51 protein-coding genes are annotated in these 52,431 nt (G+C 71.4%); 21 read left to right on the top strand and 30 right to left on the bottom strand.

The genetic code is table 11. The features are described 5' to 3' along the window. The 5 genes from bcsA to NJ376_RS21250 form a co-directional block, all read right to left on the bottom strand. Nucleotides 1–2,133 (bottom strand): UDP-forming cellulose synthase catalytic subunit (gene bcsA / locus NJ376_RS21230; RefSeq protein ID WP_252955284.1); only part of this gene is annotated, 2,133 nt, incomplete at its 3' end. Next, entirely contained in the window at nucleotides 2,130–2,933 is an 804-nt protein-coding gene (gene bcsQ, locus NJ376_RS21235; RefSeq protein WP_252955285.1) for a cellulose biosynthesis protein BcsQ, read from the bottom strand. The genes bcsQ and bcsA, both read right to left, overlap by 4 nt. Next, on the bottom strand, nucleotides 2,924–3,499 hold the full coding sequence (locus tag NJ376_RS21240) for a hypothetical protein (RefSeq protein WP_252955334.1): 576 nt from the start codon (nucleotides 3,497–3,499) through the stop codon (nucleotides 2,924–2,926). Before NJ376_RS21240 ends, bcsQ begins: the two co-directional genes overlap by 10 nt. 106 nt (nucleotides 3,500–3,605) lie before the next feature. Then, nucleotides 3,606–4,706 (bottom strand): glycosyl hydrolase family 8, encoded by a 1,101-nt coding sequence (locus NJ376_RS21245; protein WP_252955286.1) that lies wholly within the window; start codon nucleotides 4,704–4,706, stop codon nucleotides 3,606–3,608. A 165-nt stretch (nucleotides 4,707–4,871) separates the two neighbouring features. Continuing rightward, nucleotides 4,872–5,471, bottom strand: coding sequence for a TetR/AcrR family transcriptional regulator (locus NJ376_RS21250; protein ID WP_252955287.1), 600 nt, complete (start codon nucleotides 5,469–5,471; stop codon nucleotides 4,872–4,874). A 210-nt stretch (nucleotides 5,472–5,681) separates the two neighbouring features. Between NJ376_RS21250 and NJ376_RS21255 the strand changes: the two genes are divergently transcribed. Genes NJ376_RS21255 through NJ376_RS21265 form a run of 3 tightly spaced genes read left to right on the top strand, consistent with a single transcriptional unit; the run spans nucleotide 5,682 to nucleotide 9,485 of the window. Beyond that, nucleotides 5,682–6,179, top strand: coding sequence for a (2Fe-2S)-binding protein (locus NJ376_RS21255; protein ID WP_252955288.1), 498 nt, complete (start codon nucleotides 5,682–5,684; stop codon nucleotides 6,177–6,179). Beyond that, nucleotides 6,176–7,234 carry an FAD binding domain-containing protein gene (locus NJ376_RS21260; protein WP_252955289.1) on the top strand — a complete coding sequence of 353 codons (1,059 nt, stop codon included), beginning with the start codon at nucleotides 6,176–6,178 and terminating at the stop codon, nucleotides 7,232–7,234. The genes NJ376_RS21255 and NJ376_RS21260 overlap by 4 nt, the downstream gene beginning before the upstream one ends. Continuing rightward, entirely contained in the window at nucleotides 7,227–9,485 is a 2,259-nt protein-coding gene (locus NJ376_RS21265) for a xanthine dehydrogenase family protein molybdopterin-binding subunit (protein WP_252955290.1), read from the top strand. The genes NJ376_RS21260 and NJ376_RS21265 overlap by 8 nt, the downstream gene beginning before the upstream one ends. A gap of 599 nt (nucleotides 9,486–10,084) precedes the next feature. On the opposite strand, the gene NJ376_RS21270 is transcribed toward NJ376_RS21265, so the two are convergent. From NJ376_RS21270 to NJ376_RS21295, 6 genes are read right to left on the bottom strand one after another with little or no spacing between them, the layout of a single operon-like run. Next, nucleotides 10,085–10,987, bottom strand: coding sequence for a tripartite tricarboxylate transporter substrate-binding protein (locus NJ376_RS21270; protein ID WP_252955291.1), 903 nt, complete (start codon nucleotides 10,985–10,987; stop codon nucleotides 10,085–10,087). A 54-nt stretch (nucleotides 10,988–11,041) separates the two neighbouring features. After that, nucleotides 11,042–12,094, bottom strand: coding sequence for a CaiB/BaiF CoA transferase family protein (locus tag NJ376_RS21275; RefSeq protein WP_252955292.1), 1,053 nt, complete (start codon nucleotides 12,092–12,094; stop codon nucleotides 11,042–11,044). After that, entirely contained in the window at nucleotides 12,081–13,073 is a 993-nt protein-coding gene (locus tag NJ376_RS21280; protein ID WP_252955293.1) for a CoA transferase, read from the bottom strand. The genes NJ376_RS21275 and NJ376_RS21280 overlap by 14 nt, the downstream gene beginning before the upstream one ends. A 14-nt stretch (nucleotides 13,074–13,087) precedes the next feature. Then, nucleotides 13,088–13,867 (bottom strand): enoyl-CoA hydratase/isomerase family protein, encoded by a 780-nt coding sequence (locus tag NJ376_RS21285; RefSeq protein WP_252955294.1) that lies wholly within the window; start codon nucleotides 13,865–13,867, stop codon nucleotides 13,088–13,090. A gap of 4 nt (nucleotides 13,868–13,871) precedes the next feature. Continuing rightward, nucleotides 13,872–14,282 carry a Zn-ribbon domain-containing OB-fold protein gene (locus tag NJ376_RS21290; RefSeq protein WP_252955295.1) on the bottom strand — a complete coding sequence of 137 codons (411 nt, stop codon included), beginning with the start codon at nucleotides 14,280–14,282 and terminating at the stop codon, nucleotides 13,872–13,874. Next, complete coding sequence (locus tag NJ376_RS21295) at nucleotides 14,279–15,439, bottom strand: thiolase C-terminal domain-containing protein (RefSeq protein ID WP_252955296.1); 1,161 nt, start codon at nucleotides 15,437–15,439, stop codon at nucleotides 14,279–14,281. Before NJ376_RS21295 ends, NJ376_RS21290 begins: the two co-directional genes overlap by 4 nt. 107 nt (nucleotides 15,440–15,546) lie before the next feature. On the opposite strand from NJ376_RS21295, the gene NJ376_RS21300 reads away from it, so the two are divergent. Further along, nucleotides 15,547–16,458: a LysR substrate-binding domain-containing protein gene (locus NJ376_RS21300; protein WP_252955297.1), complete on the top strand. Its 912-nt coding sequence runs from the start codon at nucleotides 15,547–15,549 to the stop codon at nucleotides 16,456–16,458. Here the strand turns inward: NJ376_RS21300 and NJ376_RS21305 are convergent. After that, entirely contained in the window at nucleotides 16,442–17,410 is a 969-nt protein-coding gene (locus NJ376_RS21305) for a Bug family tripartite tricarboxylate transporter substrate binding protein (RefSeq protein WP_252955298.1), read from the bottom strand. The genes NJ376_RS21300 and NJ376_RS21305 overlap by 17 nt on opposite strands. Before the next feature lie 139 nt (nucleotides 17,411–17,549). Between NJ376_RS21305 and NJ376_RS21310 the strand changes: the two genes are divergently transcribed. Then, nucleotides 17,550–18,611, top strand: a complete 1,062-nt coding sequence (locus tag NJ376_RS21310; RefSeq protein WP_252955299.1) for a TIGR03617 family F420-dependent LLM class oxidoreductase — start codon at nucleotides 17,550–17,552, stop codon at nucleotides 18,609–18,611. 573 nt (nucleotides 18,612–19,184) lie between these two features. Here the strand turns inward: NJ376_RS21310 and NJ376_RS21315 are convergent. Next, nucleotides 19,185–20,549, bottom strand: coding sequence for an NAD(P)/FAD-dependent oxidoreductase (locus NJ376_RS21315; RefSeq protein ID WP_252955300.1), 1,365 nt, complete (start codon nucleotides 20,547–20,549; stop codon nucleotides 19,185–19,187). A 142-nt stretch (nucleotides 20,550–20,691) separates the two neighbouring features. On the opposite strand from NJ376_RS21315, the gene hflX reads away from it, so the two are divergent. Beyond that, nucleotides 20,692–21,996, top strand: coding sequence for a GTPase HflX (gene hflX, locus NJ376_RS21320; protein ID WP_252955301.1), 1,305 nt, complete (start codon nucleotides 20,692–20,694; stop codon nucleotides 21,994–21,996). Between the two features lie 202 nt (nucleotides 21,997–22,198). Here the strand turns inward: hflX and NJ376_RS21325 are convergent, their stop codons facing one another. From NJ376_RS21325 to NJ376_RS21350, 6 genes are all read right to left on the bottom strand, one after another. Further along, complete coding sequence (locus tag NJ376_RS21325) at nucleotides 22,199–23,326, bottom strand: glycosyltransferase family 4 protein (protein WP_252955302.1); 1,128 nt, start codon at nucleotides 23,324–23,326, stop codon at nucleotides 22,199–22,201. Between the two features lie 467 nt (nucleotides 23,327–23,793). Next, a complete protein-coding gene (locus tag NJ376_RS21330; protein ID WP_252955303.1) occupies nucleotides 23,794–25,167 on the bottom strand; it encodes an MmgE/PrpD family protein in 1,374 nt (457 codons plus the stop codon). A gap of 9 nt (nucleotides 25,168–25,176) precedes the next feature. Next, nucleotides 25,177–26,148: a hydroxyacid dehydrogenase gene (locus NJ376_RS21335; RefSeq protein ID WP_252955304.1), complete on the bottom strand. Its 972-nt coding sequence runs from the start codon at nucleotides 26,146–26,148 to the stop codon at nucleotides 25,177–25,179. Between the two features lie 29 nt (nucleotides 26,149–26,177). Further along, nucleotides 26,178–27,152 carry a tripartite tricarboxylate transporter substrate binding protein gene (locus tag NJ376_RS21340; RefSeq protein ID WP_252955305.1) on the bottom strand — a complete coding sequence of 325 codons (975 nt, stop codon included), beginning with the start codon at nucleotides 27,150–27,152 and terminating at the stop codon, nucleotides 26,178–26,180. A gap of 154 nt (nucleotides 27,153–27,306) precedes the next feature. After that, nucleotides 27,307–27,918, bottom strand: a complete 612-nt coding sequence (locus NJ376_RS21345; RefSeq protein ID WP_252955306.1) for a thiamine pyrophosphate-dependent enzyme — start codon at nucleotides 27,916–27,918, stop codon at nucleotides 27,307–27,309. 4 nt (nucleotides 27,919–27,922) lie between these two features. Next, complete coding sequence (locus tag NJ376_RS21350) at nucleotides 27,923–28,447, bottom strand: phosphonopyruvate decarboxylase (protein WP_252955307.1); 525 nt, start codon at nucleotides 28,445–28,447, stop codon at nucleotides 27,923–27,925. Nucleotides 28,448–28,649: 202 nt separating this feature from the next. Here NJ376_RS21350 and NJ376_RS21355 point away from each other — a divergent pair, with 202 nt between their 5' ends. The 4 genes from NJ376_RS21355 to NJ376_RS21370 all read left to right on the top strand — a co-directional run bounded on the left by NJ376_RS21355 (nucleotide 28,650) and on the right by NJ376_RS21370 (nucleotide 31,868). Beyond that, nucleotides 28,650–30,023, top strand: coding sequence for an ethanolamine ammonia-lyase subunit EutB (locus tag NJ376_RS21355; RefSeq protein WP_252955308.1), 1,374 nt, complete (start codon nucleotides 28,650–28,652; stop codon nucleotides 30,021–30,023). Beyond that, nucleotides 30,020–30,796: an ethanolamine ammonia-lyase subunit EutC gene (eutC, locus tag NJ376_RS21360; protein WP_252955309.1), complete on the top strand. Its 777-nt coding sequence runs from the start codon at nucleotides 30,020–30,022 to the stop codon at nucleotides 30,794–30,796. The genes NJ376_RS21355 and eutC overlap by 4 nt, the downstream gene beginning before the upstream one ends. Beyond that, nucleotides 30,793–31,215 (top strand): alternative ribosome rescue aminoacyl-tRNA hydrolase ArfB, encoded by a 423-nt coding sequence (arfB, locus tag NJ376_RS21365; protein WP_252955310.1) that lies wholly within the window; start codon nucleotides 30,793–30,795, stop codon nucleotides 31,213–31,215. The genes eutC and arfB overlap by 4 nt, the downstream gene beginning before the upstream one ends. A 251-nt stretch (nucleotides 31,216–31,466) precedes the next feature. Next, nucleotides 31,467–31,868, top strand: coding sequence for a 2'-5' RNA ligase family protein (locus NJ376_RS21370; RefSeq protein ID WP_252955311.1), 402 nt, complete (start codon nucleotides 31,467–31,469; stop codon nucleotides 31,866–31,868). Between the two features lie 226 nt (nucleotides 31,869–32,094). Here NJ376_RS21370 and yghU read toward each other — a convergent pair whose 3' ends face one another. Then, nucleotides 32,095–32,967 (bottom strand): glutathione-dependent disulfide-bond oxidoreductase, encoded by an 873-nt coding sequence (yghU, locus tag NJ376_RS21375; RefSeq protein WP_252955312.1) that lies wholly within the window; start codon nucleotides 32,965–32,967, stop codon nucleotides 32,095–32,097. A 304-nt stretch (nucleotides 32,968–33,271) separates the two neighbouring features. Further along, nucleotides 33,272–34,015, bottom strand: a complete 744-nt coding sequence (locus NJ376_RS21380) for an SDR family NAD(P)-dependent oxidoreductase (protein ID WP_252955313.1) — start codon at nucleotides 34,013–34,015, stop codon at nucleotides 33,272–33,274. A 109-nt stretch (nucleotides 34,016–34,124) separates the two neighbouring features. Here NJ376_RS21380 and NJ376_RS21385 point away from each other — a divergent pair, with 109 nt between their 5' ends. Then, nucleotides 34,125–34,931, top strand: coding sequence for a S49 family peptidase (locus tag NJ376_RS21385; RefSeq protein ID WP_252955314.1), 807 nt, complete (start codon nucleotides 34,125–34,127; stop codon nucleotides 34,929–34,931). Between the two features lie 80 nt (nucleotides 34,932–35,011). On the opposite strand, the gene NJ376_RS21390 is transcribed toward NJ376_RS21385, so the two are convergent. Then, nucleotides 35,012–35,416: a ketosteroid isomerase-related protein gene (locus tag NJ376_RS21390; protein WP_252955315.1), complete on the bottom strand. Its 405-nt coding sequence runs from the start codon at nucleotides 35,414–35,416 to the stop codon at nucleotides 35,012–35,014. A gap of 65 nt (nucleotides 35,417–35,481) precedes the next feature. Here NJ376_RS21390 and NJ376_RS21395 point away from each other — a divergent pair, with 65 nt between their 5' ends. The 5 genes from NJ376_RS21395 (at nucleotide 35,482) to ppdK (ending at nucleotide 41,922) form a co-directional block, all read left to right on the top strand. Next, a complete protein-coding gene (locus NJ376_RS21395; protein ID WP_252955316.1) occupies nucleotides 35,482–36,363 on the top strand; it encodes a glycine--tRNA ligase subunit alpha in 882 nt (293 codons plus the stop codon). 38 nt (nucleotides 36,364–36,401) lie between these two features. Continuing rightward, on the top strand, nucleotides 36,402–36,662 hold the full coding sequence (locus NJ376_RS21400) for a type II toxin-antitoxin system VapB family antitoxin (protein WP_252955317.1): 261 nt from the start codon (nucleotides 36,402–36,404) through the stop codon (nucleotides 36,660–36,662). Beyond that, the gene (locus NJ376_RS21405; protein ID WP_252955318.1) at nucleotides 36,659–37,060 is read left to right on the top strand and encodes a type II toxin-antitoxin system VapC family toxin; all 402 of its coding nucleotides are present in this window, start codon (nucleotides 36,659–36,661) and stop codon (nucleotides 37,058–37,060) included. The genes NJ376_RS21400 and NJ376_RS21405 overlap by 4 nt, the downstream gene beginning before the upstream one ends. After that, nucleotides 37,053–39,185: a glycine--tRNA ligase subunit beta gene (gene glyS, locus NJ376_RS21410; RefSeq protein ID WP_252955319.1), complete on the top strand. Its 2,133-nt coding sequence runs from the start codon at nucleotides 37,053–37,055 to the stop codon at nucleotides 39,183–39,185. Before NJ376_RS21405 ends, glyS begins: the two co-directional genes overlap by 8 nt. A 67-nt stretch (nucleotides 39,186–39,252) precedes the next feature. Further along, a complete protein-coding gene (gene ppdK / locus NJ376_RS21415; RefSeq protein WP_252955320.1) occupies nucleotides 39,253–41,922 on the top strand; it encodes a pyruvate, phosphate dikinase in 2,670 nt (889 codons plus the stop codon). A 211-nt stretch (nucleotides 41,923–42,133) separates the two neighbouring features. Here ppdK and NJ376_RS21420 read toward each other — a convergent pair whose 3' ends face one another. Continuing rightward, a complete protein-coding gene (locus NJ376_RS21420; RefSeq protein ID WP_252955321.1) occupies nucleotides 42,134–42,997 on the bottom strand; it encodes an alpha/beta fold hydrolase in 864 nt (287 codons plus the stop codon). A gap of 175 nt (nucleotides 42,998–43,172) precedes the next feature. On the opposite strand from NJ376_RS21420, the gene NJ376_RS21425 reads away from it, so the two are divergent. Continuing rightward, on the top strand, nucleotides 43,173–43,625 hold the full coding sequence (locus NJ376_RS21425; protein ID WP_252955322.1) for a MarR family winged helix-turn-helix transcriptional regulator: 453 nt from the start codon (nucleotides 43,173–43,175) through the stop codon (nucleotides 43,623–43,625). 462 nt (nucleotides 43,626–44,087) lie between these two features. On the opposite strand, the gene NJ376_RS21430 is transcribed toward NJ376_RS21425, so the two are convergent. The 3 genes from NJ376_RS21430 to NJ376_RS21440 all read right to left on the bottom strand — a co-directional run bounded on the left by NJ376_RS21430 (nucleotide 44,088) and on the right by NJ376_RS21440 (nucleotide 47,654). Continuing rightward, nucleotides 44,088–44,645, bottom strand: a complete 558-nt coding sequence (locus NJ376_RS21430) for a phosphonate degradation HD-domain oxygenase (RefSeq protein WP_252955323.1) — start codon at nucleotides 44,643–44,645, stop codon at nucleotides 44,088–44,090. A gap of 189 nt (nucleotides 44,646–44,834) precedes the next feature. Then, nucleotides 44,835–46,421: an ABC transporter substrate-binding protein gene (locus NJ376_RS21435; RefSeq protein ID WP_370288515.1), complete on the bottom strand. Its 1,587-nt coding sequence runs from the start codon at nucleotides 46,419–46,421 to the stop codon at nucleotides 44,835–44,837. Nucleotides 46,422–46,688: 267 nt separating this feature from the next. Continuing rightward, entirely contained in the window at nucleotides 46,689–47,654 is a 966-nt protein-coding gene (locus NJ376_RS21440; protein ID WP_252955325.1) for a Bug family tripartite tricarboxylate transporter substrate binding protein, read from the bottom strand. A 148-nt stretch (nucleotides 47,655–47,802) separates the two neighbouring features. Between NJ376_RS21440 and NJ376_RS21445 the strand changes: the two genes are divergently transcribed. The 4 genes from NJ376_RS21445 (at nucleotide 47,803) to NJ376_RS21460 (ending at nucleotide 49,885) form a co-directional block, all read left to right on the top strand. Further along, nucleotides 47,803–48,735, top strand: a complete 933-nt coding sequence (locus tag NJ376_RS21445; protein ID WP_252955326.1) for an SPFH domain-containing protein — start codon at nucleotides 47,803–47,805, stop codon at nucleotides 48,733–48,735. Then, a complete protein-coding gene (locus NJ376_RS21450) occupies nucleotides 48,720–49,148 on the top strand; it encodes an NfeD family protein (protein WP_252955327.1) in 429 nt (142 codons plus the stop codon). The genes NJ376_RS21445 and NJ376_RS21450 overlap by 16 nt, the downstream gene beginning before the upstream one ends. A gap of 69 nt (nucleotides 49,149–49,217) precedes the next feature. Continuing rightward, nucleotides 49,218–49,544, top strand: a complete 327-nt coding sequence (locus tag NJ376_RS21455) for a hypothetical protein (protein ID WP_252955328.1) — start codon at nucleotides 49,218–49,220, stop codon at nucleotides 49,542–49,544. Between the two features lie 59 nt (nucleotides 49,545–49,603). Next, the gene (locus NJ376_RS21460) at nucleotides 49,604–49,885 is read left to right on the top strand and encodes a hypothetical protein (RefSeq protein WP_252955329.1); all 282 of its coding nucleotides are present in this window, start codon (nucleotides 49,604–49,606) and stop codon (nucleotides 49,883–49,885) included. Nucleotides 49,886–49,889: 4 nt separating this feature from the next. Here NJ376_RS21460 and NJ376_RS21465 read toward each other — a convergent pair whose 3' ends face one another. The 4 genes from NJ376_RS21465 to NJ376_RS21480 all read right to left on the bottom strand — a co-directional run. Then, a complete protein-coding gene (locus NJ376_RS21465; protein ID WP_252955330.1) occupies nucleotides 49,890–50,912 on the bottom strand; it encodes an LLM class flavin-dependent oxidoreductase in 1,023 nt (340 codons plus the stop codon). A 27-nt stretch (nucleotides 50,913–50,939) separates the two neighbouring features. Further along, a complete protein-coding gene (gene vapC, locus NJ376_RS21470; protein ID WP_256476511.1) occupies nucleotides 50,940–51,338 on the bottom strand; it encodes a type II toxin-antitoxin system VapC family toxin in 399 nt (132 codons plus the stop codon). Then, nucleotides 51,335–51,556 carry a type II toxin-antitoxin system VapB family antitoxin gene (locus NJ376_RS21475; protein ID WP_252955332.1) on the bottom strand — a complete coding sequence of 74 codons (222 nt, stop codon included), beginning with the start codon at nucleotides 51,554–51,556 and terminating at the stop codon, nucleotides 51,335–51,337. Before NJ376_RS21475 ends, vapC begins: the two co-directional genes overlap by 4 nt. A 70-nt stretch (nucleotides 51,557–51,626) precedes the next feature. Beyond that, the coding region (locus NJ376_RS21480; RefSeq protein ID WP_252955333.1) for a DUF445 domain-containing protein at nucleotides 51,627–52,431 on the bottom strand (805 nt) is incomplete at its 5' end.

Below are 52,431 nucleotides of genomic sequence, written 5' to 3' on the forward strand. Positions count from 1 at the left end.
CGCGGCCGCGGCGGGGCGCCGGGGAGGGCGGAACAGCCCGGTCTTGCCGACGAAGGCCGCGCCGGCGGCGCGCACCACATTCACCAGCGAGCGCAGGGGCCGGTCCTGCTCATGGTCCATGGCCCCGACCCAGGCATCGGCGCGGCTGAAGACCAGCCGCACGATGGCGCCGTGCTCCTCGAGCGTGGCCGGGGAGAAGCTGAGCGAGACGTCGTGCTCGACGGCGCGCAGCACCGTCGCCGGCACCTCCACCTTGCCATCGCCCAGCACGAACTGCGCGCGCACCTCGCCGAGCGGCGGGACAGCGTCATCCTCCAGCACGAGGGCGGCGCCGCCGAGGGAGAGGTTGCGGGTCATCCCCCCCACCACCGTGCCGTCAGCGGTGACAAGCTCGACAGGGACCTCGGCCTGCGAGCGCGCGCTGGCGCGGATCTGCCGCCGTTCCCGCCCCACCGCCACGCCGGCGATGACCGGCACCAGGCACATGGCGGCCCACAGGCCGTTCAGCAGATAGGCCTGGAATTCCAGGCTGTCCGAGGGATGGAGGAAGAGGCCGCGGATGCCGAACCCGACGCCGGTCAGCAGCAGCACGGTGAGGACCATGTTCGGCCAGACGGCGCGCAGATCGTAATAGCCTTCCGGCAGCAGGCCGCCCTTGTCTGTCACGTTGAACTTGCCCTTGGCCGGGTTGAGCAGCGTCACGAAGGTGAGGGGCAGCAGGTAGAAGACCATCACCGTCTCGTAGATCTCGCTCCAGAAGGAATGGCGGACGCGGCCGGAGAGGCGGCTGCCGGTGCCGACGGCATGGACCACGTGCGAGCCGGCATAGGCCGCGATGGCCAGCGGCGAGGCGGCGATAACGTTCTGCCCGAGCAGCAGGAAGGCCAGCGGCGAGGTGAGGAAGACCAGCCGTGGAATGGCGAAGAGGTAGTAGAAGGTGGCGCTGAAGTAGCAGAGCCGCTGGCCGAGCCGGAGGCCCGAGGCGAAGAGCGGGTTCTCCACCCGGAAGATCTGGATCATCCCGCGCGCCCAGCGCATGCGCTGGCCGATATGGATCAGCAGGCGTTCGGTGGCGAGGCCGGAGGCCAGCGGCACCCGCAGATAGGCGGTGCGCCAGCCGCGCCGCTGCATCTTCAGCGAGCAGTGGCAATCCTCCGTCACCGTCTGGTGCGGCACGCCGCCGACCTCCTCCAGCGCTTCCCGCCGGATGACGGCGCAGGAGCCGCAGAAGAAGGCGGCGTCCCACAGGTCGTTCCCCGGCTGCACCATGCCGTAGAACATCTGCCCCTCGTTGGGCACGTCGCGGCCGGCGGTCAGGTTCCGCTCGAAGGGGTCGGGCGAATAGAAATGATGCGGCGTCTGCACCATGGCGAGCCGGCTGTCGCGGATCAGCCAGCCGAGGGTGAGCTGCAGGAAGGCCCGCGTCGCGACGTGGTCGCAATCGAAGATCGCGATGAAGGGCGCCTTGGTGTGCTTCAGCGCGTGGTTGATGTTGCCCGCCTTGGCGCCCTTGTTGTCGCCGCGGATGATGTAGCCGCAGCCGGATTCCTCGGCGAAGCGGCGGAATTCCGGCCGCCTGCCGTCATCCAGGATCCAGACCTTCAGCTTCTCGGCCGGCCAGTCCATCGCCAGCGCCGCCAGCACGGTGGGGCGCACCACGTCCAGGCTTTCATTATAGGAGGGGATGTAAACATCCACCTCCGGCCAGCTCTCCACGTCGCGCGGCATCGGCACCGGCTTGCGGTTCAGCGGCCAGAGCGTCTGGAAATAGCCGAGGAACATGGCGATACCGGCATAGATCTCGGCCAGCACCAGCCCGTACATGAAGAAGGCCTGCCAGGGCGTGTCGGGCGTGATCGTCTCGGTCAGCCGCCAGTGCAGGTAGCGCGCGGTGACGCAGAGCGACAGCACGGCGAGGAAGGCGGAGGCCGCGCGCCCCTCGAACCGGTTAGCGACGAGAAACAGCAGGAAGCAGCCCAGCGCGAAGACGAGCTGGTCCTCCGCAGCGAGCGGGACGAAGAGGATGGCGGGCAGCAGAGCCAGCCCCAGCAGCGCCGCCCCGACGGTGACCGGCAGCGAGATCAGCCAGGGCAGGCGGCGGGTCGCGCGGCGCGCCAGAAGACGCAGGCTCAACGGCCGACCCCGGCCAGCATGCCCTGCGCGCCGTTGGCGGCGGGAAGGGCGGCGTCCAGCGCCGCGACGATCTCGGCAAGGTCGCAGGCGGCCCGGGACCGTGGCGCGTGGTCGGCCAGCAGGGCTTCGCAAGCCAGCGCCTCCGCCACCGCCTCGTCATGCGCGACGAGGCCGAGCAGGCGGGGGCCGAGATGCCGCATCAGCGCCGCCGTCACCGAGGCGGAGAGGCGCCGGCCCTGATCCACCTGGTTCAGCACGAAGCGCATCTTCGAGGCGAAGATGGTGCCCATGGTGCCGCGGCCGAAGAAGCGGCCGGATTCGATCTCCGGCAGCGTGGCCACGCTGCCGCCATCGGCCAGCAGCGGCACCAGGATGATGTCGGCCAGCGGCAGCACCGCGAACAACGCACGGGAGACGCCGGGGGCGGTGTCCACCACGACCGTCAGCCCCGGGTCCGCGGCCGCCTCGCGCAGCGGCGCGGCCAGCCTTTCAGGATCCGCCTCGATGGCCCGCGTCAGGGAGAGGCGCGCCGTCGCGTCCAGCGCGCCGTAGGGCAGCAGGCTCACGCCGCAGGCGGTGCGGCGCAGCTCCGCGCGCCAATCGACCTGCCGCTCCATCCCGGCCGCGAAGCCGGCCTCCTCGGCCAGGGGCAGGCCGAAATGCAGGCGCAGCGCATTCTGCGGGTCGAGGTCCACCGCCAGCACCCGGCGCCCGGCCCGCTGCAGGCCGTGGGCGATGTTGGCCGCCAGCATCGTCTTGCCGACGCCGCCTTTCGGCGAGCACACGCAGATCAGCGCCATGACGGAGCTCCGCCGTTGGACAGGGCCGCATCGAGCAGCGGAAAGCGCGTCCGCGCCGCGGCCGGGGCACCGGGGGTGGCGGCGGGCGCGGCGGGGGGCGGCGGCGGTGCCTCGCCGAGGGCATGGGCCAGCAGGCTGAAGCCGGCAGGCTGCGCGGCGGCGGGAGGCGCGGGAGGTGCCGGAGGCCAGGGCGAGGTGGGGGGTGAGGGAGAGGCGGGAGGCAAAAGGCTAGTGGGCGGCGAGACGGCCGGGGAGGGCGAGGCAAACACGGGCGGCGGCTGCGGCGCGGCGTCCGGCAGCGACTCGGCCACCGGATGTGCGGCCGGCGTGGGTCGCGCCGGCGCCGTCGGGCCGCCGAGGCCGGCGATGACGCGCAGCACGGGCGCGCTGTCTCCCTGGGCGGGCGAAAGGGTCAGGACGGTCGCACCGGCCGGCGGGGCGTCTTCGGTTGGCGAGGAGCCGGGGGGCGCACGCCGCACCGGCGGGTTGTGGAAGCTGCGATAGGGCAGGCGCCCAAGCCCCGCGAGCTGCGCCAGGCGGCCGATATCCGGGTCGCTTGCAGTCACCACCAACTCCGTCCTGCCCTGCACCCGAGGTGAAGATCACCAATCGGCCTCTCCGATTGCTAGAAAATCCTGCGACTTCTCACCACCAAAAAATAGTTCACGTCGCTCAGGCCGCTACCGACACGAGCATTTTCAGTGCCGCAGAGTAGTAATCATCGGCGGTTTCGATCCGGACTTGCGCCGGCCTCTGCCGGCCAGCCGCCGCATCCGCCACGAAGGCCGCAATGGCGCGCACCCCGCCCGAGGCGGGGTAGTCCGCCAGCGCATTGGTGGTGAGGTCCGTCCAGGCCGGCGGGGCGGGATGCGCCGGGTCCGTCCAGAATTGCAGCGCCGCCAGCACCGCCGGTTCCCTGGCCTGCCCGGCCCAGGCCAGCAGCAGCGGCACGCGCACCGCATCGAAGGAGAAGCGCGGCGGCCAGCCCTCCGCCGGGGCCAAGCGGCTTTCGGGCTGCGCGATGGCGAGCCAGTCCGGCGGCAGCCCCCACCGTCCGAAGCGGGCCTGCCGCAGCAGGGCCAGCCCGTCGCTGCGGAGCTGCCGCCAGCGCGGATCCGGCAGCACGCGCTCGAGCGCCGCGAAGGCCGGGAAGACGAGGTAGGAGGGGTTGAGGACCAGCCGGCGCCCGTCCTCGAAGCCGACCAGGCCGGGGAGCAGCCAGAGCTGGCCCTGCACGCTGCGGGTCAGCAGGCGCAGGATGTCCCGCCCGATCGCCGCCGCTGCCGCCGTCAGGGCCGGGTCCGCCCAGGCCTCGCCGGCGCGCGCCAGGGCCCAGGCGATGTAGAGGTCGCCATCCGTGGCGTTGTTCGGGTCGTCCACCGGCGTCGCCGTGCCCGGGCGGAAACGCCAGGCATGCAGGGCGTCGTCCCGGCGCCGGAGGGTGCTGCGGGTCCATTGGTGCAGCTGGCGGAAGGTGGCGCGGTCGTCATAGGCCTGGGCGAGCAGCATGCCCCAGCCCTGCCCCTCGGAATGCGAGACGCCGCCATTGCCGGTATCCACCACCCGGCCATCGGCGGTGACGAAGCGCTCGCGGAACTGCTGCCAGGCGGCCTCCTGCGCAGCGCCGGCTGGCCGGGCCGCGGCCAGGGGCAAGGCGAGCGGCGCGGCGAGGGCCACGCCGAGGGCCGCCGCGCAGCCGCGGCGGCGGAGCAGCAGGCGGGAGAGCGCAGGGAGGGCGCCGGGGCGGGCCCCGGTTGTCTGGCGGTCATTCATGGTCCAACCATACCGTGTAATTCGCCTTGGAGATCTTCGTGTGGCGAAGGTTGCGGCCGCGCCGGCCACGGCATCGCCGTCGCGGCAGAGCCGGCGAGGGGGGCGGGGACGACCGGACCGGCTCCGGCCTCGCACCGATCATGCCGGCGTGCGGCCGGACATGCCTTACCGCCCCCGCTCGTTGCAAGCCCGGTCCCGCGTCCCGCCGGCGGGCAGCCGGAGCCCGTCCAGGAAGACATCCAGCAGGCGCAGCGCGCTCTCCTGCCACCCCGCGCGCTCCTGCACGTAGCAGATGCCGACCAGGGCGCGGAGCAACTCCTCCGGGCCGATATCGGCGCGGATCTCGCCCGCCTCCGCCGCGCGCCGCAGCAGCGCCCCCATCGCCGCCGTCAGCCGTTCCAGCGAATAGGCGACGAGGTCCGATTGCGCCGCCAGCGCCAGCGCCTTCGCCATGCCCTTCTTGGTGGCGACGAATTCGATATTCGCCCGCAGCCAGTGGCGCAGCGCCTCAGCCGGGCCTTCCCGGGCGGCCAGCGCCGCCGCCAGCTCGACAAGCTGGTCCACCTCGCGCCGATACACCGCTTCGTACAGCGCCTCCCGCGTCGGGAAATGTCGGTAGAGCGTGCCGATGCCGACGCCGGCCTCCCGCGCCACCGCCTCCAGGCTCGCCTCCGCCCCGCCCCGGCTGAACACCGATTTGGCCGCCGCCAGCACCCGGTCCCGGTTGCGCACCGCATCGGCGCGGGGCTTCCGGGGCGGCTTCATTCTCTGATCCGTCATCACCTCCGCCCGCTCGCCCCCTTGTAAACGGAGGCAGCCTCCATATTTCCCGCCCCGTGATGCCGGGACGGGGTCGCGCCCCGCGCTGCATCCGCCAGTGAACGCCGTGCCGCCACCGCCGTCCCGCCGCGCCCCGGCCGGGGCGCATCCTTTCGCGCGGGCGGGGCCAACCCACCAGCTTCCATGGAGGCCAGCATGAGCCTGCCCATCACCCTCACCGTCAACGGTGTGCCACAGCGCATCGTGCTGGACGACCCAAGGGTCACGCTGCTCGACCTGTTGCGGGAGCGGCTGGACCTGACCGGCACCAAGAAGGGCTGCGATCGCGGCCAATGCGGCGCCTGCACCATCCTGGTGGATGGCCGCCGGGTGAATTCCTGTCTGGCGCTGGCCATCAGCCATGATGGCGCCGAGATCACCACCATCGAGGGACTCGCCCGGGACGGGGAACTGCATCCGGTCCAGGCCGCCTTCATCGCGCATGACGCCTTCCAGTGCGGCTTCTGCACGCCGGGCCAGATCATGAGCGCCGTCGGCCTCATCGCAGAGGGCCAGGCCGGCACCGACCCCGAGCGGGTGCGCGAGGGCATGAGCGGCAATCTCTGCCGCTGCGCCGCCTATCGCGGCATCACCGAGGCGGTGATCGAGGCGCAGGAGACAATGGGCCAGGCCGGCCGCCAGGAGGCCGCATGAACCGCTTCGACTATGTCCGCCCGGCCAGCATCGCCGAGGCGATCGCCGCCGCCGCAGAGCCGGGCAGCGCCTATCTTGCCTCCGGCACCAACCTGCTGGACCTGATGAAGGGCAATGTGGTGCGGCCGGCGCGGCTGGTGGACCTGAACCACCTGCCGGGGCTCGATGGCATCGAGCTGCTGCCCGATGGCGGCGCGCGGATCGGCGCGCGGGTGAGAAACGCGGACCTCGCCTACCATCCGGAGTTCAGCCGCCGCTTCCCGGCGGTGGCGGAAGCGCTGCTCTCCGGCGCCTCCGCCCAGCTCCGCAACGCCGCCACGGTGGGCGGCAACCTGCTGCAGCGGACGTGCTGCGCCTATTTCTACGACCCCGCCAGCGCCTGCAACAAGCGCGACCCCGGCGCGGGCTGCGATGCCCGCGGCGGCGAGAACCGGCTGCACGCGGTGCTGGGCTGGAGCGAGCGCTGCATCGCCACGCATCCCTCGGATTTCTGCGTGCCGCTGGCCGCGTTCGGTGCGGTGGTGGAGATCGAGGGCCAGTTCGGGCGGCGCGAGGTGCCGCTGGAAGAGTTCCACCTGCTGCCGGGCGAGACGCCGGAGCGCGAGAGCGTGCTGGCGCCGGGCGAGCTGGTGGTGGCGCTGCGCCTGCCGGCCGAGGCGGCCGGCTTCGCCGCCCATGCCCGCTATGTGAAGCTGCGCGAGCGCACCTCCTACGCCTTCGCCGTGGTCTCCGCCGCGGCGGGGCTGCGGCTCGAGAACGGCGTCATCGCCGAGGCGCGGCTGGCGCTCGGCGGCGTCGCGGCGAAGCCCTGGCGCGCCCGCGCCGCGGAAGCCGCGCTGGCCGGCGCGCGCCCCGATGCCGCGAGCTTCCGGCGCGCCGCCGAGGCGGCGCTCGCCGAAGCTGCGCCCTCCGGCGACAACGCCTTCAAGATTGAGCTCGCCCGCCGCGTCGCGGCGCGCGCCCTGTTGCTGGCCGCCGCCGGCACGCCCGAGCGGCTGCCGGCGCTCCCCGCCTCTGCCTTCGCCCCTGTTCCCGGAGCCTCTCTCCATGGCTGAGACCGCAAGCGCCACCCATGTCCGGCACGGCTCCAGCATCGGCCAGCCGCTCACCCGCCGCGACGGCGTGCTGAAGGTGACGGGCCAGGCCCGCTACGCCGCGGACAACCACCCACCCGGGATGCTGCATGCGGCGCTCGCCGTGAGCAGCATCGCCCGCGGCCGCGTCACCGCGCTCGATATCGCCGCCGCCCGGGCGCATCCCGGCGTGGTGGAGGTGATGACCCCGGCGAACCGGCCGCCCCTGGCGCTGGACCCGGACGCCAAGACCGGCCCCTTCGTCTTCCGCATGGAGGTGCTGCAGGATGACCGCGTCCGCTATGCCGGGCAGCCGATCGCCGTGGTGATCGCCGAGACGCTGGAGGCCGCGACCGAAGGCGCCGCCCTGCTGGCGCCGCGCTACGCGGCCGAGCCGGTGGAGGCCGGGCTGGACGCGGCCGATGTCTTCGTCCCCGAGATGGTCGGTCCTGGCGCGCCGGCGAGGGAAGGGTATGGCGATGTGGAGGCTGGGCTCGCCGCGGCGGCGCGGCGGGTCGAGGCGGTCTATGAGACGCCGGCGCAGTACCACAACGCCATGGAGCCGCATGCCGTCGTCGCCGCCTGGGAGGGCGACCGGCTCACCCTGGATACGCCGAGCCAGGGCCTGGCCTGGGCGCAGGACCGGATTGCCGGCCTGTTCGGCCTCCCGCCGGAGAACATCCATATCCGCAGCCCCTTCCTCGGCGGCGGCTTCGGCTCCAAGGGCGTCATCTCGGGACCGCAGGTGCTCGGCATCCTTGCCGCGCGGCTGGTCGGGCGACCGGTGAAGCTGGTCCTGCGGCGGGAGCAGATGTACGGCCCGGTCGGCCATCGCGCGCCGACGCGGCAGCGCCTTCGCATCGGCGCCGGGGAGGATGGCGGGCTGACCGCCCTCGACCACCAGGTGCGCACCGCGACCAGCCGCTTCGACGATTTCATCGAGCCGGCGGGCAGCGTCTCCCACACCCTTTATGCCGCGCCGGCCATCGCCATCGGCTACGATGCGGTGCGGCTGGACACCGGCACGCCGCTCTTCATGCGGGCGCCGGGCGAGGCGAGCGGCAGCATCGCGCTGGAGAGCGCGATCGACGAGATGGCGCTGGCCTGCGGCATGGACCCGCTGGAATTCCGCCTGCGGAACTACGCGGAGGTCGAGCCGATCTCCGGCAAGCCCTTCTCCTCCAAGGCGCTGCGCGACTGCTATGCGCAGGGGGCGGCGCGCTTCGGCTGGGCGGGACGCCCGTTGCAGCCGCGGCAGATGCGGGACGAGAACGGGCTGCTGGTCGGCTGGGGCATGGGCACCGCGACCTTTCCGGCGCTCATGTTCCATGGCCAGGCCAGGGCGGTGCTGCGGCGCGACGGCACTGGCCTCGCCGAGCTCGGCGCGCAGGACATGGGCCAGGGCGCCTGGACGGCGCTTGCCCAGCTCGCCGCCGACAGCATGGGGCTGGAGCTGGACCAGCTCGAATTCCGCGCCGGCGATTCCCGCCTGCCGGATGCCGGCATCGCCGGCGGCTCCGCGCACACCGCGACGGCCGGCGCAGCGCTGCACAATGCCGGCGCGGAGGTGATCGCCAGGCTGGCGGAGCTGGCCATGGCGGATCGGCGCTCGCCCCTCTTCGGCGCCGGCAATGCCGGCGTGGTGGCGCGGGGCGGCAGCTTGCTGCGGCGTGACGACGAAAGCCGGGGCGAGAGCTATGGCGAGATCCTGGCGCGGGCCGGCCTTGAGGAGATCGAGGGGCGCGGCAGCGGCGCCATGGATCCGGCAGTGCAGGAGCATTACGCCACCCATGCGCATGGCGCGGTCTTCGCCGAGGTGAAGGTCGATCCCGAGCTTGGGCAGATCCGCGCGACGCGGCTGGTGGGTGCCTTCGCCGCCGGCCGCATCGTCAATCCGCGGCTGGTGCGGAGCCAGTATTATGGGGGGATGATCTGGGGCGTCTCCTTCGCCCTGCATGAGCAGGCGGTGATGGACAAGCGCACTGGCCGGGTGATGAACGCCAATCTCGGCGAGTACCACGTACCGGTGAATGCCGATGTGCCGTCGCTGGAGGCCATCCTGGTGGATGAGGTGGACCCGCATGTGAACCCGCTCGGCATCAAGGGGGTGGGCGAGATCGGCATCACCGGCACGGCAGGCGCGGTGGCCAATGCGGTGTGGCATGCGACCGGGGTGCGCGTGCGGCGCTTCCCGATCGCCCTGGAGGAGTTGGCGCTGGCCGGCGCGGAATGAGCCGGGCGGGTATGGCGCGCGATGCAGGCCGATTGGAAGGCAATTTATGGTCGGCCGGCGCCCGGGGTGAGGGCCTGGGCGCCGGGCTGTTCGCGTCGCCGTCCCGGGGACGGCGGCTGGAATTGAGGTGGCCGGGAGCCGAGGAGGACCCGGCCAGCCCTCGGAGCTGCGCGCGGAGAGGCTGTGCGCGGCGCCACGCTTCGGGGCCTGTGCAGCACCGGGGCGATGCCGATCCGGCACCTACCGCCGTCGCGGCGCAGGTGGACGGCACCTGCTTCATCGCCCAGAGCCCAACAGCCCCGCGTGGCCATGGCCCGGTAGGAGGGTGGCCGCCTCATGCCGTGACGCACAACCAAGTCGTGGCAAACGGGCAGCGGGCGATCGCCGCGATCTATGTCGTACCGGCAGTGACCGGCACGACTCCCTCCCGCAGCGGGCGGCGTTCCGGCTTGCGGCTCGCAGCGCGCTTGAAGTGGCACCCTGCACGTCTGCCGCTGGGCGCGCCCTGCGCCGCGCCGGCAGCGCCCCTTATTCCGGCGTGATGCCGGTGCGCTGCAGCACCGGCTCCCACCGCCGCCGGTCCGCCTCCAGCGCGGCGCTCAGCTCGGCGCGGCCGAGATAGGCCGGGTCGAAGCCGCGCTCATCAGCAGGTTCCGGAAGGCGGCATTCGCCATGACCTCGCGCGCCGCCTTCTCCAGCGTCGTGACGATTGGCGCCGGCGTCTGCGCCGGCGCGGCGAAGGTGTACCAGAGCTCCGCCGCATAGCCCGGCAGCGCCTCGCCGATCGCCGGCAGCTCCGGCCAGGCACGCGCCCGGGTCGCGGCGGTATTGGCCAGGGCGCGCACCTTGCCCTCGCGGATCAGCGTCTCCACCGCACTGGCCGAGGCGAACATCACTTCCACCTCGCCGGTCAGCAGTCCGGTGACGGAGGGGCCGGTGCCGCGATAGGGGACATGGATGATCTGCGTGCCCGCCAGATCGTCGAATAGCGCCGCCGCCAGGTGCTGGGCGGTGCCGGCGCCCGGCGTGCCGTGGTTCAGCTTGCCCTTGTTGGCCCGGGCGTAGGCGATGAACTGCGCCAGGTTGCGCGCCGGCACTTCGTTGTTGACCACCAGCAGCATCGGCGTGCTGGCGAAGCGCGCGATGTGCACGAAGTCCATCTTCCAGTCGAAGCCGGGGTTGCGGAACAGCAGGTCGCTGATGGCGATGCCATTGCCGGTGAACAGCGTGGTGTAGCCATCCGCCGGCGCTTGCGCGGCCATGGCCTGGCCGATATTCCCGCCGGCGCCGCCGCGGTTCTCGATCACCACGGGCTGGCCCAGCCGGTCCGTCATGGCGCGGGCGACGAGGCGGCCGAGATTGTCGGTGCCGCCGCCCGGGGTGAAGGGCACGATGAGGCGGATCGGCCGCGAGGGGTAGCTCTCGGCATGGGCGGGCGCGGCGAGGCCCAGCCCGGCGGCCAGGGTCAGCAGCCCCCGGCGAGGCAGCTTGAGGTCGGTCACGGGTGGCAAGGTCGGTTCCTCCAAGGGCCCTGGCCGGTGCCAGGTTGGTCTGGTTCAGCCGCGTTTCGCGGTGCGCGGGGCGGTGGCGAGGAGGCCGGCCGCTTCCAGCCGGTCGATTTCCTCCGCCGCGAAGCCGGCGGCCTGCAGCACCGTGCGGTTGTCCGCGCCGAGGTCGTGGCAGGAGTCCTTCACCGCGAGCGGCCGCCGCGCGAAGCGGAAGGGGATGCCCTTGGCCGGGCTGCCATCCGGGCTGCGCAGCACGGCGGTGCCGCGGACGAACTCCTCGGCCGCGGCGAGCGCCACGCCATCCCGCACCGGCGCGCTGCCGCCTGGCCATTCGACGCGCCAGCCGCCTTCGCCATCGGCCACCAGCCGCTCCCCGGGTTCGGCGGGGTCGAGATTGCCGCGGCGCGGCGAGGGCGCACCCGCGGCGGCGGCGATCAGCTCCTCGCCCAGCAGGAAGCTGGTCAGCTCGCGCTGGGAAAGGTCGAGGTGCGCGCCCTGCCCGGTGCGGTCGCGCTCCAGCAGTGCGGCGACGATGGCGCCGGCGGCGAAGAGGCAGACCACCTGGTCCGGGTAGTTCACGTCGCGCCCGGTGATCACCGGCGCCTCGCCGGCGCCGGTCAGCGCCGCCAGCCCGGCGGTCGCCTCGAGCGTCGAGCCGAAGGAGACCATGTCGCGGTCCGGCCCGGTCTCGCCCTGGCTGGAGATGCTGGCGATGACCAGGCGCGGGAAGCGCTGGCGCAGCATGGCCGGATCGAGGCCGAAGGAGGCCATGACGCCGCGGCGGAAATTCTCCACCAGCACGTCCGCCTCTTCCAGCAGGCGCAACAGCACCTCCCGCCCGCGCGGGTCCTTCAGGTCGAGGCAGAGCGACTGCTTGCCCCGATTGGTGAAGGCGAAGAAGGGGGAGCGGTTCCACCAATCGGTGCCGAGGTCGGCGCCCTCCCACTGGCGAAAGGGGTCCGGCGCGCCCGGCCCCTCGACCTTCACCACATCGGCGCCGAGGTCGAGCAGCAGGGTGGAGGAGGCAGCGCCGGCGGTGATCCAGCCGAGATCCACCACGCGGATGCCGGCGAGCGGCAAGGCGGGATCAGACTGCGGCATCTGCCACCTCCCGGACCAGGCGCTGGCCGTCCCAGCCGACCGGCAGTGACGGCGTGCCGTCCGGCGCCAGGAAGCCACGGGCGCGGTACTGCGCGTCCTCCAGCAATTCGACAGGATACTTGACCGGCCCGATCGGCACCCGCCGCGCCTGCGCCGCCGCGGTGATCTCGGCGCGGGTGCGGGCCGCGAACCAGGGCCCGATGATCTCCAGCAGCGCCGCGCGGTTGGCGCCGCGTCCCGGCCCGGTGATGAAGGGCTCCTCCAGCAAGCGCGGATCGCCGATCAGGTCGCGCAGCGGCGGCCAGTCCTTGTCCTGATAGACCAGGGCGACATAGCCGTCCCGCGCCTTCACGGTGAACCAGGTGGCCTTGGCGTTGCCGCGCACCGGCGCGCTGCCGATCACCATCACGCCCGCCGCCACCTTCCAGTTCAGCCAGGCGGTGACGTCGAGCAGCGAGACGTCCACCACCTCCTCCCCGCCCGCCCGCAGCGCGGCGAGCAGGGCGGTGCAGGTGGCAAGCCCGGCGGAATAGGCGACCTGGTGCCCGGCCAGCCGGGAGGGCGGCGCCGGTGGCGCCTCGCCGACGATGCCGAGCAGGCCGGAGAGGGCGGCGAGGCCGAGCTCGCTCATCGGCGGGTCCGGCTCGTCCGGGCCGAAGACCGAGAGGCGGGCCTTCACCGGCACCTCGGCGGCATGCGCCGCCAGCGCCGCGCCATCGCCGATGGCGGCATCGAACCAGCCCGTCGCCGGGCCTGGGCGCTTGCCGGCGTTCAGGAAGCGATGCAGCGCCGAGGCGCCATCCGGCAGCAGCGGCGGCAGGGACGCGAAGGGCTCGCCATCGGCCGGCAGCGGCCTCACCACCTCCGCCCCATAAGCCGCGCAGAGCTTGGCGGCCATGGAGGCGGCCAGGGCATGCGGCCGCTGCGCGCAGAGCGCGCCGAGGTCGAGCACCCGCCGCCCCGCGAGCGGCGCCGGCATGGCCAACCCCATGGTCAGACCCCTTGGCCCGGATTCTTGATGCCGGCGGCGAAGCGGGCGCTGCCCTCCGCCTGGGCGGTGGTCTTCGAGCGGATGGTGAGGTTCACCATCTGGCCGTGGTCCATCGCCTCCTGCCAGTCGGTGATGAAGCCGGGGATGCGGTCCAGCGCCTTCTTGCTCTCGCTCAGCGCCACGGCGTCGAACTTCGAGACCTTCTCGGCCAGCGCCCGCGCCGTCGGCAGCAGCGCCTCCGGCTCGACGCACTGGTTCACCATGCCCCAGCGCTCGGCGGTGGTGCCATCGATGCGGTTGGTGGTCAGCACCAGCCAGGCGGCCTGCTTGCGCGTGATGCCCGAGAGCTGGATCGCCGGTCCCGCCATGCCGGGATAGGTCGAAAAACCCATCTCCGGGCAGCCGATGCTGGCCTTGGTGCTGGCGATCGCCAGGTCGCAGACATTGATCAGCGTCGCCCCGCCGCCCAGCGCCAGGCCATTGACCGCGGCGATGAAGATCGACGGATGCGCCTTGATCGCCATGTTCACGGCGATCCATTCGTCGCCCGCGCCCTCGATGCCCGCCTGGCGGTCGGCCTCGCGCTCCTTCAAATCCATGCCGGCGCAGAAGGCGACGCCGGTGCCGGTGAGGACGATCGCCTTGGCCTTGCCCTTCAGCGCCTCGAAGGCGCGCAGCAGGCCCTGGCGCGTGGCGCGGTTCATCGCGTTGCGCTGCGCCTCGCGGTTGACCTGGATCTCCGCCCAGCCCTCGGCTTCGGTGATGATCAGCTCATCGGACATGGGATCAGGCCTCCGGGCCGAATTGCGGCAGGACGAAGCCTTCCGGCCCGCCGGGGAAGCGGACGGACATCCGCATGCCGATCTTGAGGTCCTCGGGCTCCATGCCCTCGACGTTGGTGAGCAGGTAGGGGCCTTCCTCCAGCTTCACCATCACCACCGGATAGGGCAGCTCATCGCGCATGCCGGGGAAGTAGCTCTGGTGGAAGATCACGAAGGACCACAGCGTGCCGCGGCCCGAGGCAGTGATCCATTCCCAGTCCGGCTTCCCGGTGAAGGGCGAGACCGGGGCGGGCGGGAAGAAGCACTTCCCCGTCGCCTTGCAGCGCTGCAGGACCAGCTTGCCCTCGGCGCAGGCAGCCCAGAAGGGCTTGTTCCAATTGTCGACGAGCGGCTTCGGCCGGGTGGAGAGAGTCATGCGTCGGCCCTCCGCAGGATCAGGCTTTGCGCGATATGGGTGGCGCAGATGTATTGCATGGCGCGGGCATCCGGGATCTGCCGCTCGCCGCAATCGCCGCGCAGCTGGCGGACGCATTCGGCGATGATGCCCCAGCCCTGCATGTAGCTGTCCGAGAGATGCCCGCCGGAGGTGTTGGTGGGCCAGCGCCCGGCGCCGAGCCGGAGCGTGCCACCCTTCACGAAGTCGCCGCTCTCGCCCTGCTTGCAGAAGCCGAGGCCTTCCAGGCTGAACATCACCGTCGGGGTGAAATTGTCGTAGATGCCGAGGCCCTGGATGTCGTCGCGGCCGATGCCGGCGCGGTCATAGACGCTGCGGCAGGCCGAGAGCGTCGGGTACCAGTAATCGTCGGCCGGAGCGCTGCCATAGGCGAAGCAATCCTGCCTGGCATAGCCTGAGAGCAGCACCGGGGGACGCTTCAGATCCTTCGCGCGCTCGGCGCTGGTCATGATCCAGGCAACGGCGCCGTCATTGATGAGGCAGTAGTCCAACAGCTTCAGCGGCTCGCAGATCGGCCGCGCCGTGGCATGGTCCTCAAGCGTGATCGGCTTGCCATGCATCACCGCCACGGGGTTGAGCGTGGCGTGATGACGGAAGGCGACGGAGACCTCGCCGAGATCGCCATGCTTCGTGCCGAAATCATGCATGTGGCGCTGCCACATCATGGCGTGGATGGCGCCCGGGCTGGTCATGCCCCAGGGGCTCCACTGGCTGTCGCCGCCGCCATAGAGCATCCGCACGCTGCGGCCATTGTTGCCGTAGACCAGGGCGATGGTCTTCGCCGCGCCGGTGGCGATGGCCTGCGCCGCCAGCGCCAGGGAGACGCCGGAGAAGCGGCCGGGCGCCTCGGTGAGCAGGCAGTATTGCGGATTGATGCCCATCATCTCCGCGAAGCGCTCATAGCTCGGGATGCGGTTGACGATGAGCCCGTCGATCTCGGCGGGCGTCAGGCCGGCATCGTCCAGGGCCGCGTTCAGTGCCTCGCAGCCCAGGCCGTAGCTGTCGGTCTCCGGGAAATTGCCGTAGCGCGTGGTGCCGATGCCGACGAAGGCGACCTTGTCGCGCAGCGGCCAGGGCAGATGGATCGCAGGGGATTGGGGATGGGTGTCGGGTGGCATGACCTACCGGCTTCCAGGCGTTTCTCCGAAGCCGAGGCTGCACCCGGGGCGGGCCGGGCGCCAGGGAGGAATTGGCGGGGTAGGCCAACCTCAGGTTAGGCTGGGCCATGCGCGACACCCTGCCATCGCTGGCCGGCCTGCACGCCTTCGTCCTGGTGGCGGAGACCGGCAGCCTGACCACCGCCGCCGAGCGGCTGAGCGTGACCCAGCCGGCCGTCAGCAAGCGCATCCGGGCGCTGGAGGCGCATCTCGGCGCCAGGCTGCTGCATCGCGGCGCCAATTCGGTGCAGCTCACCGCCGCGGGGAAGGAGTATGCGGCGGCGCTGGGGCAGGCTTTCGATGCCATCCGCGGCGCGACGAGCACGATCAGCACGCGGCCGAGCGGGCCGCTCCGGGTGCGCGCCTACACGACCTGGGCGTTGCGCTGGCTGATCCCCCGCCTGCCGCGCTTCCGGGCGCGGCATCCGGGACAGGAGGTGGAGGTCACCACCTCCATCGCGCCGGTGGATTTCGCCCGCGACCCGGTGGATGCCGCCATCCGTTCGGCCGATCATGCGCCGGCCCCCGGCGCGGAACGGCTGCAGGTGGTAGATGTGGCGCCCTATGCGGCGCCGGGCCTGGCACGGCTGGTCCGGCGCCAGGGGCTGGGCGGGGTGACGCTGCTGGGCAGCAAGGTGCGGCCGGGCGACTGGGCGCTCTGGGCCGCGGCGGTGGGCCGGCCGCTGCAGGGGCCGCCGCTGCTGTTCGAAAGCACCTCGTTGGCGGTGCAGGCGGCGCTGGAGGGGCTGGGCGCCGTCATCGCCTCGCCCATGCTGGTGGCGGAGGATGTGCGGCGGCGGCGCCTGCTGCGCATTGCCGCGGCGGTGGTTGACACCCCCGATTCCTACTGGCTGGTCGTGCCGCCCGGCCGGCCGGGGCCGGCCCTGCAGGCCTTCCGCGCCTGGCTGCTGGAGGAGATCGCGGCCGAGGCGGCCGGGGCGGATCGTGCCGCGCTGCCCGGCCTCACTCGTGCAGGTTGAAGCGGCGGATCACCGCCTCCGCCCGCGCCTTGTCCTGCAGCACCAGCGCGCGGAAGCTGTCCGGATCCGTGCGCTCCGCCGCCTCGACGCCGGACTCGCCGAGCTTCCGCCGCAGCTCCGCATCCGCCAGCGCCGCGTTCAGTGCCGCGCCCAGCCCCTCGACGATCTCCGGCGGCGTGCCGCTGCGCACTTCCAGCCCCGTCCAGGTGAAGGAGATCAGGTTGGGGAAGCCCTGCGCTACGGTGGTGGCCACGTCGGGCAGCGCCGCCAGGGGCGTGCGGTAGCTCACCGCGATCGCCCGCAGCTCGCCCGAGCGCACCGCCGCCTGGATGCCCGGCAACGGGATGAGATAGGCATGCAGCCGCCCGGCCAGCAGGTCGGTCATCAGCGGGCCGGTGCCGCGGTAGCGCACCTCCTCCACCTCGATCCCCAGCTCCTGCCCCACCAGATGCGTGGTGTAGCTGATGCTGGGCGAGCCGAAGCGCAGCGGCTCGCTGCGGCTGCGGCCATAGGCCTGCAGCTCCCGCAAATTGTGTGCCGGCACGGAAGGGTGCACGACCAGCACGTTCGGGCTGACGCCGACCAGCCCGACCGGGGCAAGCACTTCCAGCGGGTCGAAGCTCATCGGCGTGCCGAGCGCGCGGGCGACCAGCACCGCGGCGGTGGAGAACATCACGGAATAGCCATCGGCCGGCGCCTGCAGGACCGACTGGATGGCCGGTAGCCCGCCGCCGCCGCCACGGTTCTCCACCACGATCTGCTGGGCCAGTTCGGCGCCGAGGCGGGTGGCGACGGCGCGGGCGGTGATGTCGGTGCCGCCGCCGGCGGCGTAGCCCACCACCAGCCGGATGGGGCGGTCCGGATAGGCGGCGAGGGCTGGGCTCGCCCATCCGCCGGCCGCCAGCGCGAGCAGCCCGCGGCGTGACCGGGAAGGCAGGCTGGTGCCTGGCATGCTGTTTCCTCCGTCTTTCAGGGCACTTTGGCGCTTCCGCACGCCCCGGTTCAACGGGGGCGGCGTGGCCTTGGCGAGATGGCGGGAGCGGCTAGGCTGCACCGGTCGCCACCCGGCGGCCGAGGAAGGGGGCATTGGCATGCGTGTTGGGATCAACCTGCCGGTCGAGGATTGGCGCCGCTGCGGCCCGGTGGCCGCCGCCGCCGAGGCCGCCGGGATCGACCTCGTCACCACGAACGAGAACAAGCACGAGCCCTTCACGCCACTGGCCTTCGCCGGGCTCGCCACCACGCGGCTGGAGCTGGCAACGAGCGTCGCCATCGCCTTTCCCCGCAGTCCGATGATCGTGGCGAGCATGAGCTGGGAACTGGCGCGCCATACCGGCGGGCGCTTCGTGCTCGGCCTCGGCACCCAGGTGCGCGCGCATAACGAGCGCCGCTTCAGCGTGCCCTGGGTGGCCCCCGCGGCGCGCATGGGCGAGTATGTGCAGGCGCTGCGCGCGATCTGGGAGTGCTGGGAGACTGGCGGGAAGCTGGACTATGCCGGCGAGCATTACCGCTTCAGCCTGATGAATGAGGGCTTCTCGCCCGGCCCCAACCACTTGCCGATGCCGCCGGTGACCATCGCCGCCGTCGGGCCGCTGATGCTGCGCACCGCGGCGCGGCTCTGCGACGGCGTGCGGCTGCACAGCTTCGCCACCCGCGCCTATCTGGAGAATCAGGTGGGGCCCATGATCGCCAAGGGGCTCGCCGAGGCCGGCATGCCGCGCGAGGCCTTCGAGGTGAGCGGCGGCGGCTTCGTCGCCACCGGGCCGGATGCGGCGGCGGTGCAGGCGGAGGCGGAGCGGATTCGCGGCCGCGTCGCCTGGTACGCCTCCACCCCCGCCTACCGCACGGTGCTGGAGGAGCATGGGCTCGGAGAACTCGGCCTGCGCCTCTCCGCCATGGCGCGGCGGAACGAGTTCAGCGAGATGGCCGCGCTCATCCCGGACGAGGTGCTGCACCTCTTCGCCGCGATCGGCCGCTATGACGAGATCGCCGAGCGCATCGCCGCGCGCTTCGGCGGGCTGGTGGACACCGTCGTCATCCCCTTCCCGGCGGAGGTGGATCCGGGCGCCGTCCGCGCCGTGGTGCGGGAGGTGCAAGCGATCCCGGCGCGGTTCACGGGCTTCCAAACGCAGCGGCCGGCGCCGGGCGGCTAGGCACGACGACCAGACCTGCCTTTGCGCGGCGTCCTTCGGCGGCCAGACGCCCGAATACGGCAAGCGGATGGCGCGGCGGACCTGCGCGGCGGCGGACCGCACCGGCCACGCGATCCTGCCGATCACGGGACGGAACCCGGCCTCCCCGACCGCCGGGGCGCAGGCCTTGCTGAAGCTGCTGTCCGAGATGAGGCCCTAGCGCATGCTGCGTTCGCTTGCGCTCACGCAGCATGCTCTGGGCCGTTGTTTTGCGGGCATCTTCACGCGTTCAGATGATTCCATCTGAACGCGATCTGCTCTAGGCCTGTTAGGGAATGGGTGAGGCGGAGGGCTGGCGAGGGGTTTTTGGTGCTGGGCAGGAGGGCGGCGCAGCCAAGGCTGGTTGCCTTGGCGGGCCGACCGACGCCCCCGGCGCGAAAAAGACCCGCCGGACCGACCCGAGGCCCATTCCCTAACAGGCCGTAGGGCTGATCGGGAGGCGAAGGGCATGAGGCAGGCCGTGAAGGCGTCGAGGCCGGAACGGCAGGGCCGCATCCGCGGCCCGGCGCCCTTCGAGCAATCGGCCTAGCGGAATCAGGCTGAGCGGCGCGCTGGCGGCACCGCGCCGGCTTCCTCCCGCGGCCGGACCAACTCCGTCTGTCCCGGCACACGCGCGGCATTGCCGCCCTGTGGCTCGCGGCCGGTGATCAGCCGGGCGCCGCGCTGGAAGGTGAGGTAGCTCCAGAGCCATTCGAAGGAGACGACGACCCGGCTGCGGAAGCCGATCAGGTACCAGATATGGGCAATCCCCCAGAACCACCAGCCGATCAGCCCCGTCAGCCGGATGCCGTCCAGCGCCACCACGGCGGAGCGCCGGCCGATGGTCGCCAGGTCGCCATGGTGGCGGTAGGCGAAGGGGCCGGGTTCCGGGGCACCGGCGGCACGTGCTGCCAGGATGCGGCCGACATGGCGGCCCATCTGCTTGGCCGCCGGTGCCGTGCCGGGTATGGCCCGGCCCCTGGCATCGGTAACGGCCGCCAGGTCGCCGACGGCAAAGATCCCAGGCTGCCCCGGCACGGTCAGGTCCGGCCCCACGCGGATGCGCCCAGCCCGGTCGCGCTCGGCGCCGATCCAGGCCCCGGCCGGGGAGGCGACGACGCCGGCCGCCCAGACGATGGTGCCGGCGGCGATCCGCTCCGGGCCGCATTCCACGGCGGTCGCGCTGCAGCCGGTGACGCGGGTGCCGGTCAGCACCTGCACGCCCATGCGCTCCAACGAGGCGCGGGCGGTGGCGCTCAGCTCCTCCGGAAAGCTCGGCAGCAGCCGCGGCCCGGCCTCCACCAGCACCACCCGCGCCGCCGCCGGGTCGATGCGGCGGAATTCCTGCGGCATGGCGTGTCGCGCCAGCTCCACCATCGCCCCGGCCAGCTCGACGCCGGTCGGCCCGCCGCCGATGACGACGAAGGTCAGCAGCCGGCGACGTTCTTCGGCATCCGCAGTGACTTCGGCGCGCTCGAAGGCTAGCAGCAGGCGGCGGCGAATGTCGGTCGCGTCCTCGATGGTCTTGAGCCCGGGGGCGACCGGGGCCCATTCGTCATGGCCGAAATAGGAATGCGTCGCGCCGGTCGCCAGCACCAGCGCATCATAGGGGATCGCCAGGTCCTCGCCGGCCCGGACGACCCGCGCCGCGGTGTCGATGCCGGTCACCTCCGCCAGCACCACGGTGAGGTTGCGCTGGCGGCGGAAGATGGTGCGGATCGGCCAAGCGATGTCGCCGGGCGAGAGCGCCGCAGTCGCCACCTGGTAGAGCAGGGGCTGGAAAAGATGGTGGTTGTGGCGGTCCACCAGCGTGATCTCGCAGGGCGCGCGGGCCATGGCGCGGGCCGCTTCCAGCCCGGCGAACCCGGCGCCGATGATGACTACGCGAAGCGGCTTCGCCCCGCCTGCTTGCTGCGCCACGCCGTCTCTCCCGTCCCGGACAGTGGCGTAACCGCCGGAGATGCCCGGCGTTGCCGACACGCCCGGCCATTCCGCCTGCCGCATGCGACACCGCGGCGCCGACGCGCGTTGGCTATGCCCAGCCCAGCAGCGGGAGGCGAGTATGAGCGATCAAGGGGCCCACCCCACCGTCGAGCCGCCGATGCGCACCGCGGTGGTCCTGCCCTGGCAGGAAGACGGTCAGGCGCGCAGCGCCGAGGCCCGGCTGGCCGAGGCGGTCGAGCTCACCCGCTCGATCGGCGTCGATATCGTTCACACGGCGACGCCGCCGCTGCGGGCGGCGCAGCCGGCGACGCTGCTTGGCTCCGGCCAGGTGGCGGCGCTGGGGGAGGCGATCGCCGCGCAGCGCATCGGCCTCGTCGTGGTCGATGCCTCGCTGTCCCCAGTGCAGCAGCGCAACCTGGAACAGGCTTGGCGCTGCAAGGTGATCGACCGCACCGGCCTGATCCTCGACATCTTCGGCGAGCGGGCGCGGACCCGCGAGGGCGCGCTGCAGGTGGAGCTGGCGCATCTGCAGTACCAGCGCAGCAGGCTGGTACGGTCCTGGACCCATCTCGGGCGGCAGCGCGGCGGCTTCGGCTGCCTCGGCGGCCCTGGCGAGACCCAGCTCGAAACCGACCGGCGGGTGATTGGCGAGCGCATCGCTCGGCTGCGACAGGAGATCGAAGAGGTGCGGCGCACCCGCGGGCTGCATCGGGAGGCGCGGCGGCGCGTGCCCTTCCCGCTGGTCGCCCTGGTCGGCTACACCACTGCCGGCAAGTCCACGCTGTTCAACGCCCTGACCGGCGCCGAGGCGGAGGCGGCGGACAGGCTCTTCGCCACGCTCGACCCGACGCTGCGCAGCATCACCCTGCCCTCGGGCCGCAGGGCGATACTTTCCGACACCGTCGGCTTCATCAGCGCGCTGCCGACCGAGCTGGTTGCCGCCTTCCGCGCGACGCTGGAGGAGGTGGCGGAGGCCGACATCCTGCTGCACGTCCGCAACGCCGCGCATCCGGACAGCGATGCCCAGCGCGCCGATGTGGTGGCGGTACTGAACGGCATGGCGAAGGAGGGGCGGCTGGCGGCCGATTGGGAGCGCCACACGATCGAGGTGCTGAACAAGGCCGATCTGGTCGGCGGCGTGGCGCAATTCGGGTCGCGCCCGGGCGCGGTCGCCGTCTCCGGCCTGACCGGGCAAGGGCTTTCGGTGCTGGCGGCCGCGATCGATGCGCGGCTCTCGGAGGGGCTGGTCACCGTCGGCTACGACATCCCGACCTCGGACGGCGCGCAGCTCGCCTGGCTCTATGGGCATGGCGAAGTGATCGGGCGGCAGGACAGCGACGAGACGATCCATGTCACGGTGCGCCTCGACGCCCGCGACCGCGCCCGCTTCGAGCGGGAGCGGCAGGCCGGGCCCGAACGCTGACGGGCGCCGGCGCATCCGCACCGCCCACCGTAGCCGAGCTCCAGCCTCACCGCCAGCATCCCGCAGGGGGGGGCTTGGCCGCCGCTCCGGCAGGGCGGTGGCGGCCGTGCCGAAGTCCTGCGCTGGCAGCGCCCCGGCCTGGCCGCCACCGGGGGGCAGGGCGGCTGCCTGCCGCCGGTCATGCCCCCCTGCGAGCCTCGCCTCAGGCCACCGCCCGCAGGTCGATGCGCCGGCTGGCCACGGCCGCGAGACTGGTGCCGGCGCCGTTCAGCATCGCCGGGATGCGCATGGCGGAGCGGCGCAGGCCAGGCAGGTCGCGATAGATGGCAAGGTAGTCGAGCGCCATCCGCTCCGCGGTGAAGCGGTCCTCGAAGCTGGCGCGCACCCTGGCGCGGTCGAGCCGGTCGAGCTGGCGCACGGCGGCGACGGCGGCGTCGATGTCCTGCACGATGAAGCCGGTGATGCCGTCCTCGATCACCTCGGGCACGGAGCCGTTGCGGAAGGCGATGACCGGCGTGCCGCAGGCCATGGCCTCGATCATCACCAGGCCGAAGGGCTCGGGCCAGTCGATCGGGAAAAGCAGCGCGCGGGCATTGCCGAGGAAATCGGCCTTCCGGCGCTCGTCGATCTCGCCGATGAACTCGACCTCGGGGTGCCGCGCCACCATCGGGCCGATCACCTCCTCCCAATAGGCCTGGTCGGCCTTGTCGATCTTGGCGGCGATCCTGAGCTTCAGCCCGGCGCGCGCGGCGATCTCGATGGCGCGGTCGGGCCGCTTCTCCGGGGAGATGCGGCCGAGGAAGGCGAGGTAGTCGCCCTTCGGGTTGGCGGTGAAGGGCAGGAGGGTTCTCGGCAGGCCGTGATGCACGGTGCCGGCCCAGTTCACCGGCGGCATCGGCCGGCGCTGGTCGTCGGAGATCGAGACAAGGGGGTAGTGCGGAAAGGCGGTGTAGAAGGGCCTGAGATCGGGCAGGTCCAGCCGGCCGTGCAGCGTCGTCACCATGCGGTCGGCGAAGGCGTGGGCGAGCGGGTAGTGCAGGTAGTCGACATGGAAATGCAGCACGTCGAATTCCTCGGCACGCTGGCGCACGGCTTCCAGCATCGTCATGTGGTAGGGCAGCGGGTCCCTGACCGCCGGGTTGAGCCGCAGGGCCATGTCGCAGGCGGGCACGAGCTCGGCCCGCGTCGTTGAGTCCCCGCTCGCGAACAGCGTGACCTCATGGCCCAGCCGGACCAGCTCCTCGGTGAGATAGGACACGATGCGTTCCGTGCCGCCATAGAGCCGTGGCGGGCAGCATTCCGCGAGCGGGGCGATCTGGGCGATCTTCATCGGCAAAACCTCCTCGATCCGAGCAAAGCATTGACAATGAGCGCATATCGGAGGGGTTCGGGCCGCCCTTGGGGCGCGGCCGTCGCTCCTCTCGGCCTGGGGGAGCCGCGATCCCGCCGCCGGGGCCGGACGCGCCCCGGAAATGGCCCGTCCGGCGGGTGCCGCGACAGGCCGATGGCGGGAGTGGCCCCGAGGAAACGGACCCTCCTTCTGCCGGTGGTGCCATGAAGATACGGCCGGGGACCCCGGCCGTATCGCGACGGAGTTAGGCGCGGGAGAAGCTCATTCAAGAGCGGGAGCGGCAGCGGTCGCCCCTTGCCAGGAGAGTGCCGGCTGGCGCCGCATGGCCGGCGGGTTCGGCCTGCTCCGGAGGGCGGCAGCGAGGCCCGCTTCCCCCGATGCTCCCTGGCACGGAGCCACGGAGCGGCCAGCGCGCCCCGCAGGGCGCGCTGCCATTCCCCCCTCGGCTACTCCGCGGCGCGCAGCGCGCCGGCCGGCAGCAGCGGCACCGCCCCCGGCAGCGCATCGCCGTGCCACAGCGAGGTCAGCAGCGCCTCCGCCGCCGCCCCGCCCACGGCGGGCACGGTCAGCTCGCGGAATTTCTCCGAGAGCTCCTGGTCGGACAGCGGCGCATCCGGGTCGCCCTTGCGGGTCGGCTGGTAGCGGAACAGCTCCCGCCCATCCTGCAGCGTGATGCTGACCTTGGCGGCGCGGCGGCCGGGGTAGTCCTTCGCCAGCTCCGGATCCAGGCTGACCGAGACCTTCGGCATCACCGCGCGGATGGCCGGGTTCGCCAGGTTCTCCGGCGTGAAGGCAGCGATGCGCACGCCGCCCAGCACCAGCATGGCGCCGATGCAGTACTGCGCCGAGAAGCGCGCCTCCTGCTCGGTATTCACCACCGGGCGGTCGCAGACATCCTTGGTGGCGGAATAGCCGCCGACATGCAGCTTCGCCACGTCATCGGCCTTGAAGCCGTGCTCCGCCTGCAGGTCCCGCACCGCATCCAGTGCGGCGAAGATGTGCCCGCAGCAGCCATGGTTCTTGAAGGTCATCTCGGTGATGCAGATGCGCCGGTCGAGGTCGGCCAGTGCCTTGTCCCACTTGCCGGTGTCCTCGCTGGTGGCGGCGGCGAAGCCCACCGGGCCGTGCAGCACGTCCAGCGCCCCGGTCACGCCCGCCGCGGCGCCGATGGCCGCCAGCGCGCCGGCATCCGCGGCATGCCCAGGGTGCAGCGGCTTGCTCATGCCGTCGCTGCGGAAGGCCTGCTGCAACCCGCCGGCGAAGGTGGCGGCGGTGGCAATGGCATGGGCGATGCGCGTCGCGTCGCAGCCCAGCAGCAGCGCCACCGCGGCGGCGGCGCCGAAGGTGCCGACCGTGCCGGTGGTGTGCCAGTACTTGTAGTGGGAAGGCTGCACCGCCATGCCGATGCGGCAGGAGACCTCATAGCCTGCGGTGATGGCGCGCAGCAGTTCCTCCAGCGTCGCGCCCTGGGCCTGGGCGGCGGCCAGCGCCGCGCCGATGGTGGGGCAGCCCGGGTGGTAGCCGGCATCGCGGAAGATGTCGTCGAACTCCACCGTATGGCTGGCGGTGGCGTTGATCAGCGCCGCATGGCGCAGCGGCGCTGGCTTGCCGTCCACATAGCAGATCGCCTTGCCCGGCCCGCGTTCCGCGGCCATGGCGGCGGCCAGCAGCGTGGCGGGCGGGAAGGCGCAGCCCGGCAGCAGAGCCGCGAACCAATCGATCAGCGCCCGCCGCGCATGATGCGCCACCTCCGGCGCCAGCGGGCGGGTGCGCCAGGTTGCGGCGTGCTCGGCGAGGGTGAGGAGCGGATTCTCGGCCATGCGTGACTGCTACGCGTTGCCGCGTAGCACCTCCTGGTTGATGACCACATCGGGGTCCAGCTTGCCGGCGAAGACCTGCAGGATGCTCTCGGCGCAGGAGAGCGCCATGCGCCGCAGCCCCTGTTCCGTCGCCGCGGCGGAATGCGGGGTGAGGACGACGTTCGGCAGCTTCAGCAGCGGGTTGTCCGGCGTGGCCGGCTCCTCCCAGAACACGTCGAGGCCGGCAGCGGCGATGTGGCCGGAGGCCAGCGCCCCGGCCAGCGCCTTCTCCTCCACCAGCGTGCCGCGGGCGGTGTTGATGAAGACAGCGCCCTGCTTCATGGAGGCGAGGAACTCGCCATTCACCATGCCGCGGGTCTTCTCGCTGCTTGGCACATGCACCGTCACCACATCGGCCTCGGCCAGGCCGGCGGCCAGATCCTTCACCGGAATGAAGCCGGCGCCCTTGATGGTGTTCTGCGGAATGAAGGGATCCCGCACCAGCACCTTCATGCCGAAGGCGGCGCAGAGCCGTGCGACGCGGCCGCCGATGCGGCCGAAGCCCATCACCAGCACGGTGCGGCCGCCGAGATCGAAGGTGGTGGGCACCGGCGGGTTGCTCCAGCGCAGCTCGCGGGTCGCCTTGTCGTAGAACGCGGTCTGCCGGGCGATGTTCAGCATCAGCATCATCGCATGCTCGGCGACGCTCTGCGCATTGGCGTCCGGCGTCACGGTCAGCGGAATGCCGCGCTCGGTCAGGGCCGGGACATCCACCGCGTCATAGCCCACGCCATGACGGGCGACGATGCGCAGGTTCGGCGCATGCGCCAGGAAGGCGCGGTTGATCGGGGTGGCGCGGACGATCACCGCCTCCGCCTTCGGCATGCTGGCGGCGATGGTGGTCTCGTTCACCGGGTCCAGCACCTCCACCGTGCAGCCGCCTTCCCGCAGCTTCTCCAGCGCTTCGGGATGGACGGGACGGAGGCAGACGACATGGGGCATGGGCAGGTCCTTCGGCGGGCGCGGGCGGGTCAATCGACGCTGGCGCCGGAGATCTTCACGATCTCGGCCCAGCGGGGCAGCTCGGTGCGGATGAAATCGGCGAATTGCTCCGGCGTGTTGGGGGCCGGCTCGCTGCCCTGCTCGGTCAGCTTCTGCCGTGTCGTCGGATCCCCGAGCGCCGTCAGCAGCTCGGCAGAGATCCGCTGGATCGCCGCCGGCGGCGTGCCGGCGGGGGCGCCCAGCCCGTTCCAAAGGGCGATCTCGAAGCCCGGCAGGGTCTCTGCCACCGTCGGCACCTCCGGCAGGGCCGGGCTGCGCTTCGCCGTCGTCACCGCGATGGCGCGGAGCTGGCCGGCCTTCACCGCGCCCAGCACCTCGATCATCGGGGAGGCGATCATCTGGATCTTGCCGGCGATCAGGTCGGTCGCTGCCGGTGCGCCGCCACGATAGGGGATGTGGACCATCTCCACCCCCGCCCGCGCGGCGAAGAGGGCGGCGGCCATGTGCAGGGAGGTGCCGGCGCCGGCGCTGCCGTAATTCACCTGGCCCGGTCGCGCCTTGGCATAGGCGATCAGCTCCGCCGGGTTGCGCACCGGCAGCTCCGGGTTCACCACGATGAGGTTGGGGATGAAGGCCACCTGGCCGACCGGCGCGAAATCCTTCAGCGGGTCGAAGGGCAGGCTGCGGTAGAGCGCCTTGTTCGCCGCCATGACGCCGCTGGTGACGAGGTGGATGGTGTAGCCATCCGGTGCGGCGCGGGCGGTGGCCTCGGCGGCGATGTTGCCGCCGGCGCCGGGGCGGTTCTCCACCACCACCGGCTGGCCGAGCCGCTCCCCGAGCGCCTGGGCGACCAGCCGCGCGGTGAGGTCCGTGCTGCCGCCGGCGGCGAAGCCGACGATCAGGCGCAGCGGCTTGTCCGGTGCCCAGCCCTGCGCCCGCGCCGCCCGCTGCGCCGCGGGCAGGGCCAGGGCTCCGAGGCCAGCCAGCAGATGTCGTCTTTGCATCCGTCGATGTCCTCCCCCTTGGTCGTTCTGGCGGCGGCCGGCCCCAGCGCCACCCGGTGCCCTGAAGTGGCTTTGCCGCTTCAGGCTGTGCGAAATTTGGGGAGCCCAGCGACTCCCGGGGCCCCCGCGGCGTCGCGCAGCGACGTCGTGGGGATTACTGGAGGTGCGCCGCCTTGCCGAGAATGGCCTCGCGCATCCGCGCCTGCAGGATGCTCGCCTCGCGCGGCGGCAGGACCAGGGGCTCGGAACTCTCGTCGATCTTCACCTGGGCGAAGAGCGGGCCGGCGCCGGCATGGATGGCGGCCCGCAGCGCCGCCACCTCCGCCGGCTGCGTCACCAGGCGGGTATCGGCGATGCCGGCGCCCTTCGCCATGGTGGCGAGATCGACGCCATGGCGCGTCGCCGTCTCCTGCATCCCGGTCTCGCCGTAATGCTCGTTGTCCAGGACGATGATGGAGAGGTTGCGCGGCCGCTTCACCCCGATGGTGGCCAGGCTGCCGATGCCCATCAGCATTTCCCCATCGCCGGTGAGGACGCAGACCGGCCGGTCCGGCTGCGCCATGGCGAGGCCGAGGCCCATCATGGCGGCGCCGCCCATGCCGCCCCAGAGCGGCATGTTCTCCGGCACGTCGCCGGCGGCGGTGATATCCCAGGCCGGGGCGCCGAGGCCGCCGATGGCCAGCAGCTTGCCGCGATCGGCGAGCAGCGCGCGGACGACGTCGCGCCGCTTCATCTTGCCCGAGGGGCCGGTGGCGATTGCGGTCATGGGCTTACTTCCCGAAGGTCTTGGCGCCGATGACGCGCTGGCCGATCAGCGTCGCGGTCGGGCGGTAGGTGTTGAAGGCGAGGCGGAGCGTGGCGTTGACGGTCGGCGCCACGTCCTCCGGCGCGTCGGCCCGCTTCACCAGCGTGCCCATCGCTTCCAGCACGGTCTGGGTGGCGTTGCCCATGGGGACCTGGAAGGGGTTGAACTCGCCATAGTCGCCTCGCATCGTCACGATCATCGGGCAGGGGGTGCGGTGGGAGATCGGCACCGACAGCATGTTGATGCAATTGCCGACGCCGGAGCTCTGCATCAGCAGCACGCCCTTCTCGCCGCCCAGCCAGGCGCCGAAGAGCATGGCGATACCCTCCTCCTCCGTGGTCAGGGTGGCCACCTTCATGTCGTTGTCGGCAAGGCAGCGCTTGATGAGGCGGGAATGCCCGGCATCCGGCACCAGGGCGACCTGGCGGATGTCATGCTCCTTGAGCAGGGCGTAGATCTGGTCGGGCCAGTCCGTGGCGGCGTCCGGCATGCGTTTCCTCTCGTGAGTGTCCTGCCCGCGCCCTTCGCCGGGCTCCGGCGAGGGGCTTGGACAACAGGCCACTGGAGCCAACAGCCAGCGGACCGGGTCCAAAGGCCGTGGGGCCTCGGGCCAGGGACACTGGGCTGCGGGCAGTCTCCCGCCGCGGGGCGGCGCTGGCAAGAGCGGCCCCGGGATTGCTACATCTGCCGACATGGGCTTTGCCGCGAGCGTCGGTGGGACGCGCTGCACCTTTTCCGACCTGAAGACCCTGCTGGCGCGGGCCACCCCGCTGCGGTCCGGCGATGTGCTGGCTGGGGTGGCGGCGGAGAGCGCGGCGGAGCGGGTAGCGGCGCAAAGGGCGCTGGCGGACCTGCCGCTCACGCATTTCCTCGACGAGGTCGTGATCCCCTACGAGGCGGATGAGGTGACGCGGCTGATCCAGGATCGCCACGACCCGGCCGCCTTCGCCCCGGTGCGGTCGCTGACCGTGGGAGGCTTCCGGGACTGGCTGCTGGGGGTGGCGGATACGGCGGCGCTCACCGCCCTGGCGCCGGGGCTGACGCCGGAGATGGCGGCGGCCGTCAGCAAGATCATGCGGCTGCAGGATCTGGTCGCGGTCGCGGCGAAGTGCCGGGTGGTGACACGCTTCCGCAACACCATTGGGCTGCCGGGCACGCTCTCCATCCGGCTGCAGCCGAACGACCCGGTGGACGATCCGCGCGGCGTCGCCGCCGCGGTGCTGGACGGGCTGCTGCTGGGGGCGGGGGATGCCGTCATCGGCGTGAACCCGGCCACCGACAATGTCGAGACAACCATAAGGGTGCTGGAGCTGCTGGATGCTGTCCGCCTGCGCTACGACATCCCGACCCAGAGCTGCGTGCTGGCGCATGTGACCACCACCATGCGGGCGATGCAGCAGGGGGCACCGGTCGATCTCGTCTTTCAGTCCATCGGCGGGACGGAGGCGGTGAACCGCAGCTTCGGCGTCTCGCTCTCCCTGCTGGCGGAGTCGCGGGAGGCCGCGCTGGCGCTCGGGCGCGGCACGCTCGGCCAGAACGTGATGTATTTCGAGACCGGGCAGGGCTCGGCGCTCTCGGCCGAGGCGCATCATGGCTGCGACCAGCAGACGATCGAGGCGCGGGCCTATGCGGTGGCGCGGGAGTATGCGCCGCTGCTGGTGAACTCCGTGGTCGGGTTCATCGGGCCGGAATACCTGTTCGACGGCAAGCAGATCACAAGGGCAGGTCTCGAGGACCATTTCTGCGGCAAGCTGCTCGGCCTGCCGATGGGGGTGGATGTCTGCTACACCAACCATGCCGAGGCCGATCAGGACGACATGGATGCGTTGCTGACGCTGCTCGGCGTCGCCGGCGTGACCTATGTGATGGGCGTGCCGGGCGCGGATGACGTGATGCTTGCCTACCAATCCACCTCCTTCCACGATGGCCGTTACGTGCGGGCGGCGCTGGGCAAGCGGCCGGCGCCGGAATTCGCCGCCTGGATGGAACGCATGGGGATCGAGGCGGCGAGCGGGCAGGGGGAGTTGCCAAGGCTGATGGCGCCCGAGCTGGTGGGGTTGGCATGAGCGGCCCGGAGGGGAAGGGCGGAGAGCATGCGCCGCCGCCCGCGCGCTGGGCCGATCTCCGTCGCTTCACCGCGGCGCGCGTCGCGCTGGGGCGGGTCGGGGACGGTATGCCGACGGCGGCGCACTTGGCTTTCCAGGAGGCGCATGCCCGGGCGCGGGATGCCGTGCATGCGACGCTGGATGTGGTCGGCGTCGCCGCCGCGGCGGAATCGCTCGGCTTGCCGGTCGTCGCGGTGGCGAGCCAGGCGGCGGATCGCCGCACCTTCCTGCTGCGACCCGATCTCGGGCGGCGGCTGCGGGCGGCGGACCGGGGGAGGCTGCCGGCGGCGCCGGGCGCTATTCTCTTCGTCGTGGCGGACGGGCTTTGCGCCAGCGGCGTCGCGGCGCAGGCGCCGGCCTTTCTCGCCGAAGCCGTCCCGCTGCTGCGCGGGGCGGGCATGCCGGTAGCCCCCATCATCGTCGCGGCACAGGGCCGCGTCGCCCTCGGCGATGAGATCGGCGGCCTGACGGGCGCCGCGATGGTTGCCATGCTGATCGGCGAGCGGCCGGGGCTGACGGCGACGGAGAGCATGGGCCTCTACCTTACCTTCGCGCCGCGGCCGGGCCGCACCGACGCGGAGCGGAACTGCATCTCCAACATCCGCGACGGCGGCATGTCGGCGCGGGCGGCGGCGGAGAAGCTGCTCTGGCTGGCGGGTGCGGCGCTGCGGCTGGGGGCGACGGGGGTGGCGCTGAAGGACGAACAGCCGGCCACGCCGCTGCTGCCCGCATGATCCAGGTGACGCGGCGCATCGCCATCGATGAGGCGGAGCTGGTGGAGGATTTCCTCCGCGCCTCCGGCCCCGGCGGGCAGAATGTGAACAAGGTGGAGAGCGCGGTGCAGCTCCGCTTCGATGCGCGGCGCTCACCCAACATCCCGGAGGATGTGCGGCCGCGCCTCGAGAGGCTGGCGGGGCACCGGCTGACGCAGGATGGAGTCATCGTCATCACCGCCCAGCGCTTCCGGATGCGGGAGCGGAACCGGGAGGATGCGCTGGAGCGGCTGTTGGCGCTGATCCGCGAGGCCGCCACGCCGCCCCCGCCGCCGCGGCGTCCAACCAGGCCGACCAAGGCGAGCAAGGTGCGCCGGCTGGAGGGCAAGTCCCGCCGTGCCGAGGTGAAGCGCGGCCGTGGCCGGCCGGTGACCGAGTAGCATGCCTCTTGCGGTGACCCTGCCCCTGGACGCGTCCGCGGCGGCGCCCGTGCGGGCGATGTGGGAAGCGCTGGCGGCGGCGCGCCTGGCGCAGGACATGCGGACGCTGGGCTAGAGCAGATCGCCGTAGGCCGGCATCGCCTGAAGGCGTGAATCGGCTCTGCGAACAAAGGCGCAGAGCGTTTTCGGTGAACGCATGTAAACCGAAAACGCTCTATGGGCCATATTTGACGCTGGGGTTGTGGGAGGGGATGGGCGCCGAGACGCGCATCGCCGCGGTGCTGGCGGTGCTGGCGGTGCTGGCGGGGCTGGCGGGGCTGGCGGCGCGGACGCCGAAGCTGGAGCTGCGCCTGGCGGGCTTCGGGGTATTTCCCGGCGGTGTGCTGTGGGTGGCGCCAGTGGTGACGCAGGCGCTGCTGGCCTGCCACGGCGCGCTGCATGCGGCGCTGCCGGGGCTGGAGTGCCACGCGCATTACCGGCCCGGCGCCTGGGTGCCGCATGTGACTCTCTCCGCCCAGGCGGTGGCGGAGGCGGCGCTGCCGGTGGTGCAGCCGATGCTGCCGGTGGGGGTTGGTTGCGTGCTGGAGGCGCTGGAGCTGGTGGCCTTCCCGCCAGTGCGGCAGCTCGGGCGCTTCGCGCTGGCGGCGGGCTGAAGCCCGCCCCGGCGTTCCGCCCCGGCGCGCCAATGCGCGCTCACCCCGTCGAGCGCACCTCGAGCTCCGGCCCCCTGGCTCTTGCGACTGGTCGTTTTGGACGGTGTCGAAGGCGCGCGGTGGCGCCTTCGCTTGCGAGGGAGATGTCGGCAGACAGCCGCCATCATGTCCCACGTCCGGAGCGCCGGAGCGCAGGCAGGCCGAAGCGCCCCTGCCCGCGCGGCCTTCAACCCTTGGCCGCCAGCTTGTCCTGCGTCTTCGTCTCGAAATCGCTGGCGTCGTGCCGTTCATGCAACTGGCTCGATGGCTCGCCGGAGACGCGGTTCACCATGCGGCCGCGCTGCACCGTCGGCCGGGCCAGGATCTGGTCGGCCCAGCGCTGCACATGGGTATAGTCCTGCACGCTCAGGAAGGTCGCCGAATCGCCGTAGAGCCAGCCCTTCACCAGCCCGCCATACCAGGGGAAGACCGCCATGTCGGCGATGCTGTAGTCCGGCCCGCCGAGGTACTCGCTCTCCGCCAGGCGGCGGTTCAGCACGTCGAGCTGCCGCTTGGTCTCCATGGCGAAGCGGTTGATCGGGTATTCCTGCTTGGTCGGCGCATAGGCGTAGAAATGCCCGAAGCCGCCGCCGAGATAGGGCGCGCTGCCCATCTGCCAGAACAGCCAGGACAGCGTCTCGGCCCGCGCCGGCTGGGCGGTGGGCAGGAATTCGCCGAATTTCTCGGCGAGGTAGAGCAGGATGGAGCCGGATTCGAAGACCCGGACCGGTGTCGGCCCGCTGCGGTCCAGCAGCGCCGGGATCTTGGAATTCGGATTCACCGCGACGAAGCCGCTGGAGAACTGGTCGCCCTCGCCGATGCGGATCAGCCAGGCGTCGTATTCCGCGCCCTTGTGGCCGAGGGCGAGCAGCTCCTCCAGCATGATCGTCACCTTCACCCCGTTCGGCGTGCCGAGGGAGTAGAGCTGGAGGGGGTGACGGCCGACCGGCAGCTCCTTCTCATGCGTCGGGCCGGCGATGGGGCGGTTGATACTTGCGAAGCGGCCGCCGTTCTCCTTGTCCCAGGTCCAGACCTTGGGCGGGACGTATTCGGTGCTCATGGGCAATACTCCCCTTGGGTATCCGGCATATGCGGTCGTTGCCGCCGCCCCGCCAGGGTTCCACCCGCGAGGAATTGCATGCGGCGCCGTTTCGGCCCGGTCGCGCGCAGCCGGGCGTCGTGGTCCCGCAGCCCGCTGGTTGGCGATCCTACTGGGGACGGCGCCAGGGCTGATGCCATGCCGGCTGGCGCAACCGGACCGCCCGCTGCACGGCGCGGCTTCGCCGCGCCATGCTGTGCGACGCGCTACTTAACCAGCGCCCTCCGGGGCCCCCATGGCGTTGCGCAGCAACGTCATGGGGAACTCAAAGCATCTGCCCGCCATCGACGATGATGGTCTGGCCCGTCACCCAGCGCGCGGCCGGGCTGGCGAGGAACAGCACCACCTCCGCCACCTCCTCCGGCGTGCCCAGCCGGCCGAAGGGGATGCTGTCCCGGATGGCATTGTACAGCTTGGGGTCGGAGCTCTTCCGCGCCTCCCAGCTCCCGCCGGGGAACTCGATGCTGCCCGGCGCCACCGCATTGGCGCGGATGCCCTTCGGCGCATACATCGCCGCCTGGCTCTGGGTGTAGTTGATCAGCAGCGCCTTCACGGCAGCGTATGCAGGCGTGCGCGTGCTCGGCCGGTAGCCGGAGATGGAGGAGACGTTGACGATGCTGCCCTTCGACTGCTCCAGGAAGGGCAGGGCGGCATGCGTTGCGCGCACCGTCGCCATGACGTCCACGGACAGCCCTTGGGCCCAATGCTCCTCGGTATCCTGGGAACCGAAGCCGGAGGCGTTGTTCACCAGCACGTCGATGCCGCCCAGCGTCTTGGCCGCCGCGGCGACATAGGCCGTCACCGCGTCGCGGTTGCCGAGATCGCAAGGCGCGGCATGCGCCGTCACGCCCTTGGCGGCGATCTCGGCCCGCGTCGCCTCCAGCGGCCCGGCGCCGCGGGCACAGATGGAGACCGCCGCACCGCCCGCGGCAAAGCCCAGCGCGATGGACCGCCCGATGCCCCGGCTGCCGCCGCAGACCACCACGCGCTTGCCGGCAAAATCCACCATGTCCCGCTCCCCTCATCCATGCTCCGGGGCGGGAGGCTGGCGCGGCGGCGGCCGGCCGGCAAGACCCGCGGGGTTGATCCGGGGGCGGGACGGGACAAGGTGAGGCGGCATGAACCTCCCCTTCCTGTCCCGCCATCCCCGTGTCGCGCTGCTGCGCCTGGCCGGGGCCATCACGCCGCGCCCGGGCTTCGGCGCCGGCTTCAGCTATGCCAGCGCCGCGCCGCTGCTGGACCGTGCCTTCGCGGTGAAGCGGGCGGCGGCGGTGATGCTGGTGTTGAACTCGCCCGGCGGCTCCGCCGTGCAGTCCAGCCTGATCGCCGCGCATATCCGGCGGCTGGCGGAGGAGAAGAAGATCCCGGTCATCGCCTGCGTCGAGGACGCGGCGGCCTCCGGCGGCTACTGGATCGCCTGCGCGGCGGATGAGGTGGTAGCGGACCCGGCCTCCATCCTCGGCTCCATTGGGGTGATCGCGGCGGGCTTCGGCTTTCCGGCCGTGCTGGAGAAGCTGGGGGTGGAGCGAAGGGTGCGCACGGCCGGCACAGAGAAGAGCTTCTGGGACCCGTTCAGCCCGGAACGCCCCGAGGACCGGGCGCGGCTGGAGACGCTGCTGGAGGAGCTGCACGAGGAATTCCGTGCCTGGGTCCGCGCCCGGCGCGGCGCGAAGCTGAAATTGCCGGAGACGGAGGCCTTCAGCGGCCGCTTCTGGACCGGGCGGCGGGCGGTGGAGCTGGGCTTTGCCGACCGGCTGGGCCATGCGGTGGGCGAGGCGAAGCGCCGCTTCGGGGAGAAAGTGCGGATCGTGCCCATCCACGGGCCGCGCCCCGGCCTGCTGCGGCGGTTGCTGCCGGGGTTGAGCGCCGAGGCGGTGCTGGCGGCGGCGGAGGAAAGGGCGATGTGGGGACGGTTGGGGCTGTAGGATCGGGTAGGGGGCGGCCTGCGGCCTGCGACCTCCACCCGCTCAGCGCCCGGCCTTCGCCGCCGGCGGGGATTGGGGGCTTAGCCGCTCACCTGCCGGATCCACTCCGGCAAATTGTAGTACACCGTCACCCGCGCGATCTTGCCGCCCTTCACCTCGAAGAAGGCGCCGGCCGGCAGGGTGTAGCGCTGGCCCCTGGCCTCCGGCAGGCCCGCATCGGTCGCCAAATACTCGCCCTCCACGATGAACTCCGCCGCGGCGCGGCGGCCGCTGCTGTCCACCATCACCACCAGATCCCGCAGCACCTCCCGGTAGCAGCGGTCCATATGCACCATGAAGGCGGCGAAGGCCGGCTTGCCGGTCTGCCGGGCGCCCTGGTTCACATCATGCGCCACATCCTCCGCCAGCAGGGCCAGCATGCCGGCGCGGTCCCCGGCGGCGAAGGCGGCGTAATAGGCGCGGATCAGGCGTTCGGTTTCGGTCATCGGGCGAATCCAGAGGGTCGGCCCGGCACTATGTTCCGCCGCGCGGCCGGCGTAAAAGGCGCGGCATGACGACCGACGCCGCCACGCCTCCCCCCGGGCCGCCGAGCTTCCAGGAACTCATCCTGCGGCTGCATGCCTATTGGTCCGCCCAGGGCTGCCTCATTCTGCAGCCCTATGACATGGAGGTCGGCGCCGGCACCTTCCACCCGGCCACCACGCTCCGCGCCCTCGGCCGCAAGCCCTGGAAGGCGGCCTATGTCCAGCCCTCCCGCCGGCCCTCCGATGGCCGCTACGGCGAGAATCCGAACCGGCTGCAGCACTATTACCAGTACCAAGTCATCATGAAGCCCTCGCCGGCCGATCCGCAGACGGCGTTGATCGGCAGCTACAAGGCGATCGGCCTCGACCCGCTGGTGCACGACATCCGCTTCGTCGAGGACGATTGGGAAAGCCCGACCCTCGGCGCCTGGGGCCTGGGCTGGGAGGTCTGGTGCGACGGGATGGAGGTGACGCAATTCACCTATTTCCAGCAGGTCGGCGGCATCCCCTGCGAAGTCCCGAGCTGCGAGCTGACCTACGGCCTCGAGCGCCTGGCCATGTATATCCAGGGCGTGGACAATGTGTACGACCTGGATTTCAACGGCCAGGGCGTGAGCTATGGCGAGGTCTTCCTCCGCGCCGAGAAGGAATACAGCGCCCACAACTTCGAATACGCCGATACCGAAAAACTGTTCCGCCATTTCCGCGATGCCGAGGAGGAATGCGCCGCCCTGCTGCAGCATGGGCTGGCGTTGCCGGCCTATGATCAGTGCATCAAGGCCAGCCACCGCTTCAACCTGTTGGATGCCCGCGGCGCCATCAGCGTGACGGAGCGCGCCGCCTATATCGGCCGGGTGCGGGCCTTGGCGAAGGGTTGCTGCGAGGCGTGGCTGGCAGGCGGCGGGTAGGGTAGAATACGGCGCTATTTTCTACCATCGGGGTGCCCATGGGTCAGATGAACCTGAAGGACGAGAAGCTGATCGCCGAGGCCCGGGCCCTGGCGGAGCTGCTCGGCACCTCGGTGACCGAGGCAGTGCGCCAGGCGGTGGAGGAGAAGCTGGCCCGCGAACAGGCGGGGCGGGAGGAGCGGCGGCGCCGGAAATTCGAGGCGCTGATGGCGATTTCGGAACGCGCCTCCAGGCTGGTGCCCCCCGGCGTCACCAGCGACCATTCCGACCTCTATGACGAGAACGGCGTGCCGCGATGATCGTGGATACCTCCGCGCTCATCGCCATCCTGTTCAAAGAGGCGGAGGCGCGGGATTTCATTTCGGCGATCGACGCGGCGGAGGCGGTCGCCATCGCCGCGCCGACCCTGGTGGAGGCCACGCTGGCGAGCGAGGGCCGGGTCGGTCCGGCCATGCGCCTGGAACTGGATGACCTGGTGCGGACCATGCAACCGGAAATCGTGCCCTTCACCGCCGAACTCGCCGCCATCGCCCAGGATGGCTGGCGCCGCTACGGCAAGGGACGTCACCCGGCCGGCCTTAACCTCGGCGATTGCTTCGCCTATGCCCTCGCCAAATCCCGTGGCGAACCCCTGTTGTTCAAGGGCGAGGATTTCGCCCGAACCGATGTGAAGGCCGCGCTACCACCCCATGCCTGAACTCCTGATCGAGCTTTTCTCCGAGGAAATTCCGGCCCGCATGCAGGCCCGGGCGGCGGAGGAGCTGTGCGCTGGCCTGCTGAAGGCGTTGGCCCCGCTGATGACGGTGGCGCCGAAGCCGCTCTACGGCCCGCGCCGCATCGCCGCGCTGGGGGAGATGGCGGCGCGGGCGGAGACCGCGGCGAAGGAGGAGCGCGGTCCGCGCATCGGCGCGCCGGAGGCGGCGCTGGAGGGGTTCCTCCGCAAGCACGGCGCGGCGCGTGAGGCGCTGGCGCAGGAAGGCCAGTTCTGGGTGCTGAAGAAGCCGGGCGAGGCGATCGAGGCGCCGGCGCTGATCGCCGCGAAGCTGCCGGCGCTGCTCCGCGGCTTCCCCTGGCCGAAGAGCATGCGCTGGGGCGAGAGCGGCTTCACCTGGGTGCGGCCGCTGCAACGCATCCTCTGCGTCTTCGACCGGCAGCCGGTGCGCTTCGCGCTCGCCGAGGGGGAGGATGCGGTGCATGGCCTTGCCTCCGACGCGCTGACGGAGGGGCATCGCATCCTGCACGGCACCGCGCCTTTCGCCGTGCGCGGCGTGGTGGAGTACCTGGCCGGGCTGCGGGAGCGCTGCGTCATCGCCGACCCGGCGGAGCGGGAGAAGTTGATCGAGTCGGGGGTGGCGCGGCTGGCCGCGGCGGAGGGGCTGGAGGTGGTGCCGGACCGCGGGTTGCTCTCGGAAGTGGCGGGGCTGGTGGAATGGCCGGTGCCGCTGCTCGGCCGCATCGATGACGCCTTCATGGACCTGCCGGCGGAGGTGATGCGCACCTCCATGCGGGTGAACCAGCGCTATTTCGCGCTGCGCCTCCCGGATGGGCGGCCGGCGCCGCGCTTCGCGTTGGTGGCGAACATCACGCCGCAGGATGGCGGCGCGGCGGTCATTGCCGGGAATGAGAAGGTGCTGCGGGCGCGGCTGGCGGATGCGCGCTTCTTCTGGGACCTCGACCGCAAGCATCGGCTCGAGGAGTTTCTGCCGAAGCTGGAGAGCGTGGTGTTCCACGCCAAGCTCGGCACCCAGGGCGAGCGGGTGCGGCGGCTGGAGAAGCTGGCTGAGGTGATCGCCACCGCCATCGGCGCCGATGTCGGCCATGCCATGCGAGCGGCGAAGCTCTGCAAGGCGGATCTGGCCAGCGGCATGGTGGGCGAGTTCCCGGAACTGCAAGGTATGATGGGCCGCTACTACGCCCTGCACCAGGGCGAGCCGGCCGAGGTGGCGGAGGCGATCGGGGCGCATTACCGGCCGCTGGGGCCGGGGGATGCGGTGCCTGCCGAGCCCGTCGCGGTGGCGGTGGCGCTGGCGGACAAGCTCGATCAACTAGTCTGGTTCTTTGCGGCAGACGAGAAACCGACCGGGAGTGGTGATCCCTACGCGTTGCGCCGCGCGGCGCTTGGCGTAATTCGCATCCTTCGGGAGAACGGGCTGCGGCTTGGACTTCGTGGTGTTGTGACTGCGGCTTTGCAGGCGGAACTCTGCGAGAGATTTCTGACACCTGATGCGCTTCACGATTTCATGCTTGGTGACGAAGCCGTCAAACGGCAGGTCGTAGAGATATTCTTCCGCCCGACGGTCATCGGAGTCCTCGACTTCCTCGCCGAACGCCTCCGCGTCCAGCTCCGCGCCGAAGGCGCCCGGCACGACCTGGTCGCCGCCATCTTCGGCGCCGCGCCCGATGACGACCTCGTGCGCTTGCTCGCCCGGGCCGATGCGCTCGAAAAAATGCTCGCCACCCCGGATGGCGCCAACCTGCTCGCTGCGTATAAGCGGGCGGCCAACATCCTGCGGATCGAGAACCGCAAGGACGGGCCGCATGCAGGCGCGGTCGATCCCGGGCTGCTCACCCTGCCCGCGGAAATCGCCCTCGCCGAAGCGGTCGAACGCAAGGCAGGGGAGGTCGCATCCGGGCTTGCGAAGGAGGAATTCCTGGCCGCCATGTTCGCCCTTGCCGAACTCCGCGCCCCGCTGGACGCCTTCTTCGAGAGCGTCACCGTCAATGATCCGAATCCGGAACTGCGGACCAACCGCCTGCGTTTGCTGGCCCGCCTGACCGCCGCCATGGACCAGGTGGCGGAGTTTGCGAAGGTCGAGGGTTGAAAGACTTCGCTATGCTACAACTGCGCGCCTGCCCTGCCGCATGGCGTCTGCCAGAGGAAATCCGCGCATGACCAAGTGGGTGTACAGCTTCGGCGCCGGCCAGAACGACGGCAAGGCGGAGATGCGCAACCTGTTGGGCGGCAAGGGCGCCAACCTGGCCGAGATGGCCAGCATCGGCCTGCCCGTCCCGCCCGGCTTCACCATCACCACCGAGGTCTGCACCTACTACTACGACCATGGCAAATCCTACCCGCCGGAGCTGGAAGCCCAGGTGGCGGAAGCCCTGGCGCGGGTGGAGAAGGCGGTCGGCAACCGCTTCGGCGACCATCGGAAGCCGCTGCTCGTCTCCGTCCGCTCCGGCGCTCGCGTCTCCATGCCCGGCATGATGGATACTGTCCTCAACCTTGGCCTGAACGATCAGACGGTGGAAGGCCTGGCCGCCGGCTCCGGCGATGCGCGCTTCGCCTGGGACAGCTATCGCCGCTTCATCCAGATGTTCGGCAGCGTCGTACTGGGCATCGACCATCACCGCTTCGAGGAGATCATCGAGCATGTGAAGCTCGATGCCGGCCTGATCGAGGACACCCAGCTCTCGGCCCAGGACTGGCACCGGGTGGTGGCGGGCTACAAGGACATGGTGCTGGAGGTGAAGGGCGAGCCCTTCCCGCAGGACCCGAAGGCGCAGCTTTGGGCCGCCATCGGCGCCGTGTTCGGCAGCTGGATGAACCCGCGCGCCAACACCTATCGCCGGCTGCACGACATCCCGGCCGATTGGGGCACGGCGGTGAACGTCCAGGCCATGGTCTTCGGCAATATGGGCGAGGATTGCGCGACCGGCGTCTGCTTCACCCGCGACCCCTCCACGGGCGAGAACATCTTCTACGGCGAATACCTCATCAACGCCCAGGGCGAGGATGTGGTGGCCGGCATCCGCACGCCGCAGCCCATGTCGAAGGCGCGCGCCAAGCCGGGCGAGCGCAGCATGGAAGAGGCGATGCCCAACGCCTACCGGGAGCTCGTCGAGGTCCGCGCCAAGCTCGAGAAGCACTATGCGGACATGCAGGCCATCGAGTTCACGGTGCAGCAGAACAAGCTCTACATGCTGCAGACGCGGAACGGGAAGCGCACCGCCGCCGCCAGCCTGAAGATCGCCGTGGACATGGCGCAGGAAGGGCTGATCTCGGAGACCGAGGCGGTGAAGCGGGTGAACCCCTCTGCCCTCGACCAGCTCCTGCACCCGACGCTCGACCCGAAGGCGCCGCGCAAGCTGCTGGCGAAGGGCCTGCCGGCCTCCCCCGGCGCGGCCTGCGGCACGGTGGTGTTCTCGGCCGATGAGGCGGAGGCCCGGGCGCAGAAGGGCGAGAGCGTCATCCTCGTGCGCATCGAGACCAGCCCCGAGGACATCCACGGCATGCATGCCGCGAAGGGCATCCTCACGACGCGCGGCGGCATGACCAGCCACGCGGCGGTGGTGGCGCGCGGCATGGGCCGGCCCTGCGTGGCAGGCGCCGGCGGCGTGACGGTGGACTACCACAGCCAGGTGCTGAGCGCCGGCGGCCAGCATGTGCGGGCGGGCGAGACCATCACCCTGGATGGCGCGACGGGCGAGATCTTCATCGGCGCGGTGCCGATGGTGGAGCCGCAGCTCTCCGGCGACTTCGCCACGCTGATGGGCTGGGCCGACAAGGTCCGCCGCCTGCGCGTGCGGGCCAATGCCGAGACGCCGCTCGACGCCGACACCGCCCGCAAATTCGGCGCGGAGGGCATCGGCCTCTGCCGCACCGAGCACATGTTCTTCGACCCGGACCGCATCGGCGCCGTCCGCCAGATGATCATGAGCGAGACGGAGCGCGGCCGGCGCGAGGCGCTGGCGAAGCTGCTGCCCTTCCAGCGCAAGGACTTCTCCGAGCTGTTCCGCATCATGGCGGGGCTGCCGGTCACCATCCGGCTGCTCGACCCGCCGCTGCACGAATTCCTGCCGCATGGGGAGGCGGAGATCGCGGAAGTCGCGGCCGCCCTCGGCACCGATCCTGAGGCGATGCATCGCCGGGCGGAGGAGCTGTCCGAAGCCAACCCGATGCTCGGCCATCGCGGCTGCCGCCTCGGCATCTCCTACCCCGAGATCTACGAAATGCAGGCCCGCGCCATCTTCGAGGCAGCGGTCGCGATCGGCAAGGAGACCGGCAAGGCGCCGGTGCCGGAGATCATGATCCCGCTGGTGGCGACGCGGCGGGAGCTGGAGATCACCAAGGCCCAGGTGGACAAGGTGGCGCAGGAGGTCTTCGCCGAGAGCGGCTACCACGTGGAATACTATGTCGGCACGATGATCGAGCTGCCGCGTGCCGCGCTGACTGCGGACAAGATCGCCGAGGTGGGCGACTTCTTCAGCTTCGGCACCAACGACCTGACGCAGACCACCTTCGGCCTCTCGCGTGACGATGCGGGTAAGTTCCTGCCCCTCTATGTCGAGAAGGGGATCATGCCGAAGGATCCCTTCGTCTCCATCGACCCGGAGGGCGTCGGCGCGCTGGTGAAGATCGCGACCGAGAAGGGGCGGTCGGTGAAGCCGGACCTCAAGCTCGGCATCTGCGGCGAGCATGGCGGCGACCCGGCCTCCATCATGTTCTGCGAGGAGGCGGGGCTGGATTACGTCTCCTGCTCGCCCTACCGCGTGCCCGTCGCGCGGCTGGCGGCGGCGCAGGCGGCGCTGTCCGGGGGGGCTGACCGGACGGCTTGATTTTATCTCCACAGAGCCGCTGCGCGGCTCCGTGGGGACCCCGTGTGGCGCTGGGGCGCCAGTGTGCCGCACAGCCTGCCGCGGCGAAGCCGCGTCAGGGCACCGGGTAGCGCCAGGTGGAACCGCCGCGACTGAGACTCAAGGTTCCCAAAGGCCCTTCGGCCTTTGGTAGGGGGAGTTCGAGGGGGACAAAGTCCCCCTCGACACCGCATCAGCCCTTCACGAACGCCAACAGATCCGCGTTGATCTGCTCCGCATGCGTCGTCGCCATGCCATGCGGCAGGCCCGGATAGGTCTTCAGCGTACCCTTCTTCAGCAGCGGCGCGGAGAGGCGGGCGGAGGCGCCGATCGGCACGATCTGGTCGTCCTCGCCATGCAGCACCAGCGTCGGCACCTCGATCTTCCTCAGGTCCTCGGTGAAGTCGGTCTCGGAGAAGGCCTTGATGCAGTCGTAATGCGCCTTGGCGCCGCCCATCATCCCCTGGCGCCACCAATTATCCACCACGCCGGGGATGGTCTCCACGTCCGGCCGGTTGAAGCCATAGAAGGGCCCCGCCGGCACGTCGCGGAAGAACTGCGCCCGGTTGGCCGCCAGCGCCTTGCGGAAGCCGTCGAACACCTCGATGGGCAGGCCGCCCGGGTTCTTCTCGGACTTCACCATCACCGGCGGCACGGCGCCGATCAGCACCGCCTTCGCCACCCGGCCGCCGCCGCCATATTGCGCGACATAGCGCGCGACCTCGCCGCCGCCGGTGGAGTGGCCGATATGGATGGCGTCCCGCAGGTTGAGCGCCTGCGCCAGCGCCGCGACATCGGCCGCGTAGGTGTCCATATCGTTGCCGGCATAGGATTGGCTGGACCGGCCGTGGCCGCGGCGGTCATGCGCGATGACGCGGTAGCCCTGAGCCAGGAAGAACAGCATCTGGGCGTCCCAGTCATCCGCCGAGAGCGGCCAGCCATGATGGAAGACGATCGGCTGCCCGCTTCCCCAGTCCTTGTAGAAGATCCGCGTGCCGTCCCTGGTGGTGACGAAGCCGTCGCCGCTGCGGTCGGCGGGGGCTGAGCTCTGGCTCATGGAATGCTCCTTCACTTTGTGCCTACGTTCAATTTGTGCGATAATGATTACTGCGGAAGCCAACAGCTATACGACACCGGATAGACCGTCCAGTGAAAGGTTATCGCAATAAGAAAATGCCTGCCTTGGCGGATAGCGATATCGCCCTCGGCGCCCCGCGCCGGAGAGGAAGACCATGAAGAGCCCGCCCCGCCTGCCGCTCGAGCAGCAGCTCTGCTTCACCCTCTACCGGGCGGGCATGGCCATCAACCGCACCTATAAGCCGCTGCTGGACGAGATGGGCATCACCTATCCGCAATACCTGGTGCTCTCGGTGCTGGAGGAGGCGGATGGCAGCACCATCGGCGGCATCGCCGCCCGGCTGGCGCTGGAGCCGAGCACGGTGACGCCGACGGTGAAGCGGATGGAGGCGATGGGGCTGGTGCAGCGCCGCCGCGACACGGCGGATGAGCGCCAGGTGCAGGTCTGGCTGACGGAGCAGGGGCGCAGCGTCCTGGGGCGCTGCGGCTGCCTCGGCGCGGCGCTGCTGGAACGCTCCGGCCTCAGCCCGGAGCGCTATGAGGCGCTGAACGAGCAGATGCAGGCGCTCAACGCGGCGCTGACCGCAGGGCTGCGCGGAGGGCGATAGTGGCGGCCTAGGCGGCTGGGGTGGCTGGGGTGGCTGTAGGGCAGGGTGGCGAAGCCGCGCAGCCGGCGCTCCACCACAGCACTGGCTTGGCGTTGCGCGTCCGTCATCGGCGCGCCCGGCGTCGCGGTGCGCCAGGTGGCGGGCGACGCTGTCGGCGCCGCGACGATGCGCCGCCACCAGCCTGGACTAGAGCATGCTGCGTTCGCTTGCGCTCACGCAGCATGCTCTAGGCCGTTGTTTCGCGAGCATCTTCACGCGTTCAGATGATTCCATCTGAACGCGATCTGCTCTAGGTCGGGCGCAGCGCTTGGCCGTCCAGCCCGGTCGGCTTGGGCGAGGCTGCCATTGCGGTCGAGCTGATGCTCGGCATGGCGGCCTCGGTCCCGGCGCCGCCGGCATCCTGCCAGCCGATGTCCCGCAGGGCTGCAGCAGGCTCTCGACCCAGGGGTCAGGCGCCGGGTGCTACGCCGCCGGCTTCAGGCAGGCCGCCACATAGGGCAGGAAATGCTGCACCGGCGGCGTCTCCAGATCCTTCACCTTCGCCGCCTCGTCGAAGCGACGCAGCCGGACGGCCGCCTTGGCCTGGGGCAGGGCGGCGAATTCCGCCGCCTCCGCCGCCGACATCGGCCCGCCCTGCAGCGAGAGGCTGAGCACCGAATCCGGGGACAGCTTGCCGAAATAGTCCGGCTCCACGGCGCAGAGATAGCGCTTGGCAGCCACATGCAGCCGGACCGGCTCCGTCACCTCGGGCCCGAACCATGCCGCGAGGAAGGCGTGGCCCAGCTCCTCATGCTTGTCGTCGATGCCCTGCTCGGCCGGGGCCTCGCCGAGATCGTGCACCAGATGGCCGATATCGTGCAGCAGGGAGGCGGTGATGAGCGCGGCATCGCCGCCCTCCCGCTCCGCCGCCCAGGCGGCCTGGAGGGCGTGCTGGCGCTGGGTGACGTCATGCAGGCCGTATTGACCATCGGCCTTCAGGGTCAGCAGCTCCTCGATGCGGGCAAGGCGGGGGTCGGTCATGGCGGCCTCGGGCGGTGGCTGGCGGAAGGCTAGATTTGACCAATCATCCGGACAAGTTGCCGCCGCAGGATTTCACACTACTGCAACACGCCTCTGCAGCGGCGGGGCAAACCCACACCGGGGCCCGCGGCCGGGGTTGCCGGCAGTGCTGGCAGCCCCGGCGGAGGTGCAGGAGGCAGAGCCCCGTTCTCACCCCCGCCGCAGATTCCAGAACAGCGAGAACCCGCCCAGCATGCCCGTAAGATCCGCCTTATGCGCCGTCCGCGCCATGATCTGGCCGAGCGGCAGGTAGGGCACGTCGATGAAGAGCTGCGCCTGGATGTCCCGCGCCAGCCGCAGCCGGTCCGCGTCGGTCGTCGCCGCCAGCCACTCATTCCGCAACGCCTCCAGCCGCGGGCTGGTCGGCCAGCCATTGCTCGCGGCCTGCCCGGTGCCGCGCAGATACTGGTGCACGGCGGGGTCGAGCTGGTCGAGCCCCGACCAGTAGGTATGGAAGACGCTCCAGCCGCCCTGATCGGGTCCCTCCCGCCGGCCGAGGCGCTGGCGCATCGTCGCCCAATCCGTTGCCTGGTAGTCCACATTCAGGCCGAGGCGCTTCAGCAGATCCGCCCCCACATCCGCCAGCGCCTTCAGCGTGGGGAAGTCGGAGGGGGAGAGGACCACCACCTTCTCGCCCTTGTAGCCCGCCTCCTGCACCGCCCGCTTTGCCGCCGCCAGGTCGCGCGGGCCGGTCAGGGCCATCATCCCGGACTCATTCGCCAAGGGCGTGCCGGGCGGGAAGGCGCCGACACCCTCCCGGAAGCCATCCGCCACATCGCCCACCACGGCGGCCATGAAATCCGCCTGGTTCAGCGCCGGCAGCAGGGCGCGGCGCAGCGCCGCGTTGTCGAAGGGCGGGTTGAGGTGGTTGAACCGCATCACCGCGACATAGCCCAGCGGATCCGGCGTCCAGACCTTGATGCGGCGATCGCGCAGCAGGGGCGGCAGCAGGTCGAAGGTCGGCGCCTCCCACCAATCCACCTCGCCGGTACGCAGCGCCGCGGCGGCGGTGGAGGGGTCGGGGATCACCTGCCACTCCACCCGGTCGAAATGCACATGCTTCGGCCCGGCGGTGAAGCTCGGCGTACCCTCGGCGCGCGGCACATAGGCGGGGTTGCGCTCATAGACCACGCGGGCGCCGGAGACCTGTTCGGAGGCGACGAAGCGGAAGGGCCCGCTGCCGACGATCTCGGTGATCTGGCGGAAGGGATCGGTCGCAGCGAGCCGCTCCGGCATGATGGCGCAGACCGGCGAGCCGGCCTTGCCCAGCGCATAGGTCAGGAGGTCGAAGCGGCGCTTCAGCCGGAAGCGGATGGTGCGGTCGTCGGGCGCGTCGAGCTCCTCGGTCGCCGCCATCAGGGAGCTGCCGATGCTGTCTCGCCGCGCCCAGCGGCGGATGCTGGCCACCGCGTCGCGCGCCAGCACGGCCTCGCCGTCATGCCAGCGCAGCCCCTCGCGCAGGCGGATCCGCCATTCCAGCCCGTCCGCGGCCACCTCCTGGCCCTCGGCCATCTGCGGCTGGATGCGGAGCTGGTCATCCATGCCGTAGAGCGTGTCGAACACCATCAGCGCGTGGTTGCGCGTGACATAGGCGGCGGTGAAGACCGGGTCGATGATGCCGAGATCGGATTGCGGCACGAATTTCAGCACCCGCTGCGCCTGGGCGGCGGCGAGGCGTGGGGCGGCCAGGGGGGCGAGGGTCGCGACGCCGGCGGCGAACAAGGCGCGGCGGCCGATCACGCGCGGTGTCTCGGGGCGGGGGAGGGGGACAGGCGGGGCATGACGTTCTCCTGGCATCTATCGTGCAACAAGAGCGCATCCTCGGCGTATTGTCACCTGTCTGATCGTGGATGCCGGCGCCGCCGGCAGACCCTGCCTGCGGCACGGCCGGCGGCGCGCCATGCCGGACACGCCGTCATGGGCCTCCCGGTCCGTGGCGGGGCCGCCGGCAGCCCGGCGTCCCACCGCCCCGCTGCGGGACCGACCGGGCCTGCGGGCATCGCCCTATTCGACCGAGGCCCCGGACACCCGCACCACCTCCGCCATCCTGGCGATCTCGGCGAGCTGAAAGCTGGCGAATTCCTCCGCCGTGCTGCCCACCGGCCGGTAGCCAAGCTGCTGCAGGCGCTCCGCCACCGCCGGCTGCCGCGCCGCCTTCGCCACCTCCTCCGATAGCCGCGCCACCACCGGCACCGGCGTGCCGGCCGGGGCGAAGAGGCCGAGCCAGCTCTGGAAGTCGTAGCCCGGCACCGTCTCGGCCACGGCCGGCACCTCCGGCAGCTCCTCCGCCCGCTTCGGCCAGGTGATGCCGAGGGCGCGGACCTGCCCGGCGCGGTACTGGGTGATGCTCTCCACCACCGGGGCGAAGATCAGGTCCACCCGGCCGGAGACGAGATCCGCCATGGCCGGCGCCCCGCCGCGGTAATGGATGGGGGTGAAGCGCACCCCCGCCTGCTGCTCGAACAGCACGGCGGCGATGTGCTGGGAGGTGCCGCCGCCGCCCGTGCCGCAATTGAGACGGCCGGGCCGCGCCTTGGCCAGGGCGATCAGCTCCGCCACGCTGTTGGCCGGCACGGAAGGGTGCACCACCAGCAGGCAGGAGCTCAGTACCACCAGCGAGATGGCGGAGAAATCCCGCGCCACATGGAAGGGCAGGCGCGGGTAGAGCGACTGGTTCACCGCATGGGTGCCCATGGAGCCCATCACCAGGGTATAGCCATCCGGCGCGCTGCGGGCGCAGGCCTCCGAGGCGACATTGCCCCCGGCGCCGGTGCGGTTCTCCACCACCACCTGCTGGCCGAGCGCGGTGCCCAGCGCCTGCGCGATGATGCGGGCGGTGGTGTCGGTGCTTCCCCCGGCGGCGAAGCCGACCAGGATGCGGATGGGGTGGTCGGGGGTCCAGGCCGGCTGGGCCCGCGCTGCCAGGGGCAGGCTGGCCAGCACCGGCAGCAGGCTGCGGCGCTGCATCATTCTCGGTGTCCTCCCTGCGGGTCTTTGCCCGCTGGGGGAAGGCTAGCTGCTTTGTTCCCGCCATCTCCAGCAGAACCGCGTGCGGCGGATGGATCGGAAAACGTTGCGAGGCGGGCTAGGATAGGCCCGAACCGGAGGAAAACGCCGCATGAGTGGTGGCCAGATCGTCCTGATTGTCCTGCTGCTGCTCGCGGTCTTCACCGCGGCGCGCGGCATTCGCACCGTGCCGCAAGGGGAGATCTGGACGGTGGAGCGCTTCGGCGCCTTCACCCGGCTGCTGCAGCCCGGGCTCAACCTCATCATCCCCTATGTGGACCGCATCGGCCGCCGGATGAACGTGCAGGAGGTGGTGCTGGACATCCCGGAGCAATCCGTCATCACCCGCGACAACGCCTCGGTGGCGGTGGACGGCATCGTCTATTACCGGGTGATGGACCCGGCCAAGGCCGCCTATGCGGTGCAGAACCTGGAACAGGCGCTGACCGCCCTGACCATGACCAATATCCGCAGCGTGATCGGCGAGATGGACCTCGATGCGACGCTGTCGGGGCGGGAGCGCATCAACTCCTCCCTGCTCACCATCCTGGACGGCGCCACCGACCCCTGGGGGGTGAAGGTCAGCCGCGTGGAGCTGCGCAAGGTGGAGCCGCCGGAGAACCTGGTCCGCGCCATGAACCTGCAGATGACGGCGGAACGCGAGCGCCGTGCCACGGTGGTGCGGGCGGAGGGCGAGAAGGCGGCGCTGATCCTGGCCGCCGAGGGCCGGCGGGAGAGCGCCATGCGGGATGCCGAGGCGCGGGAGCGCCTGGCGGCGGCGGAGGCGGCGGCGACCCGGGCGGTGGCCGAGGCGGCCGCCGGGGCGGGGGAGACCGCGCTGCGCTACTTCATCGCCGACCGCTACGTGAAGGCCTTCGAGGCCATGGGCACCAACCCTGCCAACAAGCTGGTGGTGGTGCCGATGGAAGCGGCGGGGCTGGCCGGCGGCATCGCCCAGGCGCTGGAATTGCTGAAGGGGCCGGGCGCGCCGGGCGGGGCGCCGCCCATGCCGCCGGCGGGGGAGCGGCCGTGGAACCGGGGCTGATCTGGGTCCTCGCCGGCCTGCTGCTGCTGCTCGCGGAGCTGATCCTGCCGGGCATCTTCCTGCTCTGGGTCGGGCTGGCGGCGATCGGCACCGGGCTGGTGCAGCTTGCCGTCGTCACCACCTTCGCCATGGATGCAACCTGCTTCCTGGTGCTGCTCGGGGCCGGCATCTGGCTCTCCCTCACCCTGCGGCGCGGCCGGCCGCCGCCGGCGGCGCAGGTGAATGCGCCGGGCGCCGGCCTGATCGGCCGCAGCGGCATTCTGCTGCCGGTGGAGCGGTACGGGCTGCGCGTACGCATCGGCGACAGCGACTGGCCGGCCCGCCTGCCGCGCGACATGCGGGTGCCGGAGGGCCCCGTCCAGGTGCGGGTGGAGGCGGTGGACGGGACGACGCTGATCGTCAAACCGGAATAGTCGCCCGGCCATCGGGCCTGCCCCTGGCATGGGCTTGAACCCGGGCCGGGGACGGGCAACATCCGCGGCATGGAAAGTTTCCGGCAGCCCGGGCCGCAGAACCGGGATCAGCGCCCCCCGGTGCTCGACATGACGCCCGAGGGTGAGTTCCGCGACAGCCTGCCCCCGTCCGGCACCGGCGGGTGGCTGGACCGCGCGCTGGCGCGGCTGGGCGGGGCGGCGCTGCTGGTCTCGCTGGTGACGGGCGGGTTGCTGGTGGCGGCGCTGGCCGTGCTGTTCGTCGGGCTGCTGCTGCCGGTCGCGATCATCGGCGGGCTGGTGGCCTTCGGCTCCCTCTGGTGGCGCCTGCGCCGGGGTGGGGGAAGGCCGGTCCGCTTCGTGGTGATCCGCCGCTGAGCGGCGAGCCGCCCTTCCAGATCGACCCGCGGCGACTTTACGATGTGGGCGCCGATGGCGTGCCGCGCACCGACCGCGCCGAGCCCCCGGAATGGCTGGATGCACGGCACCGGGCGCTGCTGGGCTGGGCGGCGCTGGGCGCTTTCCTGACCGGCGGGCTGGCGGGGCTGAGCGTGGCCTGCCTGGCCTTCGGGGCCAATCTGTGGGCAGCGGGCCTCGCCCTGGCGATGCTGGGGACGGCGCCGCTGCTCGGGGTGGGTCCGGTGCTGGATTGGTGGCGGCATCGCCGGCCGCACCGCCGGCGGCACCGGCAGCGGCCGGAGGAATTCGGCCAGGAGTGAGAGGTCAGGGGCCCGGCAGGCCGAAGACCTCGGCCAGCAGCCGGTAGCTGCGCTGGCGGGCGGCCGGGTCGTGGCAGGGGGTGAGGACCGCCACCTCCGCGGCGCCATGGGCGGCGGCCATCGCCTCCAGCTTCGCCTTCACCTGCTCCGGCGCGCCGACGATCGCCTTGGCGCGGAGCCGGTCCAGATAGTCCCGCTCATGCGGCTGGAAGGGGTAGGCCTCGGCCTCCGCCACGCTGGGCAGGGGCGGAAAGCGGCCGGTGTCGCGGAACAGCCGCCAGAGCTCGCGGGATTTGTAGAGCCGCCAGGCCTCCGCCTCGGTCTCCGCGGTCAGGGCGAAGACGCCGAGCGCGGCATGCGGGGCGGCGAGGCGGCCGAGCTTGGCGGGCTGCGGCTGGAAATGCTCGCGGTAGAGCTGCATCACCTGCTCGCTGCCCTGGTCCGAGATGAAATGGGCGAAGCAGTAAGGCAGGCCGAAATAGGCGGCGAGCTGGGCGCCGTAATCCGAGGAGCCGAGGATCCAGACCTCCGGCCGCGTCGGGATCTGCGGATTGGCGGCGACCTGGCGGAAGGGGTGGCCCTCCGGCAGCCCGTCGCCGAGCCAACCGAGCAGGTCCATCACCTGGTTGGGGAAGGCCTCCGCCGCCTCATTGGCCTTGGGGTTCAGGGCGAAGGCGGTGCGGCCGTCGCTGCCCGGGGCGCGGCCCAGGCCGAGATCGATGCGGCCAGGCGCGATCGCCTCCGCCACCTTGAACTGCTCCGCCACCTTCAGCGCCGAATAATGCGGCAGCATCACCCCGGCGGTGCCGACGCGGATGCGCCGCGTGGTGGCGGCGATGGCCGCCACCAGCATCTCCGGCGCGCTGCCGGCATGGGAGTGGCTGTTGTGGTGCTCCGCCAGCCAGTAGCGGCCGTAACCCCATGCATCGGCCAGCTTCGCCAGGGCCAGGGTCTCGCGGATCGCCTCGTCGGCGCCGCGGCCGGAGGCGATGGTCGACTGGTCGAGGATGGCGAGGCGGAGGCTCATGGCGGAACTCTGGCCCTGCTTGGCCGGCTAGGGAAGGGAATGGATGGGCAGGCCGAGCGGCCCGGCCATCAGGTCGAAATCCCGGTCCTGGTGCAGCAGCGGCACGGCATGGGCGATGCACCAGCTGGCGATGATGACGTCCGGCGTGCTGCTTGGGGTGATGCCGAGTTCCCGCAGCCGGCGGTCATGCGCCGCGGCGCGTGTGGCCGATGCCGCGCCCAGCATGAGCACCAGGGTGAAGCTGCGCAGCCAGGCCTTGATCGCTTCCGACCGTGCCTCTGAGGAGGCGCCCCGCAGCACCTCCAGCAGCACGATGTCGCCGATGACGAGGGGGTCGGCGCCGGCCAGCCAGCGGAAGGCGGCGGTCGCGGGCGTCTCCGCCCGCTTCAGCACGCCGATCAGGACGGAGCTGTCGACCGCGATCAGCGGAGCGGCATCTGATCCTCATGGAGGCCGGTGGCGGACCGTGCCTCCAGCCGCCAATCGGGATCGGCGCCCCACAGCGCTTCCGCCGCTTCCCGCTGCCGGGCCAGGCGGACCAGCAGGCGCAGGCCTTCCTCCACCGCGGCCTTCTTGGTGGGGTGGCCGCCCCGGCGCATGGCTTCGGCGATCAGGCCGTCATCGATCTCGATATTCGTGCGCATGAAGCGATGTGTGTCCAGTCTTGGCTCCATACACAAGGAAATTGGAGGCCGACCCGCAATAAATCCTGGCTCAGAACGCCACCGTCCCGAACACCGCCTTCAGCAGCGCGTAGAGCGCGCCGCCGACCAGGAAGCCCACCAGCGTTCCGTTCATCCGCACATATTGCAGGTCGCGGCCGACCCGCAGCTCGATCTTCTCCGTCACCTGCGCCGTGTCCCAGCCCGCCACGACCTGGGCGATGAAGCCGGCGAGCTGTGCCCGCGCCGCCGGCAGCAGTCGCGTCACCACCGTCTCCGCCGCCCGGTTCAGCCGCGCCCGCGCCGCTTCGTCCTGCGCCAGCAGCGAGCCGGCATTGGTGAAGGCCCCCTCCAGCAGCGTCACCGTCCGGCCATCCGGCCGGGCGGCATCGGCTTCCAGCGCCGCCCGCAGCCGGGACCAGATATCGCCCAGCCAGGCCGCGACACTCGGATGCGCCACTGCTTGGCGCATCGCCCGCCCGACTGCTGCCATCCGCTCCGGGTCGCTTTCCAGCTTCTCGATCTCGGCGGTCAGCCAGGCCTCGAAGGCGAGGCGCAGATCGCTGTCCGCCGCCTCCATCCGCCCCAGCTCGGCGGTGACGGCGGCCAGCGCCCGCCTTGCCACGGTGGCGCCCAGCGCCCAGCCGACCAGGCGGCCGCCTTCCTCCCGCACCTTGGTCTCGATGGCGGTGCGGAGCTGATCCTCCTTTTCCACCAGGAGCCGGCGGAGCTGACCGATGGCAAGGTCGAACACCTCCTGGTGCCTGCCGCCGGCGACGAGCGCCCGCAGCGCCCGCGCCAGCACCTGCGCGCCGCCGGCGCCGCCCGCCAGCCGCGGCAGCAGCCGGCCGAGCAGC

Origin of the sequence: Siccirubricoccus soli (assembly GCF_024178315.1) — a bacterium.
GTDB classification, from domain to species: domain Bacteria; phylum Pseudomonadota; class Alphaproteobacteria; order Acetobacterales; family Acetobacteraceae; genus Siccirubricoccus; species Siccirubricoccus soli.

Coding starts and splice junctions, on each gene's coding strand:
- bcsQ (WP_252955285.1), bottom strand. CDS start 2,933: ATGGCGCTGATCTGCGTGTGCTCGCCGAAAGGCGGCGTCGGCAAGACG.
- NJ376_RS21245 (WP_252955286.1), bottom strand. CDS start 4,706: ATGAATGACCGCCAGACAACCGGGGCCCGCCCCGGCGCCCTCCCTGCG.
- NJ376_RS21250 (WP_252955287.1), bottom strand. CDS start 5,471: ATGAAGCCGCCCCGGAAGCCCCGCGCCGATGCGGTGCGCAACCGGGAC.
- NJ376_RS21255 (WP_252955288.1), top strand. CDS start 5,682: ATGAGCCTGCCCATCACCCTCACCGTCAACGGTGTGCCACAGCGCATC.
- NJ376_RS21260 (WP_252955289.1), top strand. CDS start 6,176: ATGAACCGCTTCGACTATGTCCGCCCGGCCAGCATCGCCGAGGCGATC.
- NJ376_RS21265 (WP_252955290.1), top strand. CDS start 7,227: ATGGCTGAGACCGCAAGCGCCACCCATGTCCGGCACGGCTCCAGCATC.
- NJ376_RS21275 (WP_252955292.1), bottom strand. CDS start 12,094: ATGCCGCAGTCTGATCCCGCCTTGCCGCTCGCCGGCATCCGCGTGGTG.
- NJ376_RS21280 (WP_252955293.1), bottom strand. CDS start 13,073: ATGCCGGCGCCGCTCGCGGGGCGGCGGGTGCTCGACCTCGGCGCGCTC.
- NJ376_RS21285 (WP_252955294.1), bottom strand. CDS start 13,867: ATGTCCGATGAGCTGATCATCACCGAAGCCGAGGGCTGGGCGGAGATC.
- NJ376_RS21290 (WP_252955295.1), bottom strand. CDS start 14,282: ATGACTCTCTCCACCCGGCCGAAGCCGCTCGTCGACAATTGGAACAAG.
- NJ376_RS21295 (WP_252955296.1), bottom strand. CDS start 15,439: ATGCCACCCGACACCCATCCCCAATCCCCTGCGATCCATCTGCCCTGG.
- NJ376_RS21300 (WP_252955297.1), top strand. CDS start 15,547: ATGCGCGACACCCTGCCATCGCTGGCCGGCCTGCACGCCTTCGTCCTG.
- NJ376_RS21305 (WP_252955298.1), bottom strand. CDS start 17,410: ATGCCAGGCACCAGCCTGCCTTCCCGGTCACGCCGCGGGCTGCTCGCG.
- NJ376_RS21310 (WP_252955299.1), top strand. CDS start 17,550: ATGCGTGTTGGGATCAACCTGCCGGTCGAGGATTGGCGCCGCTGCGGC.
- hflX (WP_252955301.1), top strand. CDS start 20,692: ATGAGCGATCAAGGGGCCCACCCCACCGTCGAGCCGCCGATGCGCACC.
- NJ376_RS21325 (WP_252955302.1), bottom strand. CDS start 23,326: ATGAAGATCGCCCAGATCGCCCCGCTCGCGGAATGCTGCCCGCCACGG.
- NJ376_RS21330 (WP_252955303.1), bottom strand. CDS start 25,167: ATGGCCGAGAATCCGCTCCTCACCCTCGCCGAGCACGCCGCAACCTGG.
- NJ376_RS21335 (WP_252955304.1), bottom strand. CDS start 26,148: ATGCCCCATGTCGTCTGCCTCCGTCCCGTCCATCCCGAAGCGCTGGAG.
- NJ376_RS21340 (WP_252955305.1), bottom strand. CDS start 27,152: ATGCAAAGACGACATCTGCTGGCTGGCCTCGGAGCCCTGGCCCTGCCC.
- NJ376_RS21345 (WP_252955306.1), bottom strand. CDS start 27,918: ATGACCGCAATCGCCACCGGCCCCTCGGGCAAGATGAAGCGGCGCGAC.
- NJ376_RS21350 (WP_252955307.1), bottom strand. CDS start 28,447: ATGCCGGACGCCGCCACGGACTGGCCCGACCAGATCTACGCCCTGCTC.
- NJ376_RS21355 (WP_252955308.1), top strand. CDS start 28,650: ATGGGCTTTGCCGCGAGCGTCGGTGGGACGCGCTGCACCTTTTCCGAC.
- eutC (WP_252955309.1), top strand. CDS start 30,020: ATGAGCGGCCCGGAGGGGAAGGGCGGAGAGCATGCGCCGCCGCCCGCG.
- arfB (WP_252955310.1), top strand. CDS start 30,793: ATGATCCAGGTGACGCGGCGCATCGCCATCGATGAGGCGGAGCTGGTG.
- NJ376_RS21370 (WP_252955311.1), top strand. CDS start 31,467: ATGGGCGCCGAGACGCGCATCGCCGCGGTGCTGGCGGTGCTGGCGGTG.
- yghU (WP_252955312.1), bottom strand. CDS start 32,967: ATGAGCACCGAATACGTCCCGCCCAAGGTCTGGACCTGGGACAAGGAG.
- NJ376_RS21380 (WP_252955313.1), bottom strand. CDS start 34,015: ATGGTGGATTTTGCCGGCAAGCGCGTGGTGGTCTGCGGCGGCAGCCGG.
- NJ376_RS21385 (WP_252955314.1), top strand. CDS start 34,125: ATGAACCTCCCCTTCCTGTCCCGCCATCCCCGTGTCGCGCTGCTGCGC.
- NJ376_RS21390 (WP_252955315.1), bottom strand. CDS start 35,416: ATGACCGAAACCGAACGCCTGATCCGCGCCTATTACGCCGCCTTCGCC.
- NJ376_RS21395 (WP_252955316.1), top strand. CDS start 35,482: ATGACGACCGACGCCGCCACGCCTCCCCCCGGGCCGCCGAGCTTCCAG.
- NJ376_RS21400 (WP_252955317.1), top strand. CDS start 36,402: ATGGGTCAGATGAACCTGAAGGACGAGAAGCTGATCGCCGAGGCCCGG.
- NJ376_RS21405 (WP_252955318.1), top strand. CDS start 36,659: ATGATCGTGGATACCTCCGCGCTCATCGCCATCCTGTTCAAAGAGGCG.
- glyS (WP_252955319.1), top strand. CDS start 37,053: ATGCCTGAACTCCTGATCGAGCTTTTCTCCGAGGAAATTCCGGCCCGC.
- ppdK (WP_252955320.1), top strand. CDS start 39,253: ATGACCAAGTGGGTGTACAGCTTCGGCGCCGGCCAGAACGACGGCAAG.
- NJ376_RS21420 (WP_252955321.1), bottom strand. CDS start 42,997: ATGAGCCAGAGCTCAGCCCCCGCCGACCGCAGCGGCGACGGCTTCGTC.
- NJ376_RS21425 (WP_252955322.1), top strand. CDS start 43,173: ATGAAGAGCCCGCCCCGCCTGCCGCTCGAGCAGCAGCTCTGCTTCACC.
- NJ376_RS21430 (WP_252955323.1), bottom strand. CDS start 44,645: ATGACCGACCCCCGCCTTGCCCGCATCGAGGAGCTGCTGACCCTGAAG.
- NJ376_RS21440 (WP_252955325.1), bottom strand. CDS start 47,654: ATGATGCAGCGCCGCAGCCTGCTGCCGGTGCTGGCCAGCCTGCCCCTG.
- NJ376_RS21445 (WP_252955326.1), top strand. CDS start 47,803: ATGAGTGGTGGCCAGATCGTCCTGATTGTCCTGCTGCTGCTCGCGGTC.
- NJ376_RS21455 (WP_252955328.1), top strand. CDS start 49,218: ATGGAAAGTTTCCGGCAGCCCGGGCCGCAGAACCGGGATCAGCGCCCC.
- NJ376_RS21465 (WP_252955330.1), bottom strand. CDS start 50,912: ATGAGCCTCCGCCTCGCCATCCTCGACCAGTCGACCATCGCCTCCGGC.
- NJ376_RS21475 (WP_252955332.1), bottom strand. CDS start 51,556: ATGCGCACGAATATCGAGATCGATGACGGCCTGATCGCCGAAGCCATG.